At 37.8% G+C, this 45,705-nt stretch carries 36 protein-coding genes and 1 riboswitch (1 of these 37 only partly in view); of the genes, 15 read left to right on the forward strand and 21 right to left on the reverse strand.

All coding sequences use genetic code 11. The features are described 5' to 3' along the window. Nucleotides 1–1,141, forward strand: the 3' portion of a protein-coding gene (locus tag QM491_RS08735) for a flavin monoamine oxidase family protein (RefSeq protein WP_283327116.1). It extends 407 nt beyond the left edge of the window; the window shows 1,141 of its 1,548 coding nt (coding positions 408–1,548); the start codon falls outside the window, past its left edge; its stop codon occupies nucleotides 1,139–1,141. 242 nt (nucleotides 1,142–1,383) lie between these two features. Then, nucleotides 1,384–2,340, forward strand: a complete 957-nt coding sequence (locus tag QM491_RS08740; RefSeq protein ID WP_283327117.1) for a Hint domain-containing protein — start codon at nucleotides 1,384–1,386, stop codon at nucleotides 2,338–2,340. Nucleotides 2,341–3,006: 666 nt separating this feature from the next. Here the strand turns inward: QM491_RS08740 and QM491_RS08745 are convergent. Continuing rightward, nucleotides 3,007–3,984, reverse strand: coding sequence for a GSCFA domain-containing protein (locus QM491_RS08745; protein ID WP_283327118.1), 978 nt, complete (start codon nucleotides 3,982–3,984; stop codon nucleotides 3,007–3,009). Between the two features lie 169 nt (nucleotides 3,985–4,153). Next, a riboswitch (cobalamin riboswitch) is annotated at nucleotides 4,154–4,359 on the forward strand. Between the two features lie 135 nt (nucleotides 4,360–4,494). Between QM491_RS08745 and QM491_RS08750 the strand changes: the two genes are divergently transcribed. From QM491_RS08750 to QM491_RS08760, 4 genes are all read left to right on the forward strand, one after another. Then, nucleotides 4,495–6,456 (forward strand): TonB-dependent receptor plug domain-containing protein, encoded by a 1,962-nt coding sequence (locus QM491_RS08750; RefSeq protein ID WP_283327119.1) that lies wholly within the window; start codon nucleotides 4,495–4,497, stop codon nucleotides 6,454–6,456. Between the two features lie 135 nt (nucleotides 6,457–6,591). Beyond that, nucleotides 6,592–7,236, forward strand: coding sequence for a Dph6-related ATP pyrophosphatase (locus tag QM491_RS08755; protein ID WP_283327120.1), 645 nt, complete (start codon nucleotides 6,592–6,594; stop codon nucleotides 7,234–7,236). Beyond that, nucleotides 7,230–7,448, forward strand: a complete 219-nt coding sequence (locus QM491_RS25525) for a cysteine-rich CWC family protein (protein WP_374761248.1) — start codon at nucleotides 7,230–7,232, stop codon at nucleotides 7,446–7,448. The genes QM491_RS08755 and QM491_RS25525 overlap by 7 nt, the downstream gene beginning before the upstream one ends. Continuing rightward, nucleotides 7,435–7,953 (forward strand): PAS domain-containing protein, encoded by a 519-nt coding sequence (locus QM491_RS08760; protein WP_283327121.1) that lies wholly within the window; start codon nucleotides 7,435–7,437, stop codon nucleotides 7,951–7,953. Before QM491_RS25525 ends, QM491_RS08760 begins: the two co-directional genes overlap by 14 nt. Nucleotides 7,954–7,998: 45 nt before the next feature. On the opposite strand, the gene QM491_RS08765 is transcribed toward QM491_RS08760, so the two are convergent. Then, nucleotides 7,999–8,391 (reverse strand): hypothetical protein, encoded by a 393-nt coding sequence (locus QM491_RS08765; protein WP_283327122.1) that lies wholly within the window; start codon nucleotides 8,389–8,391, stop codon nucleotides 7,999–8,001. 480 nt (nucleotides 8,392–8,871) lie between these two features. Here QM491_RS08765 and QM491_RS08770 point away from each other — a divergent pair, with 480 nt between their 5' ends. Together QM491_RS08770 and QM491_RS08775 are read left to right on the forward strand one after the other, a co-directional pair. Continuing rightward, nucleotides 8,872–9,243, forward strand: a complete 372-nt coding sequence (locus QM491_RS08770) for a hypothetical protein (protein WP_283327123.1) — start codon at nucleotides 8,872–8,874, stop codon at nucleotides 9,241–9,243. Nucleotides 9,244–9,467: 224 nt separating this feature from the next. Further along, nucleotides 9,468–12,140 carry an MGH1-like glycoside hydrolase domain-containing protein gene (locus tag QM491_RS08775; RefSeq protein ID WP_283327124.1) on the forward strand — a complete coding sequence of 891 codons (2,673 nt, stop codon included), beginning with the start codon at nucleotides 9,468–9,470 and terminating at the stop codon, nucleotides 12,138–12,140. A gap of 422 nt (nucleotides 12,141–12,562) precedes the next feature. Here QM491_RS08775 and QM491_RS08780 read toward each other — a convergent pair whose 3' ends face one another. The 6 genes from QM491_RS08780 to nadC all read right to left on the reverse strand — a co-directional run bounded on the left by QM491_RS08780 (nucleotide 12,563) and on the right by nadC (nucleotide 21,936). Next, nucleotides 12,563–13,609, reverse strand: a complete 1,047-nt coding sequence (locus QM491_RS08780; RefSeq protein WP_283327125.1) for a phytase — start codon at nucleotides 13,607–13,609, stop codon at nucleotides 12,563–12,565. A 134-nt stretch (nucleotides 13,610–13,743) separates the two neighbouring features. Further along, on the reverse strand, nucleotides 13,744–14,991 hold the full coding sequence (locus QM491_RS08785; RefSeq protein WP_283327126.1) for a right-handed parallel beta-helix repeat-containing protein: 1,248 nt from the start codon (nucleotides 14,989–14,991) through the stop codon (nucleotides 13,744–13,746). A gap of 21 nt (nucleotides 14,992–15,012) precedes the next feature. Next, nucleotides 15,013–17,757: a TonB-dependent receptor gene (locus QM491_RS08790; RefSeq protein WP_283327127.1), complete on the reverse strand. Its 2,745-nt coding sequence runs from the start codon at nucleotides 17,755–17,757 to the stop codon at nucleotides 15,013–15,015. Nucleotides 17,758–18,004: 247 nt separating this feature from the next. Next, nucleotides 18,005–19,633 carry a tetratricopeptide repeat protein gene (locus QM491_RS08795; protein ID WP_283327128.1) on the reverse strand — a complete coding sequence of 543 codons (1,629 nt, stop codon included), beginning with the start codon at nucleotides 19,631–19,633 and terminating at the stop codon, nucleotides 18,005–18,007. Nucleotides 19,634–19,901: 268 nt separating this feature from the next. After that, entirely contained in the window at nucleotides 19,902–20,891 is a 990-nt protein-coding gene (gene nadA / locus QM491_RS08800; protein ID WP_283327129.1) for a quinolinate synthase NadA, read from the reverse strand. Nucleotides 20,892–21,081: 190 nt separating this feature from the next. Continuing rightward, complete coding sequence (gene nadC / locus QM491_RS08805) at nucleotides 21,082–21,936, reverse strand: carboxylating nicotinate-nucleotide diphosphorylase (RefSeq protein WP_283327130.1); 855 nt, start codon at nucleotides 21,934–21,936, stop codon at nucleotides 21,082–21,084. 194 nt (nucleotides 21,937–22,130) lie between these two features. Here nadC and QM491_RS08810 point away from each other — a divergent pair, with 194 nt between their 5' ends. From QM491_RS08810 to QM491_RS08830, 5 genes are all read left to right on the forward strand, one after another. Next, nucleotides 22,131–22,496 (forward strand): hypothetical protein, encoded by a 366-nt coding sequence (locus tag QM491_RS08810; protein ID WP_283327131.1) that lies wholly within the window; start codon nucleotides 22,131–22,133, stop codon nucleotides 22,494–22,496. 199 nt (nucleotides 22,497–22,695) lie between these two features. Next, entirely contained in the window at nucleotides 22,696–25,656 is a 2,961-nt protein-coding gene (gene secDF, locus QM491_RS08815) for a protein translocase subunit SecDF (protein WP_283327132.1), read from the forward strand. A 147-nt stretch (nucleotides 25,657–25,803) separates the two neighbouring features. Further along, complete coding sequence (locus QM491_RS08820; RefSeq protein WP_283327133.1) at nucleotides 25,804–27,282, forward strand: APC family permease; 1,479 nt, start codon at nucleotides 25,804–25,806, stop codon at nucleotides 27,280–27,282. 181 nt (nucleotides 27,283–27,463) lie between these two features. Then, on the forward strand, nucleotides 27,464–29,065 hold the full coding sequence (locus QM491_RS08825) for a peptide chain release factor 3 (RefSeq protein ID WP_283327134.1): 1,602 nt from the start codon (nucleotides 27,464–27,466) through the stop codon (nucleotides 29,063–29,065). A 296-nt stretch (nucleotides 29,066–29,361) separates the two neighbouring features. Further along, nucleotides 29,362–29,820 (forward strand): TM2 domain-containing protein, encoded by a 459-nt coding sequence (locus tag QM491_RS08830; RefSeq protein ID WP_283327135.1) that lies wholly within the window; start codon nucleotides 29,362–29,364, stop codon nucleotides 29,818–29,820. Between the two features lie 62 nt (nucleotides 29,821–29,882). Here QM491_RS08830 and QM491_RS08835 read toward each other — a convergent pair whose 3' ends face one another. From QM491_RS08835 to QM491_RS08865, 7 genes are all read right to left on the reverse strand, one after another. Beyond that, the gene (locus QM491_RS08835; RefSeq protein WP_283327136.1) at nucleotides 29,883–30,668 is read right to left on the reverse strand and encodes a hypothetical protein; all 786 of its coding nucleotides are present in this window, start codon (nucleotides 30,666–30,668) and stop codon (nucleotides 29,883–29,885) included. A gap of 40 nt (nucleotides 30,669–30,708) precedes the next feature. Next, nucleotides 30,709–31,590: a tetratricopeptide repeat protein gene (locus QM491_RS08840; RefSeq protein ID WP_283327137.1), complete on the reverse strand. Its 882-nt coding sequence runs from the start codon at nucleotides 31,588–31,590 to the stop codon at nucleotides 30,709–30,711. Nucleotides 31,591–31,614: 24 nt separating this feature from the next. Beyond that, nucleotides 31,615–32,034, reverse strand: coding sequence for a membrane protein insertion efficiency factor YidD (gene yidD, locus QM491_RS08845; RefSeq protein ID WP_283327138.1), 420 nt, complete (start codon nucleotides 32,032–32,034; stop codon nucleotides 31,615–31,617). Beyond that, on the reverse strand, nucleotides 32,015–32,734 hold the full coding sequence (locus tag QM491_RS08850; RefSeq protein WP_283327139.1) for a hypothetical protein: 720 nt from the start codon (nucleotides 32,732–32,734) through the stop codon (nucleotides 32,015–32,017). Before QM491_RS08850 ends, yidD begins: the two co-directional genes overlap by 20 nt. A 94-nt stretch (nucleotides 32,735–32,828) precedes the next feature. Then, the gene (locus QM491_RS08855; RefSeq protein WP_283327140.1) at nucleotides 32,829–33,359 is read right to left on the reverse strand and encodes a hypothetical protein; all 531 of its coding nucleotides are present in this window, start codon (nucleotides 33,357–33,359) and stop codon (nucleotides 32,829–32,831) included. Between the two features lie 277 nt (nucleotides 33,360–33,636). Continuing rightward, nucleotides 33,637–35,391: a phospho-sugar mutase gene (locus tag QM491_RS08860; RefSeq protein WP_283327141.1), complete on the reverse strand. Its 1,755-nt coding sequence runs from the start codon at nucleotides 35,389–35,391 to the stop codon at nucleotides 33,637–33,639. A gap of 261 nt (nucleotides 35,392–35,652) precedes the next feature. Beyond that, a complete protein-coding gene (locus tag QM491_RS08865) occupies nucleotides 35,653–36,597 on the reverse strand; it encodes a 3-oxoacyl-ACP synthase III family protein (RefSeq protein ID WP_283327142.1) in 945 nt (314 codons plus the stop codon). Nucleotides 36,598–37,268: 671 nt separating this feature from the next. Here QM491_RS08865 and QM491_RS08870 point away from each other — a divergent pair. Both QM491_RS08870 and QM491_RS08875 read left to right on the forward strand, forming a co-directional pair. Continuing rightward, a complete protein-coding gene (locus QM491_RS08870; RefSeq protein ID WP_283327143.1) occupies nucleotides 37,269–38,531 on the forward strand; it encodes a glycosyltransferase family 4 protein in 1,263 nt (420 codons plus the stop codon). A gap of 15 nt (nucleotides 38,532–38,546) precedes the next feature. Continuing rightward, nucleotides 38,547–39,305, forward strand: coding sequence for a glycosyltransferase family 2 protein (locus QM491_RS08875; RefSeq protein WP_283327144.1), 759 nt, complete (start codon nucleotides 38,547–38,549; stop codon nucleotides 39,303–39,305). Here the strand turns inward: QM491_RS08875 and QM491_RS08880 are convergent. The 6 genes from QM491_RS08880 to QM491_RS08905 form a co-directional block, all read right to left on the reverse strand. Beyond that, the gene (locus tag QM491_RS08880) at nucleotides 39,280–39,714 is read right to left on the reverse strand and encodes a hypothetical protein (protein WP_283327145.1); all 435 of its coding nucleotides are present in this window, start codon (nucleotides 39,712–39,714) and stop codon (nucleotides 39,280–39,282) included. The two genes, QM491_RS08875 and QM491_RS08880, sit on opposite strands and share 26 nt — an antisense overlap. 302 nt (nucleotides 39,715–40,016) lie before the next feature. Further along, complete coding sequence (locus QM491_RS08885) at nucleotides 40,017–41,069, reverse strand: sugar phosphate isomerase/epimerase family protein (RefSeq protein ID WP_283327146.1); 1,053 nt, start codon at nucleotides 41,067–41,069, stop codon at nucleotides 40,017–40,019. Between the two features lie 84 nt (nucleotides 41,070–41,153). After that, nucleotides 41,154–41,543 carry a four helix bundle protein gene (locus tag QM491_RS08890; protein WP_283327147.1) on the reverse strand — a complete coding sequence of 130 codons (390 nt, stop codon included), beginning with the start codon at nucleotides 41,541–41,543 and terminating at the stop codon, nucleotides 41,154–41,156. Nucleotides 41,544–41,614: 71 nt separating this feature from the next. After that, nucleotides 41,615–42,760, reverse strand: coding sequence for a Gfo/Idh/MocA family protein (locus QM491_RS08895; RefSeq protein ID WP_283327148.1), 1,146 nt, complete (start codon nucleotides 42,758–42,760; stop codon nucleotides 41,615–41,617). A gap of 53 nt (nucleotides 42,761–42,813) precedes the next feature. Beyond that, on the reverse strand, nucleotides 42,814–43,749 hold the full coding sequence (locus QM491_RS08900) for a polysaccharide deacetylase family protein (RefSeq protein WP_283327149.1): 936 nt from the start codon (nucleotides 43,747–43,749) through the stop codon (nucleotides 42,814–42,816). A gap of 160 nt (nucleotides 43,750–43,909) precedes the next feature. Further along, complete coding sequence (locus tag QM491_RS08905; RefSeq protein ID WP_374761249.1) at nucleotides 43,910–45,097, reverse strand: Gfo/Idh/MocA family protein; 1,188 nt, start codon at nucleotides 45,095–45,097, stop codon at nucleotides 43,910–43,912. Between the last annotated feature and the right edge of the window lie 608 nt (nucleotides 45,098–45,705).

Genomic DNA, 45,705 nt, shown 5'->3' on the forward strand with positions numbered 1-45,705 from the left:
TATGAACGAGGGTGCTTATTACTACAGCGATAATGGAACAGGTCCTTTGGCAAACAAACGAGTAAAAATTCGTGAAATACATGCTGATGTTCGTGGTTATACAGGGGAGTTATTGGCAAAGGCAGCTGACCAAAAAGCCCTAGACCAAGATTTGACCAAGGAGGATATCGACAAACTCATTGCTTATCTGAAAGAGGAATGCGATTTGGATATTACCAAAAAATACAAAGGCTCTGAACGACACGGGTATTTGCGACAAGGCGGATATGGAGATCAAATCCCACAATTGGCAGAACCTCACTCGTTGCACGATATCATTGCTGGAGGGTTGTTTCACCCTGCATTTTCGAATGTAAGCGAATATACCTTCAATCAGCAACCAGTCATGTTACAGCCCGTTGGCGGAATGGATGCTATTCCGTATGAATTTGCAAAGCGCCTTGAAGGAAAAATACAATATCAAACCGAAGTAAAAGAAATCCGTAAAACCCAACCGGGCGTTCGGATAGTGTATAAAGACAAAACTGGACAAGAAAAGGAACTCAAAGCAGATTATTGTATTTGTACGATTCCTTTGCCAGTATTACGAAATGTACAGACAGACCTTTCATCGGATATTCGTCGTGCAGCAGATTTTACTTCTTACATGAATACAGGTAAAATTGGTTTGCAATTTAAGCGTCGATTTTGGGAAGAAGATGATAAAATATTTGGTGGTATTTCTCGTACCAACATGGATATTACCCAAATTTTTTATCCTTCCTACAACTTTATGGGTAAAAAAGGTTTGTTGAAAGGCTATTACAATTTTCATGACCGAGCACTCAAAATGGGTAATTTATCTATCGCCGAAAGAGAAAAAGCAGCTTTGGAACAAGGAGGTAAAATTCACCCGCAATATGCCACCGAATTTGAAAGTTCCTTTTCGTTGGCTTGGCAAAAAATCCCGTATTCGCAAGGAGGTTGGGCGGAGTACACAGATGCTCAACGCAAAAGATTATATCCAGCCTTGATTAAGCCTGATGACGAGATTTATATGGCAGGAGAGCACACCACTCACCTTACAGCTTGGATGGCTGGTGCATTAGAATCGGCTAAAGCGGTAGTAGACCAAATCCATCGTCGTGTCAATGCATCATAATTTTTTAATTTGTTTCTTTAATTAGTTAAAATTATTTTAAAAAATTTGAGATACTATTATTTGATAATCAATAATTTATTATATTTATAATTGTAAAATAATTTTGATTTAATAGCACTGTATTTCAAATAACTATTACATATACTTTCAGTAGTGATGAGTTATTTCTGAGGTAAATAAAATTTTCCAAACACTTGTTATTATATCAAGTGCCTCATTATTGAAGGCTAAAATTATTCAGTATGAAAAAAGTATTGTTAGTATTCGGATTAGTTTGCTCAACTCTTTTCGCCAAGGCTCAAGAAGTAGCTAAAGTGGGAATCAAAAACACTGATTATGATGCGCTTAAGAAAATTGCAGTTAAAAATCCAGACAAGGATACATATATTAAAGAGGGAGCTTACGTATTGGATAACAGTAACCCGCCATACGTCTTCAAATTCTCGGATGGAAAAGAGCGTCGTATATATTTATACAAAGTTTTAGAAACTGCCGAAATGAAGGAAATGGGCTCTTTGATGGTTTTTACAACGCCTAAAGATGGTAAAAAAATCAGCTTAGTAGTACCCAATCCAATGGCTGAAAAAGAAGTTTGGGGCAAATACATCGATGATCTAAAAGATGGGGAAAAAGCCATTAATGGGTTTTCATCTTGTGTAGCCTTTGTACTAGCAAAAGAATTTACAGGAGGTGCTTCGGGTGCAGAACATGGCGCAGAAGATAAATACGAATACTGCTTTCCAGAGACGGCTGTCGTAACAATGGCCGACGGTTCTCAAAAGTCGATAGCAGAAGTAAAAGCTGGTGAGGTTGTGATGTCTTATAACACTGTAACTAATAAAGCTGAAACAACGCTTGTAGATGAAGTAATCGAACATGATAACAAATCTTTTGCTCTTGTAAAAGTATTGTTGAGCGATGCCGAAGATCAAGCTTTTGCTTCGACACAACCACTTTTTCAATTAACAGAATTGGAAGGTACAGCCAACCATCCTGTGCTTACTACTAATGGGCATGCCAAATTAGGTAAGTTGAAAGTGGGTGAACAAGTATTGATGTACAATAGCGATATGCATACCTTTAATCGCTACAAAGTATTTTCAACTAATTCAGACTATCGTACGGTCGAAAAGGTGTATAACCTTCGTACCGCTAATGATAAATACCTCGTAAATTCTATCGTGGTATTAGAAAAATAAGTGAAATGGTTTAATGCACACCGAAGGTTTCGACCTTCAACCTAAATATTAGGCCTACCGAAAGGGACTTAATTTTTTTGAGATTGTTTTTGGATAATTTTTAAATCCTTTCTCTTTTAGGGAAAGGATTTATTTTTTTTATACAGGTCAATATCTGCCTTCTGAGTGTATTTTAGCCCAAATTACTATTAAGGACGTAAATTTTATATTATAAATAATTTAGTATTAATTCAAGAATTGTTTTTGGTATAAAAAGATAACTTAAACGTTCTTGTTTATTTTGTTTAAAAAAAAATTGTTAAAATTATATTTTATTCAAAAAATGCTATTACATTTGTGAAGCTAAGCGGTTAGCAATATCCAAAAACAATCTTTATAAGCAAGTACAACTAAGAAATTAAAAAAAGAATTGAAGACTGAAAAGTAGGAGATTCTAAAGATATTTTCAGAGCGAATTTTTAAAACGATAAAATTTTAGGGTCACCATAAGTGACAAACTATGAAAGTACCAATTTGATTAATTTACTAAACTCAAAACAACTATTTAACTTTGAAGCTCTGATAAGCCCCAGCTAACCTCTGGGGCTTTTTTATTTAGTGATTTTTTATTGAGTGAGTGTTAAAATTCTCCTTCAAGTTTTGTCAATACAAATAACGAATATACAGTTAACGATTAACCTCTTTCACGATTTGTGCTAAAACCTGCTGTTTCTCTGCCGATATATCTACTTGGCTTTCTATAGCCTCTAGTTGCTTTAAAACATTTTGTAAAAACTTTTGATGAGCTTCGGACGTAATATCAAAAGGCTTGTGAGTTAACGCTCTTTTGACTTGTTGCCATTTGGGTAAAAAAGCTTGTACGTCATCTGAAAAATAGGTTTTTACAAACTGTTCAAAAATATATTGCTCTGCTACTTCGTTCGGATGAATCATATCTGCTTTATAGAAACGATAATCTCGAAGGTCATCTATCATGATTTCGTAGGAAGGGAAATACGTGACATTGTCATAATCAGCACTGAGATAATGACAGGCCGTTCGAAGAATTGATTTCGACAATTGATTTTCGGCAAGTCCTTCTTTGGTATGTCGCACAGGCGAAACAGTAATAATGATTTTTAGAGAAGGATTTAATTCTGTTATTGCTTTGTGTAACTCTGCAAACTTTTTACAAATATCCTTCACACTCAATAAATCCTTTTCAAATAAACTTGCGGGCATTTTATGGCAATTGGCCACATAACTTGGTGTAGTTTTGAGCTGATGCACAAATGCCGTTCCGAAGGTTAAAACCAAGAAATCGTATTGCTGAATCTGAATTTTTGCTAAGTTATTATTCAGCAATTCCTTTAGAGATTCCTGCTGAGAAGCAAAAAAATGCGAGTGAAAATCATAGTGCAGCCATGTTTGTTGATGCTGTACAAACAGTCGCTCGTCGGCTTGTTGGTAGTTAGGATTCAAAAGTTTGAATATCGACATGGGGTTAAACAACGTCCCGAAAGGATTAACTTCGGTAGCAATTTTGTTTTCTTCAAGCTTTTGTCCGATAACCTGTGCAAAACATGAACCAACTGTCAATACCTTGGACTGAAGTTGTATTTGAAAGGGTGATTTTTCTATTTTTATTGGCGTTCTGAATTCCATAAGGCGATTTTGACTGAATATTTTACAACAGTAAAGTTAAACAATAGGATAAATTTTAGGCTATGATAATTTTTTAATCCTATTTGAATAAGCACAAATTAGACTTACAATACGACCCTAAAATGGAAAAGAATTCATAATTCATTAATTCCCTCAATCACAATTCACTACCTTTGTAGCAGATAAAGGTGCTTTATACTTCAAATCTACGAAGTGTTAAAGCTTAATAGGGAATTAGGTGCAATACCTAGACTGTCCCCGCAACTGTAAGTTTCAATAATGTCGAATTCAATCTTCATGGCCACTGCCCGTCGGGCGGGAAGGCTCGAAGTCGATGAAACAAGTCAGGAGACCTGCCTTTTTATCTATTCTTGGTACAATTTACGGTGGATGAGTTGTTGCTGAGCGTTCGCTTTTCTGTTCATTTTCTTGCCTTTTAATGTCAATTCATTTGAGTCTATCCTATAGGCACGAGTGTTAACTTTAGGGAAGAAAACAATCATCAAATCAATGTTTAAATCTTTATTTTTCTGTTCAGGATTACTTTGTGTGGCAAGCCTAAGTATGGCTCAAAACAATGTGACAAACCTTAATGAAGTAGTAGTTACTGCCAATAAAGTACCTCAAAAGCAACTACAAACAGGAAAAGTTTTAACCGTTATTTCCAAAGAAATTTTGGAGCGCAATGTGGGCAAGTCGCTGGGAGAGCTACTCAACCAACAAGTAGGCATGCAGGTAGTAGGTTCGCAATTAACACTTGGCGCAAATCAAGAAGTAAGTATAAGAGGCTTGAGCAACGGATATGCGCTGTTGCTGATGGATGGCATTCCATTGAACGACCCTTCTACGATTGGTAATTATTTTGACTTAAACGTTATTTCAATAGACCAAATCGAAAGAATTGAGATTTTGAAAGGAGGACAATCCACCCTTTACGGTTCGGATGCCGTAGGTGGAGTAATAAATATTATTCGTAAAAAAGCAGATAGTAAGCCATTTAGTGCACAAGCTAATCTTTCTGGTGGAAGTTATGGCACTTGGAAGGGAGCTTTGAATTTGAGCGGTACATTAAATAAAAACTCTAGCTATTCTTTGGCTTACACCAAGTTGTATTCAAAGGGTATTTCGCAAGCTGCCAATAAAAAAGATGATAATTTGAACGAAAAAGATGCTTTTAATCAAGATGCGTTTCGTGCTCAGTTTCAGCAAAAATTTGGTACAAACCTTACAACTAAAGCTTTTATAACACACGAAACTTATCGTGCAGACATTGATAACGGTGCATTTAGCGATGATAAAGACTTTGTAGCCAATAGCCGAAGCACACAAATAGGAGTAGGAGCAGAATATTTTGTGGGAGGAGGCAAATTAGTGGCTAATTACCATTATAACGACCTCAAACGTAGCTATATCAACGATTCTAATTATGTTGCTCCAGATGCGTATGACAAGTATTCAGCTAGTAATTATGGAGCCAAAACCAACTATGCAGAATTATATGGCAGTTGGAGTTTGGGTAAAAATGTAACATGGTTGATTGGTGCAGAATACCGTGCCCAGAAAATGAGTCAAACCTATTTATCTATCAGTGATTGGGGACCTTATGAGGATGCTCCATTGAGTGATGATTTGGCCAATGTAAACCAAGTGAGTGGTTACACATCATTTACCTTGAATAACTTAGGTGGTTTTGGTGCTGAAGCAGGAGGACGTTACAATCATCATTCTTTGTACGGAAATAATTTTACCTACACGCTCAATCCTTATTATTTATTGGGTAAAAACTTAAAGGTACTAGCTAACTTCTACTCAAGTTTCAAGTCACCGACTTTGTATCAATTGTATTCTCCTTACGGAAATACAGCTTTGAATCCTGAAAAATCATTCACGCAAGAAGGCGGTTTCCAGTTGTTTAGCAATAACCAACAATCCTATTTCCGAGCTGTATATTTTAATACAACCATCAACGATGTGATTATTTTCCAGTCAATCATTACTGCGCCTTATGGCAAGTATGTTAATTTTAATAAGCAAGCAAGTAAAGGTTTGGAATTGGACGCTCAAGCGCAATTAGGCAAGTTCAATATGTCGGCTACCTATACGCACCAAATTGGAGAATTGACTACTAAAGTGGCAGGAAACGACACCACTTACAAAAACTTGATTCGTCGTCCAGAAAATGCTTTTACCTTGAGCTTGGGTTATCAGGCTACTTCAAAATTATATGTAAGTTCAACTTTGAGAGGCATTGGTGCTCGTAAGGACACCTACTATGATAATGAGCAATTCAAATCTATTAACGTAGATTTGGATGCGTATCAGCTATTAGATGTTTATGGTGAATATCGCATCAATTCAAAAATCAAAGCATACGCTGATTTGAGAAATATTTTGAATACCAAATTTGTAGAAATAACAGGCTACCAAACCCGTCAATTTAACGCAAGTATTGGTTTGAGTTTGCAGTTTTAAAAACAGGCACTAGGCATTAGGCAAAAAGCAATAAGTTTTAGCCTAAAAAATTAAGGATTTGTTTAATGCTTCGATATTTTACAGCCCGTAATTTTACCACTAGTGCCTCTTGCCTGGTGCCTTTACCCTCAAAAAATGAACCTCCTTTGTTCTTGGTCTGGTGGAAAAGATTCTTGTTTTGCTTTGATGCAAATGAATCAACGACCTACCGTAATTTTTACGACACTCAACGAATGGGGCGACCGCTCACGTTCGCATGGTTTGAGCCCTGTTATTTTGGAAGCTCAAGCCAAAGCAATAGGCTGTCCGAGTGTTACGATTAGTACTTCTTGGGAAAATTATACCGAAAAGTATATCGCTCGTCTCAAGTCTCTGACTGAAGAATACCAACTAACTGATGCGGTTTTTGGCGATATAGACCTACAACCACATCGTGAATGGGAAGAGAAAGTTTGTGCCGAGGCACAGCTCAATTGCCATTTGCCACTTTGGCAACAAGACCGTAAAACATTGGTTTTTGCCATGATTTCGGCTGGTATCAAAACCATGATTGTATCTTGCAATGATACCTTGGGTGAATCGTTTTTAGGACGAATTATTGATACTCAAACGGTAGCGGATTTGGAAGCAAAAGGCGTGGATGTTTGCGGTGAAAATGGAGAGTTTCATACTGTAGTATTAGATTGTCCTTTGTTTCAATATCCGATTGATGTTATTCAAGTTGAAAAATTAGTTCATAACAATTATCATTTTTTAGAGTTAACATTGGTAGAATGTTGAAGATACACACCCATTGTCCACGTTGCCAACAACCATTTCAGTGCAAAGTTGACGATATAGCACAGTGCGATTGTCAACAAGTGACATTGACTTATGAGCAAACCCAACAATTGAGACAGTTGAGTTTAAATAAATATGGAGGACAATGTTTGTGCAACACTTGTATAAAGTCTCTAATCAAAACCCATTTTGAAGACCATGATGCAACTTAGCCCTAAAACTTTCTGCGACACTTTTTCAAGTGTAAATACCTCTATGCCCATTTTGACAGGTATGGAGTTTATGCGTCGCCCTGCAAGACTCAGCGATGCGTTACTGCATGAATATGAGTGCGTGAGCCGAATGGCGCACGTGCGAAAATGGGATTTCGATTTGTATCATTTCCGAGATTTTATTCAAGACCCTCAACATGCTGTAGTCATTACCAACGTTCAACAAACCATACAGTGGGTAAATCATGGTTTTGCTAATATGACGGGCTATCAGATACAAGAAGCTTTGGGAAAAAAGCCTAGTTTTTTACAAGGAAAAGAAACCGACCCACTTACAAGATCAGCGATTAAAGCTTGTTTATTAGAGGAAAAAAAGTTTGAAGGAAAACTGATCAACTACCGCAAAGATGGCGAACCCTATTGGTGCGATGTTCGCATAGAGCCTATTTTTAACGAGCATCAAAAACTCGTTAATTTCATTGCCTTTGAGGAAGAGATTGTTTGAAGTAAAGATATGTGATAGAGACGCCAAATTTGGCGTCTCTATTTTTTATATAGTAGCCACTTTAATTACTAAATGTCCTTTTTTGACACCATAAGGCTTGTAAGATATTCTTAAAAAGCCTCTTCCATAGTAGTCAGTTCTATAGTTTAGGGCAGTTTTTCCCGCCTTCAGGTTGATTCTATCTACAATATAATTTGGATTATCATAATCACGAATCTCGATATAGGCTGGCGCATCTAGCTCCCCTTCTATTTTTAGGGGTAAACTCACAAAGTCATGGAAAGTAGCAGAGGTGTCAACGTAAAATTGAGGCTTTTGAACGTCTTTGACCGAGATAGCTAAGTAATCGGGCTTTTTGAACAGAAGCATCCAAATACCGAAGAAAAGAGCAGCATTAAGCACAATAGGCGCGATGTTACGTTTGATTTTTTGTAGCATGTAGATTGATATTTATAGATGAAGACTATTATAAATATACACATTTGAGCGAGCTTTTACAAAGCCTCCTTTTTCAGCATCTATCTTCTAGTTTACTTTCTCTAGTGATGAACTATTAAATTAAGTAATAATACTTATTTTATTTATGAGTAATTATTACCAATTTTGTAACGAGTTAATAATTCATCTCATGCTATCGAATTGTAAACTTTAACAGAGAAAAGACCGAACGCCCCCCGAAAAACGTTCGGTCTTTTATTTTTACATCTGATTCGATACCAAAACCTACGAAAATGATAAAAGTTTCTTGTAAAAACTGAAGAATCTTCTAACTTGTAGAATATTTCGAACTATACTCGTTTGAGGTTTTTGAAGCTTAACTCAAAGGATTCATGATGTAAAAAAGCATCAAATAAGCCCCAAGCACTCCTTTTAATTCTTCATATACTTTTTCGTAAACCATTATTAACTCAACCTACAATGAAAAAAATTGTGTTTGCCTTTTGCTTTTGGCTATTAGGAATTATGTTTGCCGAAGCACAGACAATCTATGTAAATGGTCAGTCATTAAATGCCATCCGAAATGTTAATTACATTACAATCAAGGCCGAAAAAGCTTGGCTTGCCACCAAATTATCTGTTTTTCTTGATTTTGGACAGGGTAATTCTCCAAGAGAGCAAGAGGTAACAGATGTTAACCGAAAGCCTTTATTTTTTAATAGTAAAGTCGAAATATTTAATTTGATGGACCGTCAAGGATGGGAATTAGTGGATACTTATGAAGAAATAAAAGAGGGTAAAACCTTTATTTTACATATATTCAAACGTAAAATTTTACCTCGAGTAAAGTAAGCATATCTACTTAAAAGCCAGTACAAATAGCTATATAAAGAGATTAAAAAGCCTCAACTTTTAAAAGGTTGAGGCATTTTTTTTATCTTTGAAAAGATTTGCAATGTTTTATACAACATGAGCAAGTTCTTGCAGAAAACTTTGAACTAATCAAATTAATTATACCATAACACCACTAGCTTTTAGCGAGATAGAAGTTAGTTATATCCCGAAATTGAGAATTTATGAGTAAAGTAGTAATAAGTGCCGAAAAATTAAGGTTAAAAACTCGTGCCGACAATAAAGGATGGAAAAAGTGGGGGCCATATCTGTCTGACCGTCAATGGGGAACGGTACGAGAAGATTATTCTCCTAATCAAGATGCTTGGAATAATGTAACACACGATATGGCTCGTTCAAAAGCCTATCGTTGGGGCGAAGAAGGCATCGGTGGTATCTCGGATAACAAATCGTATATCTGTTTTGCACTTGCTTTGTGGAACCATAATGACCACATTTTGAAGGAAAGATTCTTTGGACTGACAGGCAACGAATCGAACCATGGCGAAGATGTAAAAGAGTTATATTACTACCTTGACTCAACACCTACGCACTCATATATGAAAATGCTGTACAAATATCCTATAGCGGCATTTCCATATTCGAAACTGGTAGACGAAAGTCGTAAACGCTCACGATTAGAGCCAGAATACGAAATTCTTGACACAGGAACTTTTGATAACGACGAGTATTTTGATGTTTTTATCGAATATGCAAAATCGGATGAACAAGATATTTTAATAAAAATAACGGCGCATAACCGTAGTAGTAAACCAGCTCCAATTACCCTATTGCCAACTATTTGGTTTAGAAATACTTGGTGTTGGGGATACGAAAACTTCAAGTATAAACCAATGTTGACTGGTGTGTCAAACAAAGTAATTGAAGTGGACAACAAAAGTGTAGGACACTATAAATTGTATTGTGAAAAGGCGGATGAATTATTATTCTGTGATAACGAAACCAACTTCCAACGCTTGCATGGTGTAGCTAATAATGTGCCTTACACCAAAGATGGTATCAACGAATATATTGTCAATAAAAACAAAGCGGCTGTAAATCCTAATAACATTGGGACAAAAGCCTCAGGACGATACACCAGAGTGGTAAAAGCAGGCGAAAGTGTGACGATTCGTTTGCGTTTGTCCGACCACTCTATTTCAGAACCATTTGGTGGTTTTGAAGACATTATGGATAAGCGTATTCGTGAAGCAAATCAGTTTTACGATGAATTGCAAAGTAGCGTACAAGACCCAGAGTTACGTTCAATTCAGCGCCAAGCTTATGCAGGGATGCTTTGGACAAAACAATGGTATTATTATAATGTCAACGAGTGGATTAAAGGCGACCCTACAATGCCGAAGCCTTCGGACAATCGGAAATTTGGTCGAAATTCAGGCTGGCGACACATGTATGCGGCCAATATCCTTTCGATGCCCGATAAATGGGAATATCCTTGGTTTGCAGCATGGGATTTGGCTTTCCACACCATTCCACTTGCTAGATTAGACCCTGACTTTGCAAAACGTCAGCTAGCCGTAGTATTGCGTGAGTATTATATGCACCCCAACGGGCAAATTCCTGCGTATGAATGGTCATTTTCGGATGTAAATCCTCCTGTGCATGCTTGGGCAACGTGGCGCGTATATGAGATAGATAAAGAAATGAATGGGGTAGGGGATGTCAAATTCCTAGAACGTGTTTTCCATAAATTATTGCTCAATTTTACGTGGTGGGTAAACCTCAAAGATGAAGGTGGAAACAATATCTTTGGAGGAGGCTTCCTTGGAATGGATAACATCGGAGTATTTGACCGCTCGGCAACTTTACCAACAGGCGGACGTCTGGAGCAAGCAGACGGTACGGGTTGGATGGCAATGTATAGCTTGAATATGCTTCGTATTGCCTGTGAGATTGCTGTTGAGCGTCCAGTATATCAAGATATGGCTTCTAAATTTTTTGAACACTTCCTGCATATTGCTGGTGCAATGCAAATGTTGGGAGGCTCAGAAATTAGCCTTTGGGATGAAGAAGACCAGTTTTATTATGATATGCTTCACATGCCAAACTCACAGAGTATGTTGCTCAAAATCCGTTCGATGGTAGGGTTAATTCCTCTTTTTGCTGTAGAAATTCTTACGCCAGAAATGTTGGAAAAACTTCCAGACTTTAAACGTCGTGTGGATTGGGTTTTGGCTAACCGACCAGATTTGGCAGGTTTGATTTCCCGCTGGTATGAGCCAGGAAAAGGAGAAAACCGTTTGTTAGCAATCCTACGTGGTCACCGTATGAAGATGATTATGAAAAAGATGTTTGATGAAAACGAATTCTTGTCAGAACATGGCGTTCGTTCATTGTCAAAATATCACCTCGAAAATCCATACCAGTTCCGTGTACACAATGAGGTATTTAGGGTAGATTATACCCCAGCCGAATCTACAGGAAGTATGTTTGGGGGTAACTCCAACTGGCGTGGACCTATCTGGATGCCAATGAATTTCTTGCTAATTGACTCCTTGTTGAAATTCCAGTCGTATTATGGAAATGATTACGAAGTAGAATATCCTACTAATTCGGGTAATATGGTAAGCATCAAACAAGCAGCATTGAGTTTGGCAGAGCGTCTAATCAAAATCTTTAGAACAGACGAAAACGGCAGACGACCAATGTATGCCAATTACGAAAAAATGCAAACTGACCCTCATTTCAAAGACTTGGTATTATTCTACGAATATTTCCATGGCGATGATGGAAAAGGTTTGGGGGCGGCTCATCAAACGGGTTGGACAGGCTTAGTCGCTGAATTGATTTTGATGGTAAACGAAGCCAATAAAGCAGAAATCAAAGAGATTTTATAAGTAATCGTGCAGAATAAGATTTAATTTATGTGTTTAGGCACTAGGCAACAGGCACAAGGCAAAGAGTGTTAAAATGTTTTTTAATAACCACAGCCATGCTTTTTTCCAAAGCCCAATCTTAAATTTTATTTTGCCTACTAACTTAAGTATTAATGCAAAATAAAATTGCATTAATACGCTTTAGGCTCTAAGCCGTAAGCATTAGGCAAAAAGTTTCTATTACTTCATGAGACATACTATTTAACTTTTTGCCTACCGCATAAAGCCTAGAGCTTAAAGCGGGTAAAATTTATTTTAATTTTACCTACTAACTTAAGTTTTTTGAAATATTTAATACTAATAAAGCCCCGTACCTATTTTCAAGTACGGGGCTTTATTGGTATTAAAAGTCTTGTGGGGGTACAGTTTTAGAAATCTGAACGTTATTTCAAGTCCTTTCCAGCAATATCTTCCCAACGATAAAAATGAAACGTTTTGTCATCGCTCATGACTACAAATAATCCTTTTTTGAAGGTTTTATTCAAAGGAATAGCCGTAATGTCTGAGCCATCACTTTGCTTGGCTTCGACTTTTACTACCTTTAATTCTGGATGTTCGTGAGGATTTTGTACAGAACCTTCTCTCGGGAAAATATGGAATTGATTGGCTCCTTGGTCAGAGACAAGAATATAGCCTTTACGAGCTGAAGTTTGATAAATCGAAATTCCTTCGTGATCTTCAGAGAAACCTTTGGTGGCAAAAAGCGCTAACTCTTGATCGCCTTTTGAAGGCTCGGCATAGTATTTTCGCACACCAATACCTTCGTCCGAATAATAGACATAGCCTAGCGCATCGTCTACAGCGATGGATTCAATTTCTTTTTTGCCGCTATAACTACCAAACTTTCGAATAAAAGTAGCTTTTACTTGTCCTTTACCATTATCCGATAATTCATATTGCCAGATATATCCACCCGTTGTAGGACCGTTTTTGCGACCTACCATAGCATAGATTTTCCCTTTAGAATTTTTGTACAAAGCTATCCCCATCAAATCACGAAACTCTGTTCCTGTTTCACCTTCAAACATCGGAATACCGCTATTGTCAATAGGCTTCATGTCGGGCAATGAATAAATACGTAATTGGTGAGTCATTCGCTCTGTAGTAACAGCAATGTCTACTTTTTTACCTCCAATTTTCAAACCATATTCAATATCGACGTTGTTGGGGCGTTTGAGTCCTCGCACTACCTTTTTTGACTGTATTTTTCCCTGTAAATCAAAAACAAATAGTGCCCCATCTTGATTTTTATCGGTACCAATAATTAAGCTTTTGCTAGGGTTTTGAGGGTTAATCCAAATGGCAGGATCGTCGGTATCATGTTTAACAGAATCAGTAATAACAACGGGTTTGATAATCGTTTGAGCACAAGTATTTTCAACAGTCGAAACAATCAAGCTCAAGGATAATAATTTAAAGAGAAGTTTCATGAAATAAGTTGGTTTTGGGAATTATAGGGGTGAGGGGTGAGGCACTAGGCATCAGTATTTAGAATAATAAAGCTTAGTTCACATAGCTAATTTTACTGATGCCTCTTGCCTATACCCTATCCCCTCATAAGCAACTACTTCCCTCCAAAAGCACCAATGTAATTAGCTGGTTCTGGGGAAGTGTATGTTTTGCCGTTGGCAGTAATACCTGTTTTGAAATTACGAGTAAATGTGGTAATACCCTTGTTAAGAGCTGCCGAGCCAGATAGTAACGAGAAATCCCATGAGCTATTGTAGTCTGCGTTCATGACATCTGTTGATAATGGGTAGTTCGCAAACTTTGGATCATTATCACCCGCTTTTGTACCACGGATTTCGTTTGTCCCTGAAGCAATCTCAGCTGTCGGCTGGAACTGGTCTACGGTAGTTTGATTATAGCCATAGTACAGGTTGTTTTGAATAACCGAACGAGTATCTTCTGGCTTTTTTACGTCACGTTTGATACCGAAGCGGCAGTTAGCCAAAAGGTTGTTGTACAAATCTGCACGCACACTAGCTTCAATCCAGATAGAACCACCTTTAATCGTTGGACGTCTCCATCCTGTATTCATCAAGGTGTTGTTGTATGCTACCACATAAGCTTGTGGTGTACGGTCACCTGCATTTGATAGCTTAAGTGCGTTGGTATTAGTGCTATAAACCAAATTATAGGCTACATCAGCAATACAACCCGATTTGATGTTGATGGCTTCGCCACCTGTTACACCTGTTGTGTAAAACTTATTATTTGAGAAAATAATATTACCACCTTCCAAATAAGTACAATCTTCGTTGAAATGGCGGAAAATACTATTTACAACCACCAATTTACCAGATACATTTGAATACCAAAGCGCTGGCACATTTTCGCCACTTAATGCCTTATAAAGACCTAATTTCACTGAAGTAGAAGCCTCAGTTGTAGTCGAACCACCGTATTCCAAAATCACATTGTCCAATACTAATTCAGCACAAGTTTTGCTAGCCAAGATACCACCCCAAAGCTTACCATAGTTGTATTTTGCAGTACGTGCCGTTTCAGGAACGGTAAATTTAATAGGACTACTAGCACTTCCAGAAGCGTATAAATTACCATTAACAATAATTTCAGGTTTTGCCGTTGTGTCCATTACTACAGTTACGCCTTCTTCGATGCTCAAGGTTTTTCCCGCAGGAACAATGATATCCCCAGTTACTTGAACGATGCTACCTTTTTTCCAAGTACCAGATACTTCGCCTGCTACTGATTGCTCTTCTGGCTTAGGATCTGAGTTGTCTTTTGTACAGCTTGTGCATAGCGATGCCAGCAACAAGACACTTGCTAAAATGCTTGAAGTTTTCATGATGTTTTGTAAAAATTAGAATTAAAGTTTGAAGCGCAAGCCCAATAAATAGCTGCGTTGATAATAGTCTTGTCGAATTAAAGTTTTGTTATTAAGAGCTGATTGTTCAGGAATTGAAGAATTTACAGGGTTGCTATTTTTGATAAAAACGCGCATTGGCGTGTTCAAAAGGTTATTAGCTTTCGCAAAAATAGTCCAATGTTTCCCTATATTCTTTTCGATGGAAGCATCCATTTGGATAAAAGCTTCTTGCCAAAGGTCATTGTTCAAAAATTGAGATACAGTATTGATACGCTCGCCAGTATACGAGGCTGCCAATTGTGCATCAATGCCTTTTTTCCCGTCTTTATAAAAAACGGATAGATTTCCTACGTGTGCAGACTGCCCGTACATCGGACGAGTTTGGTCAACGCTACGAGGCTCTAAATTTCCTTGTGCATTACGAATACGAATCATTTTTTTGGTCGTAATACTAGAGTTGGTATAGGTGTAGTTAGCTTTGAAACCAAAGTTTTGGAAGTTTTTAATCATATCTAATTCCAAACCATAGTTTTGTGCTGTTCCAAAATTGCCTGGGGTATAAAACACATCTTGTCCACGAGTTTCGTCCACTTGCAAAGTGTATTCAATAGGGTTCTGAATATTTTTGTAAAAAATACCAGCCATTAATTGGTCTGAGGCATTAGGGAAATATTCGTAACGGAAATCAATGTTGTCAGCAACAGCACGTTTTAGGTCAGGGTTCCCACGTTCTTGGTATTCTTCGTTGACAATTTTTCCTGGCACAATTTCAAAAAAACCTGGACGGTTGATAGAGCGGAAATAAGAGAAACGAAGGGTTTGATTACTTTCCAAGGCATATTTTGTATGAATACTTGGCAAAATATCCCAATAATCTTGTGTGCCCGATGGACGAAGTTCACCCAAAGGATATAGCATATCATATCCCTGCGAAGTATGCTCAGCACGTACACCCGTGATAATTTGCCACTCTTTTGAGGTCCATTTCCCCATAACATACGCTGCTCCTATTTGCTCGGAAGCTTTGTAATTGAGTGCCGAAGCTACTGTACCACGAGGGTTTTCTAACGACCAAGACAAATCGCTATATTGCTTATAATCTGTTTGATAAAGGGCAAAAGGATTAATAGGTTTAAAGATATAGTTGTTATAAAAATTATCTCGTTGCTTGGTTCTAAACAAACCACCTGCACTCCAATCAATGCCTTTGAAAAGGTAATTTACATTGGCATAAAGCGCTATATCTTGGTCGTTATTATGCTCCCAACGACGGGCGCTTTCCGTTGGATAGGTAAGTGTTTCAACAAATTTTTCTCTTTTTCCTAAAAAATTCACACTAGTATTTTCTGGTACAGCATTGGTTGCCAAGGAATACACAGCCGACCAGTTCACTGAAAGGTTTGTTGCTAACTGGTGTTTGGCTTGTAGAGTTGAATTAAAAATACTCTGGCGAGTATATCTCAAACGAGTTGAAAATCCCAAACCTGCATTTCCAGCCACAGGGTCATATCCTCCCGACGAAAAATCAGTAGTTTTTGTTTGACGAACTTGCCAGTTTTGCAAATTCATAAACGCATTGTACCACTGCAATTTAGTACGTGAATTGAGAGCAAAATCTAGTTTGGCATGTAAGCCCAAACGTTGTTGTTGCTCCGAATAATTACGTTGCGCCAAACTGGTAATACGAGACGTCGTTTCTGTATCGTAGACTGTCGAGTTGTAGAAATCGCTATTGCTACCACGGAAAGTATTTTGAAAACTTCCTGCCAAAATTACCCCCAAACGATTGTGCATATAGCGGTTGCCTACCGACAAACCAGCAATGACATTCGGCATAGGCGAAGCCGACTTTGTATCTAAAAATCCTTTCGCAAAATCCTGTATCGTAGCCGAATACGTTTTTCCATAAGCCTCATAAGGTGACTGGGTATGAATCAAGCTTTTGTTCATCGAATCAAATGAGCGATTCATAAACAACTCGCTATATCCAGTGGCTAAATTAGCTTTTAGTTCTAGTTGCGTTGGAGCTTCTTTCATCACCATATTGATTACACCTCCAACAGCATCGCCTTCTTTGTCGGGCGTAAGTGATTTGCTTACTTCTAAGCGACCTAACAGTTCGGAAGGGAATATATCTAAAGGTACATAACGATATTTATTGTCTGGACTTGGGATTTTGATACCATTGACCAAAGTATAATTATAGCGTTTGTCCATACCACGCATAATAGCATATTGTCCATCGCCATTGCTATTGCGTTCTATCGAAATTCCCGAAACACGTTGTACTAAATTTGCCACGGTTAAATCAGGCGAAATTTCGATGGCTTTTCCCGAAACGATATTCATCAACTGTAGCGCATTGCGTTCGGCTGAGCGAGCAGTAAGCTCAGAAGATTTATCGCTATGGGCGGATACCACAACTTCTTCAAGTGTTTGATTGGCATGTGGTTTGAGTTGAATTTTTCTAGTGGTGTGTTCTGGAATCTCGATATTTTCTTCAAAAGATTGGTAGCCCACATAACTTACTTTGAGAGTATGTTTTCCCTTCTTTAGTCCCTTGATTCGAAAATTCCCATCCAATCCAACAACATCATACGCACCCTGAGGTATTGCTCTTACAACGGCACCCACAAGTGGTTCGCCTGTTTGCTGGTCTGCGACAGAGCCATGAAATTGGAAGTTTTGTGTAAATCCAAGGTGTGCAATTAAGCAACACCACACTATGATAAAATATTTGCACATAATTGTCATAAAAGGTCTGTGTCTAAGTCGAGCCTAGATGAAATACCTCGTTGTTTTTGCTGTGACAAAGGTGCAATAAGTCTATTTTGATTTGCAAATTCGTGCCGTTACAAAAAGGAAACAGCGTTACAAAGAGCGTTAACAAAAAAGCAACAGCGTGAATTAAAACTTTACAATTTCCTAAAAATCAATGCTTTTTACTTTTAAAAACGTTACATTATCAAATTGTTAACGTTACGTTTCTGAATTATAAAGACTGAATAAAGGACGACAGATTCTCTCCTTGCGCTAAATTGAGTTTCTTTCGAAGGCGGTATCTCAATACCCGTAGACTGTCTTGTGATACCCCTAACAAGGAGGCAATTTCAGCGGAGTTTAGATTCATTTTGAGTAAAGCAATCAGACGAATATCGTTGGAAGTAAGCTGTTCGGTGTGAGATTTTAGTTTTTCTAAAAACCTTTGGTGTACTTGTTCGAACACATGACGGAAGTGTTCCCAGTCATGATCATGCGTGAAGCTTTGGTTGATTTCTTGCATGATTTGTTTCAGATTTTTCGAAACATTTTTTCGGTCATCTTTCAAGGTTTCTTCCAAACGCAGATATAACTTTTGTAAAAGCTGATTTTTTTGAATGACGTGCAAAGTGTGGGCACTCAATTCTTGGGTTTTTATCTCGAGTTGATTTTTAAGATGTTCTTCCTCTAACTGCTGATTACGAAGAGCGACTTGCATCAAAGCCTGCTCAGTTTCTGACACCTTTTGATTTTGTTGATTCAAGTGTAGTTCATTGGCAATTTTCATACGTTGGCGACTCATAATCACAAAGCCCAAACTCCCTAACAGAACCAATACCACTGCGACGGCAATACCCACAATTTGATTGGTTTTTGTGGCATGGTCAAGACGTTCGATTTCTGCATTTTTTTTGGCAATATCATACATCACTTGCAGTACAGCCATTTGTTGCATACTTTTTTCGGAATAAATATCCATTGTCATTTTTCGACTTAGTTCAAGATAGTAATAGGCACTATCGTTACGTCCTAAATCGTGCAAGGCTCTCGATATATCTCTGTAGGCACTGGCTTCTTGATATTTTTCTTTAAGTGACTGCGAAAGAGATAAGGCTTTTTTTGAATATTGAAGTCCCTCTTGGGTTTTTCCTGTTTTTCTTAAAACATCTCCCAAATTATTGAGCACTTCTATTTGCGACAGCTCATCTTTGGCTACTTGGTTGACAGATAGGGCTTTGTTGAAATAGAAATAGGCTGAGTCATACCGAGATAAATCTTCAAAAATACTTCCTAAGTTTTCATAAATCTTGGCAATACCACTCTGATTACCAGCTTTTTGATATTCTGAAATAGCTTTGCGCTGAAAGTCAAGCGCCAAAGGATATTTACCTTGTTTTTCATACAAATGCCCCAAACGACCATAGGTTTTGGCAATACCGCTTGGTTCTTTTTGTTTCTGAAAAATCTTTAAAGCTTCCTGATACTGTTGCAGAGCCGCATTGGGATTGCGCAAGTAATAATACAAAAGTCCCAAGTCGCAAAGGTTGTCAGCTAAGAGAAGAGGTTTTTGCTGGCTTTTCAACACCTTATTAGCTTGTAAATGAAGCTCTAAAGCTTGAGGATAATGCCCAAAATGAAAACATAGTTGTCCCATTTGTTGCAAATAAAGCCCAGCCTCAAGCATTTGTTGCTTTTCGACAGCCGAGTTATATTGGGCTTTTAACTTCAGCAGTTTGGTATCTGGATGCTGGATTTCACTATAAAAAGTATCTTTATCGAGGGTTTGAGCAGAACCATGAAGTACAATACCCAAAGCCCAAAGGACTAGCAGAAATTTGGCGTGCGATTTTATAGACAACATATCAATGAGAAATTTGAAAATCAACACAAAGTTGACCCAAGATTCCCAAAGCGTAATCGTCAGGTAATATTGTTAATGATTATTTAATGAAGAGGGGTTAGTTTTTTTTAGGTTCAAAGGCACAAAGTGAGTTTAGGGGTAACTTGTTGAGAGAGTTCATGGAATTGTATTGTTTTTATGTAAATCTGTATATGCCAATACAGGTCTATACAAGAATAGAGGCACATCTGCGCCCCTATTCTTGTATAGACTAAGTCCTAAAGTATTTCTATTTACTAATCTCCAACATAGCTTTTAAGGCTTTGAGTGCTGGTTCACGAACGTCTTCTGCTACCTGAATTTCTGGCAACTCATAGAACATAGCGTTGTAGAGTTTTTCTAAGGTATTCATTTTCATGTATGGACATTCTGAGCATGCGCAAGTGTTTTTCTCGTTGGCAGGCGCTGGAATAATCTTCTTGTTAGGAACCGACTCCTTCATTTTATGTAAAATACCAGCTTCTGTAGCTACGATAAACTCTTGGCAATCAGAATCTTTTACAAAATTCAAAAGAGCGGTAGTTGAGCCTACAAAATCAGCTTGAGAAAGAATAACCTCTTTACATTCTGGGTGAGCAATCAATAAAGCATTAGGGTTTTCCTCCTTCACTTTTTTCAATTTCTCTAAAGAAATATCGATGTGAACGATACAAGCTCCATCCCAAAGAATAAGGTCACGTCCTGTTTTCTTCGCTACATATCTTCCCAAATTGGCATCTGGTGCAAAGATGATTTGCTTATCCGCAGGAATCGATTCAACCACCTTGAGAGCATTTGACGAAGTACAAATAATATCTGTCATAGCTTTTATATCAGCCGTACAGTTGATATAACTTACTACAACAGCTTCAGGATACTGCGCCTTGAAAGCGGCAAATTCCTCTTTTGGAGCAGAATCTGCCAACGAACAACCTGCATTAAAGTCGGGGATAACGACCTTTTTGTGTGGGTTCAAAATCTTGGCTGTCTCACCCATAAAATGTACACCACAAAATACAATCATGTCGGCATCTGTTTTTTCGGCTGCTTGCGCCAAGGCAAGACTATCTCCCAAAAAGTCAGCCAAATCTTGAATTTCAGCATCTACATAGTAGTGAGCCAAGATTACAGCATTTTTTTCTTTTTTGAGTTTTAAAATTTCTTCTTTTAAGTCAGTTCCCTTAAAAGGTACCGAACGGCTCACATAGCCTACTTTATTTACTTCGTCTAGTAAGTTCATTTTTTATTAATCGGTGAATTGTTTTCTAATTTAAAATAAATCAAGTTTTAATAGGTACTAATATGAAATTGCAAGCTATGCCACGCGGAGGTGTAACATACTTTTAAGCTATTTTATAGAATTCCGAAATCAGAAATCCCCAATCCGCCATAGCTGAAAACACTTACAGCTTATAATTCAGCGTTAATGCTTAGTATGCTTTCAAACTTAAATCTAAGCTTTTGATTTGGTGAGTCAATGCTCCACTCGAAATATAATCTACGCCACATTCGGCATATTGGCGAATGGTAGTTTCGTTGATACCGCCCGAAGCTTCGGTCAAGTATTTACCATCGATTAAGCGAACTGCCTCACGAAGGTTTTCAAAACTGAAGTTATCCAACATAATTCTATTTACTTGACCAATCGCTAAAACTTGCTGTAATTCTTCAAGGTTACGAACTTCAATTTCGATTTGGAGGTTTTTCCCCGTTTTTACTAAATATTCATTAGCCTGACGAATTGCATTAGCAATACCTCCAGCATAATCTACGTGATTATCTTTGATTAAAATCATATCAAAAAGAGCATAGCGATGGTTTACAGCACCTCCAATTTTGCAAGCCCATTTTTCACAAAGTCTAAAATTTGGCGTTGTTTTACGGGTATCCAATAATTTGGCATTGGTACCTTCAATCAAATTGACCATCGAGCGTGTGTAGGTCGCAATACCCGACATACGTTGCATACAGTTAAGTACCAAGCGCTCAGCCTTTAGAATCGACTGCGAGCGACCTTCTACTGTTAATACGATTTGTCCACGGTCGATAGCTATACCGTCTTCGAGGATAGTTGTAACCTGAAGCTCAGGATCAACTTCTGCAAAAATCATTTTGGCAAGTTCGACCCCAGCCAAAATTCCTTTATCTTTTACCAATAATCTGGCACGTCCAATGGCATCATGCGGTACAGTCGAGAGCGAAGTATGGTCGCCATCACCGACGTCTTCAGTCAAAGCATTTTGAATGAAGTTTTTGATATAAGTTGGTTCTAAATAATTAAACATGCTAGATACAGATTGTTTTATGTCCCAAAAGTAAGAAAATTATTCAATTGTACTTTTGAAATTTTTTGTAGGCAATACCTCATTATTGTTATAAAAATCCCAAGAAAATTGGGTAAGTCTCTTTTTATACAGACGTAAAATTTGGTGTAAAGTTTGCGATACTTCTATAAAACTTGCTACTTTTGTGTTCAACAATGAAAAAAACATCTCACATATCGCGTTTGTTCAGCACTTTTTTCGTGTGCTTGATGCTGATGTTTACCGTTTTTGGTAAAACATTTTCGGCATCGCAGGTACACTTTTCTGGTGTGAAAAAAGCGAAAACTGAGCAGTCCAAAAAACAAAAAGGAGCTACTCCTGAATGTTCTGTAAGTGAATTATCGGTAATGCACGCTAGTCCAAGTATTAGTTTTGATGCTGTTAGTGATTTTGTTTTTTCAATTCCTAACGTTGTGATTCCTGTGGCAGTTCATGCTTTGGGTCAGCAATTGAAGGTTACTTCTCCTAATATTCTTTACGAAATTCTGTTCGAGCATTTTATTGCTACCAATGCTCCCTGATTCCTTTTTTTCTTGGTTTAAATGATTGAAAGTCTAACGATATAGGCTTTATGGGCAATTTGTTGGTCATTTGTATCATGATTTCCCAAGCTTCAGACTCAACATTTGCTCCACCCTTACCAAACCCTTTTCTAATCTTGTAATAGGCAACTGTTACACACAAGTAATTCACATTCATTTTTCAAATAACTAAAAACAAATGCGTTACAAAGGTGCCATTGTGTGGCTGACTGGTATTATTTCAGCCCTATGTTTGTTCTTCCTTTCGTTTACATGGAAGGCTAATGCGGTTCGTGAAAATGCAATTGCGTATGCAACATCGAAAGATGGCAAACTCGACCCAGCTAAAAAAACTCGTTATATCGATTCATTGTGGAAGCAACCTGTTTATTTGGGCTTCACATTGCAAGATGTAACTACTTATGCTCTTCACAAAGGTCTTGACTTGGAAGGTGGTTTCAGTGCAGTATTGGAAGTTTCTCCTGTAGAAATTCTACGTGCTTTATCTGGAAAAAGTAATGATCCTAATTTTGAGAAAGCATTAGCAAGTGCTTCAAAATTGCAAGCAACTTCGACTAAGCCTTTCAATGAAATCTTCTTCGAGGAATTTGCTAAAGTTGCTCCAAATCAACGTTTAGCTACGATTTTTGCAAACTCAGTAAACCGCGACAAATTGAATTCAGGTTCTACTGATGCTCAAGTAAAGAAAGTGGTAAACTCAGAAATTGATGGTGCTGTAGACCGTGTTTACAAAATTATCCAAGCTCGTATTGACAAATTTGGTGTAGCTAACCCTAACATCCAACGTTTGCCAGGTACAAACCGTATTCAAGTTGAATTGCCAGGTGTAGACAACCCTGAGCGTGCTCGTAAATTGTTGGCAGGTGCTGCCAAATTGGAGTTTGTTGAAGTTGCTGAAATCAACGAATGGGGACAAGGCTTGAACACATTAGGTGAATATTTAGCGGCTGAAGAAAAAGCGAAAAAAGCAACTGTTGCTACTACAACAACGGCATCTACTGATACTTCAAAAAGTAGTTTGGCAGGTCAATTGGCTGCGCCAAAAACTGCTAAAAAAGATACAGCAAAAGCAGATACAACAGCAGGTGCTGCTTTGACAAAATTATTCTTGCCTTTGGACAACCAAGGAAGAAGCTGGGGCGTAATGCGTAAAGATACTTCTCGTGTTAATGAATTGTTCCGTCGTCCAGAAGTAAAAATGATGTTCCCATCAAACTTGACTTTTGTATGGTATGCTAAAGGTATTCCTTCAACTACAGGTGACGAAATCATCCAGTTGGAAGCTATCAAGAAAAGCGAAAACCAACCAGCACCATTAGAAGGTGATGTAATTGTAGATGCTACTAATGACTACGACCAAAATCAACGTCCAGAAGTAACAATGGTAATGAACGGTACAGGGGCTCGTATCTGGAAAAACTTGACAGCGGCTAGCATTGGTAAGCGTGTGGCTATCGTACTAGACAACTACGTATATTCTGCGCCAGTAATCAACGGTGAAATTCCTAACGGTCGTTCATCTATCTCTGGTTCATTTACGATTGAAGAAGCAAAAGACTTAGCAAACGTATTGAAAGCGGGTAAATTGCCAGCTCCAACTCGTATCGTTGAAGATGCCTTCATTGGTCCATCATTGGGTCAGGAAGCTATCAACCAAGGTTATTTGTCAATGGCTGTTGGTTTGATTTTAGTGATTGTATTTATGATTGGTTATTATGGCAACCCAGGATGGATGGCTAACGCTGCCTTGTTGTTCAACGTATTCTTTATTGCGGGAGTATTAGTACAAATGCAATCTGCGTTGACTTTACCAGGTATTGCAGGGGTTGTATTGACATTGGGTATGGCTGTCGATGCCAACGTATTGATTAACGAACGTATTCGTGAAGAATTACACCGTGGTGTTGGATTGTTGGATGCCGTAAAATTAGGTTATGAAAAAGCCCTTTCTGCTATTTTAGATGGTAACGTAACTACATTCTTGATTGGGGCTATCTTGATTATCTTTGGGTCGGGTTCTGTAAAAGGCTTTGGTGTAACGCTTTGTATTGGTTTGATTACTTCAGTATTTACAGCCGTATTTGTATCACATGTATTAGTTGACTGGATGGTACAACGTAAAATTGCTGCTGGTAAAGAGAAAGAAGTAACATTCGAAACATTTATCTCGAAAGACCTATTCAAAGGAATGAATTTCGACTTTATTGGCAAACGTAAATACTCTTACTGGTTCTCATGGAGCCTAATTGCCGTAGGTATTGTAGTATTAATTGCACAAGGAGGTTTCAATTTGGGTGTTGACTTCAAAGGTGGTCGTTCTTATGTAGTAGAATTTACTAAGCCAGTTGATGCAACAAACATCAAAGAAGCGTTGAAAGATGATTTCGAAGAAAAAGGTGTTGAAGTAAAAACATTCAACGGACCAACTAAGATGAAAGTTACAACTTCTTATTTGGTTGAAGATGAATCAGCTGCTGCTAATCAAAAAGTACGTACTGCTTTAGAAAAAGGTTTACAACAATTTGCTGATGCAAAACCTACAATTGTTTCAGAGTCTAAAGTAGGTGCAACTATTGCTGATGATATCTTGACACAATCATTTGTATCAATTGCTTATGCTTTGATTGCCATATTTATCTATATATTGATTCGTTTCCGTAAATGGCAATACTCATTGGGTAGTATTATTGCCTTGATTCACGATACCTTAGTTGTATTGGGTATGGTAGGTATCGTTCGTATTTTCGGATTGGATTTGGAAATTGACCAAATTTTCATCGCTGCGGTATTGACTGTTATTGGTTACTCAATTAACGATACAGTGGTAGTATTTGACCGTATTCGTGAAGAAATCGGTGTGGATGCAGATATGTCAAACAAAGAATTGATTATCCAAACGATTAACACATCGATTAACCATACCATGAGCCGTACTGTAATGACAGCTACGACAGTATTCTTGGTAGTATCAGTATTGTTGTTCTTTGGTGGTGAAATCTTACGTGGTTTCTCATTTGCGATGTTTATCGGGGTAGTATTTGGTGCATACTCATCTATCTTCGTTGCCGCTCCAATCGTTATTGACCTTGGAACAGGAAAGAAGAAAGCTGTAGCGCCAGCTGCAAACCCTTCTAAGTAATTACTCTCAAAGACCTCATAGCCCCCAAAAGCTATGAGGTCTTTTTTTGTTTCACGACAAAATATTAACTATCTTGAAACACAGTTTATACAATTCTGTTCTGTAATTACCTTCAATCACAATAAAATAAACTAAAACCTTTTCTTTATGAGTAACAGTATTTGGCGCAAAAAGCCTATGTCAGCTTACGAGGCAGATATTAAAAACAGTGAGCTGAAGCGCGTCCTTGGTAAATGGAGTTTGACTGCTATCGGTATTGGTGCGATTATCGGTGGAGGTATCTTCGTATTAACTGGTACAGGCGCTCACTATCATGCTGGCCCGGCTTTGGCATTATCATTCGTATTAGCAGGTATCGGCTGTATTTTTGCAGCTCTTTGCTATGCTGAATTTGCCGCTCTACTTCCTGTAGAAGGCTCAGCTTATGCCTACGCTTATGGTACAATCGGTGAATTCTTTGCTTGGATTATTGGTTGGGGACTTGTGTTAGAATATGCCATGGGGGCAATGACTGTAGCCGTGAGTTGGTCCGGTTACTTCAATAAACTACTCCACTTATTCGGTATTGAAATTCCTTATTATTTAAAAAATGACCCATTTTCGGCAGCAACTTATGCCAAATCTATGGGACTTGAGCACGTAGGTTGGGGTATCAACTTGCCTGCATTTGTTGTTACTTGGTTGGTAACATATATCTTGGTAAAAGGTATCAAAGAAGCCGCAAGTGCCAATAACATTATTGTTGTCTTGAAAGTAGCTGCGATTTTATTCGTAATCATCGTAGGTGCATTTTTTGTAAACACAGCTAACTGGACTCCATTTATCCCTGCTCCTGAATTGGTAGAACACGCTGATGGTTCTATGAAAGAAGCTTATGGTTGGGGTGGTATTGCCAGTGGTGCTGCGGCTATTTTCTTTGCTTATATTGGTTTTGATGCTGTATCTACGCAAGCTGGTGAAGCAATCAACCCTAAGAAAGATATGCCTTTTGCTATTATCGCTTCATTGGTAATTTGTACGGTTCTTTATATCTTGGTTTCATTAGTATTAACGGGTATGATTAACTACAAAGATATCGTAGGTGATGCTTTGAAAGCACCAGTAGCTTACGCATTTGATAAAGTAGGTCAACCTTGGGCTGTATTTATCATCACTGCTGCTGCTACGGCAGGTTTGATTTCAGTAATGTTGGTAATGATGTTAGGTCAAACACGTGTATTCTTAGGTATGGCAAAAGATGGTTTGTTACCCAACTTCTTCCGTCAGGTTCACCCAACTTTCCGCACTCCTTGGAAAAGCACAATCTTGGTAGGTTTCTTAGTATCTGTTGTATCAGCATTTACACCAATCGGTGTATTGAGTGATATGTGTTCATTCGGTACTTTGTTTGCTTTTGCCATGGTATGTTTGGCAGTATTATTATTGCGTTACAGAGAACCTAACTTAGAGCGTGACTTCAAAGCTCCAGCCTTGAAAATCGTTGCGCCACTGGGTATCTTAACAAACCTTTTCTTGATTCTCAACTTGGATGGTTTGGCTCAAAAATTGGCATTCGGATGGTTGCTAATTGGTTTGGTTGTATATTTCTTGTACGGTAAGCCAAACAGTAATTTGAACGAAAAATAGATTTACGACATTACGTGTAAATTACACTGCAAAAGGCTCTAGCATTGATTTGTTAGAGCCTTTTGATTTTATTGAGAAGTTTAATTCACTCAAATTCAAAGCACTCAATCCCAAAAAACCTGTGGGTTTTGTTTTTTTATCCGTAATTTTGCATTTCGATTTTGACAGTCGATTATTAAATATGGCAACGTTACAAGAAGAAATACAAAAACGCCGTACATTCGGTATCATTTCCCACCCCGATGCGGGTAAAACTACGCTTACCGAAAAACTACTTTTGTTCGGGGGAGCAATCCAAACAGCGGGGGCTGTAAAATCAAATAAAATCAAAAAGGGTGCAACCTCCGATTTTATGGAAATCGAGCGTCAAAGAGGTATCTCGGTGGCTACCTCGGTAATGACTTTTGAATATAATGATGTAAAAATCAATATCCTCGATACACCAGGTCACAAAGACTTTGCCGAAGATACTTACCGTACGCTTACGGCTGTAGACTCAGTTATCTTGGTAATCGACTGTGTAAAAGGGGTTGAGGAACAAACCGAAAAATTGATGGAGGTATGTCGTATGCGTAATACGCCAGTAATCATTTTCATCAATAAAATGGACCGCGAAGGTCAGTATGCGTTTGACCTACTGGACGAGTTAGAGCAAAAACTTGGTATCAAAGTTCGTCCATTGACTTGGCCTATCAATATTGGAGCTAACTTTAAAGGGGTATATAACCTTTATGAAAAGTCTCTAAACTTGTTTAGTGCCAACAAAACCAAAATTGAAAAAGAGGTTGTTTCTGTAGATATTTGGTCTGAGGAACTAGACAAACGTGTTGGCGAACGTGATGCGAATCAGCTTCGTGAAGATGTTGAACTTATCGAAGGTGTTTATGACGATTTTGACCGTTCTACTTACTTGTCGGGCGATGTTGCTCCTGTATTCTTTGGTTCGGCAGTAAATAACTTTGGGGTACAAGAATTGCTGGATACATTTACTCAAATTGCACCATCAACTCAAAAGCGCCAAACAGATACACGCATTGTAGAGCCAGATGAGAAAAAATTCTCAGGTTTTATCTTCAAAATCCATGCTAACTTAGATCCAAAGCACCGTGATAGAATCGCATTCTTGCGTATTTGTTCGGGTGTATTTGAGCGTAATAAGTTTTATAAGCATGTGCGTTTAGACAAAAACGTGCGTTTCAATAACCCTTATAACTTTATGGCGCAAGATAAGGAAGTTATCGACGAAGGCTTCCCTGGCGACGTAGTAGGTTTGTATGATACAGGTAATTTTAAGATAGGAGATACACTCACGGAAGGTGAAAATATGTTTTACCAAGGTATTCCAAGCTTTTCTCCTGAAATCTTTAAAGAACTTATCAACCTCGATCCAATGAAAGCCAAACAATTGGAAAAAGGGATTGAGCAGTTGACAGACGAAGGGGTAGCGCAGTTGTTTACTCAAACACAATTAGGTAATCGTAAAATTGTAGGTACAGTAGGGGAACTCCAATATGAGGTAATTCAATATCGTTTGGAGCATGAATATGGCGCAAAATGTCGCTTTGATCACCGTGATATTGCCAAGGCTTGTTGGATTACAGCAGAAGACACTAAAAAATTATTAGAATTTGTTCGTTTAAAAGGACAACAAATCGCTACTGATAAAGATGGGAACTACGTATTCTTGGCTGAATCTGATTGGATTTTGCGTATGAATATCCAAAATAACCCTGATATTCAATTCCACTTTACTTCGGAATTTAAGTTGGCGGCAGAGGCATAAGAACAACATTAAATTTTCTATTTTAAGGCTCGAACTAATTTACGCAAAAGCAAAAATTAGTTTGAGCCTTTTTGTGTAAATGCAAAATAAACTATGACTGTGGATTCTTGCTAATTTGTTAATAAAATCGTATTTTAAGCTTTTAAACCCCTGAAAATCATTGATGTTAATCTTTCTTTAAAAACAATTATTTTACCGTTTATACAGAGATGATAATTCTTTGATTTTTGTTGAAAATTTATCTATATATTGCAGTGCTTTATTAATTATCGTTCAATTGCAAAGCTTTCTTAATTATGAAAAAATCTATCATTTTATCAGCAATGCTTTTTGCATCTGTATGCACTAAGTCTTTTGCTTCATCATCGTCTGAGTATTTTGTAGATGACGCTGCTATCGAAACAACTTTAAATGAAGGTGTAGAGGTAAATTACCTTACTCCTGTTTCGAATGCTGAGGTTTCTACTCAAAACAACATGTTGGCAGCTTCTACCTCTATGCCAGCTAGTTCTGTTGCAGCAAGCAAAGACCCTGTTGTAGCATTTATTTTATCAACATTTTTGGGCGGTTTGGGTATCCACCGTTTCTACATGGGTACAGCTACCTTGACTGGAGTAGGTTATATCCTTACTTTGGGTGGTTGCGGTATCGTAGCGTTTGTTGACTGGGTAGTATTGTTAATCGCTTTGGTACAAGACGAAGGTATCGGCAAATACACAGACAACCCTAAATTCTTTATGTGGGGAGGAAAATAAGAATTTGACGATTCAAAAATAATAAAAGCTGAAGGGTTCTCCTTCAGCTTTTTCTTTTAAGGCTATTTCCGATTTGCCAAAAGCCCTTTTTTGACTTGTTGATAATACTGATTTTTTAGGTCAATATTCTTCTGTTCAGCCAAATAGGCGCTCCTGCGAACTCCCCCAAAATAAAAGGCTTGAAATAGCCCTAGCCCTGTAAATATTCCTGTAAAATAATAGCCATTTATTATACTGTAAGCACCATAACCAAGCGTTCCAAGTTGTAGTACCAGCGAAACAATTCCTTGTGTAGTATTTCCAGCATAAATCATTCCTGCCCCTGGTACAAAAGTTGCCAAAGCTTCGGCTTTTTTGACACTTCTAAATTTTGGTTTCTGTGCAAAAGTAAATAGCTCTTCTGCATTAATCTGTGTATGAAAAGCTTGATTATAGCTTGGAATTAACGCTTTTGCTTCATCATAAAGAGCTAGTTGGGTAAGTGAGAGTATTTCCCAAAGCAACGTTGGCGTATGTTGTGTACTATCTTTTACGAAATATTTAAACTGCTGGATATTATTAAAGCAGTCGTCATAAAGCCCTGCCAAAAAGCTACACACTACCGTTTCGTACCGAAGTGGTATTTGTTTTTTATCTTCGAGGTTACTAAAATCAAAGCGCTGACTGGTTTGTAAGGCCATTGTAAACTTCTGTGCTGCTTTTTGACAGTAAAGTTTTTTTAGTAAAAAGGTATTTTTTAAATCTTGAATTTGCTGATTGCTAAGACTTGTATCAGGCCATTCGCTAAGCTCGAAAAATGCTTGTTCATAGCCCAACATAGCTTCGTCATATTGTTGTTGACGAAACAAACTGTCAGCTTTTGATACAATGGTATTACTATTTTGCGCTTTAATTAAAAAGGGTGCGCAAAGGAATATGCATATCAAATAAAATTTGCTCGTCGATTTTTTCATTAAATTCTTGTCTTTTGATTTTGACACTTAAAGCACTTCCCCAGATGTTTCCTATATAAAAAAGGCTAAATAAACTTCCATAAATAATAAATCGAGGACTCCCAACACCATCTTTACGCAAGCCTTCATAAGCTTGTAACCCAAGAATGGTATTTTGTAAAAAGGCAGAAATTCCTTGTCCCAATTGTCCACCTGCATAAATCTTACCCGCTCCAGGAATAATAGCAGATAATAACCCTGCCTTAAAACCTGATTTTTTTTGTTGCTTCAAAATATCGTCTCGGTAAAGCAAATAATTAGCTTGTTGCTTTTGTAAAGCATAAAGCGAAGGATCGAGGTGTCTCTGTAGAGAATCAAATCGTTGCTGATTTCGTTGTAAAAGCGCCAAACCTGCTAGCTCAAAGGTTTGTAACGAGCGATTAAGACTATCTTTTGAATCAATAGCCTTAAAGTATTTTTCGGCCTTTGTAAAATCTCTCAAATAGCTATCTGATAATCCTGCCCAAAACTGAGATTGTGAAAAATATGGACTTTCTGAAGAAACTTTTGAAAAGTAGACACTTGCCGAGTCGAGTTGTTTGAGCGAATAAAAAGCAAATCCCTTTTGGTAAGCCAATTGCAATTTGGATTGTATTGAGATAGGATATTTTTGTTCAAGTTGATTGGTAAAGGTAATAGCGTCGTGATACTGTTCTTTGCCAATCAAATGTTGTAAAAAGAGGCTATCTTTCGTGATTTGAGAAATACCCGATTGGACACCAAGGAGCAACACGCAACTAAGAATAACCCAAAATCGAATATGAAGCTTATCAGACATAGTGGAGAGGAATACGAGGTTCGCTTACTTATACATTTGAGGCGAGTCAATGACTTTACCTTGCTCATTTACTCTGAATGGATTGATAGTAGTACCACTAATGCGGTTACAGCGTGCCAATCTGTCGGCACTAAGCGCTACTCCTTTGAGCGGTCCATACATACGAATCGCCTCGCGACTAAAGCGTGAGCAAGATAGTTCGTAAAGACAGTTTGCTGAAAACTGTGGTGAAATTACTTTTTGGTAAAAGGTTAATGTACCATTCATAACAAAAGAAATAGGGTGAAATCCCTTCTTTCCAACAGATGAGGTTACTTGCGATTGTTCGGCTTGCTCTTTTTTATCTAAAAATTGTAAATCTGCTTCTAGACTTTGTGCCATAAGCGAGTTGCCAGCGAGTAATCCTAGCACTAAGACAAGTATTTTACTTAAGAGCTTTGGCATTGAGCGGAATCGAAAAGTTAAGCAATTCATGATTAACAGTCTCGTTGATTTTGATGTCTGAATAAGAGGTTTTGGTAATAACAGAATCTTTGGCAGTAAAAAAATCAATTTGTGTAACTGCCAAAGGAAATTCGATGTCTCCAAGTTTTTGAAAATTGTAATAATATACCTTTTTCATCACCTTTCCATCGCCGTCGATATATTTGGTATAAATCGGATTTCCGCCATTATGTACCAATTCTACCGAACGAATACTTTTGCTCAATTTAGCAGGCGCTATCCATGTGCTAATCATGAGGTTTTTCTCAAATTTAGTCGCTTTGTTGGTAAAGCCCATATTTCTCAAACCTAAATCAGATTTTTGGTTATTTAAGAAATAATAAAACTGTGTAGTTTCAGTACTAAAGATATAGTTTACCTGTTGAATAACAGTATTTTTAGATGGGTCATAAATACTTACCTCACCTTTTGCATTGTTGATAATATACTGATTGTTTGGTTGTGTAAAATGGCTTACCATTCTACCTCCCGCTACCTGATAGGCTATTTCTGATTTGATGGTGGCTGTTTTTCCGTTTTTGTTAGAACGAGCAACCATGAGCATACTAATTTTTTTGACGGTATTCGTAGAAAATGAAGAGGCCAATGACACAACAGATATCAAGCCCAGTACTAGATAAAGACGATTTTTTTGATTCATAGTTGAGATATAATTAAAGCCAAATTTACTTTCTTCTGGAAATATATGAAAGTAAATCTGGCTTTAAACCTTATCTTGTTTTTATTACTAAATATTACAATCCTAACGAAATACCCGCAGTCACCCAAGAACCACCCCAACCTACTTCAGCAAAGCCTGATAGATTATTACCTAATGGAAAACGAGCACCTGCACGAGGGTTGATAAAGATACCTGTACGCGTACCATACGTAACATTGCCTGTACCTGCATTGTAAGTATAATTGTTACGATCGAAGAGTAAACCTGCTCCAACAGCAACGTAAGGGTCCACAGAATTATCTCTCACATTAAGCACATCCCCTAGGTGGTATGCACCTCTAGCACCTACTCTAAATTGACCATAGCTATAATCTCCCGAATAACCTGACAGAACACCTGCATTATAGTACGTATATCCTACCATTGGACCAATCCCAATATTATCTTCAATCGCAAACTCTGCGTTTGCATAAGCTCCTAAATACAATAAACCTACGCCAGCGTTTAAAATTTTGTCACCACGTTTAAATGTTTGAGCTTGTGAAGAAAAACTAAGTAATGCTACAACAGCAAAAAGAAGGGCTGAAAATTTAAAATTTTTCATGATTTTGAAATGTTTAGAATAAAACCTAAATGAATGTTTTATGGGTTTTAATGAAAATAAAACAACATTTGAAGCCCGCAAGACTTAGTGCGAATATCGGCGATAGATAAGTTTAAAGAGTAAAAACGGTATTCGAACAAAAATCATGTCACTAACTTCTGATGCTAATTACTGAATAATTCTTGAAAAAGTGAATGATTTAATGAGTGAATGGTCAAAAAAAAGCGGTGTTATCCGCAAAGATAACACCGCTTTAGCTATTCAATGATTTATATCATTATTTCAATCCCAAATCTTCTTGAATAGCTGAAACCTTAGCTTTTAAAGCTGCAAGCGTGTCATCAAAGTCGGCAGGATTAGCTAATGGCGCATTTACCGAAACATAGAATTTGATTTTTGGTTCTGTTCCTGACGGACGTGCCGAAACTTTTGAACCATCTGCTAAAATCAACTGAATTACGTTAGATGACTCCATACCTAAGCCTTCAGGAATCGCAGTGATTTCACCTGTTTTGAGGTCTTTCGAAGTTAAGTTTTTGTAATCTAATACCGTTACTGGCTCAGAACCAGCTACAGAAGTTGGCAAGTTGGCACGAAGATTTGCCATCATTTGTTGAATTTCTTCAGCACCAGCTTTTCCTTTTTTAGTCAAAGAAATCAAGCCTTCGTAGTAGAAATTGTTTTCTTGGTACATTTCTGTCAAGAAGTCAAACAATGACTTACCATTATCTTTTGCATAAGCTGTCAATTCTGCAATCATTGCACAAGAAGCTACAGCATCTTTGTCACGAACGGCATCACCAATCAAATAGCCATAAGATTCTTCGCCACCACCAATAAATTGCTCTTTGCCTTCCAATTCACGAATTACCGCAGCGATGTATTTAAAGCCAGTTAAGGTATCATAACATTTTACACCTTTGCCAGCACACATTTTTGCAATGATTTCAGTTGTTACGATGGTTTTAGCCACAAATTCTTTACCTGTTAGTTTGCCTGCTTTTTCCCAAGCACCCAACAAATAATAGATAATTAAGCTCGCCATTTGGTTTCCATTCAACAATACCCATTCGCCATGAGGATTTTTTACAGCAGCACCTACACGATCGGCATCTGGGTCAGTAGCAATTACCAAATCAGCATCAATATCTTTAGCCAAGTTTACAGCCAAAGTCATTGCTTCTGTTTCTTCTGGGTTTGGATATACTACTGTTGGGAAGTCACCATTTGGCTCAGCTTGTGCTTCTACTACGTTTACATTTTCAAAGCCTAATAAAGCCAAAGCTTGGGGCACCAAAGTAATACCTGTACCGTGAATAGAAGAATATACAATTTTCAAATCCTTCTGACGAGCAATTACGTCTGGATTGATGCTATTATGCTGGATTGTCTTTAAGTATTCTTTATCTACTTCTTCACCGATAAAGGTAATAAGCGATTCGTTGCCGTTGAAATTGATATCATCTACCGAAGTGATGTTATTTACTTCTGTCACGATATTTTTATCGTGAGGGGCAACCACCTGTGAACCATCGTTCCAATAAGCTTTGTAACCATTGTATTCGCGAGGGTTGTGAGATGCCGTAATTACCAAACCAGCATCGCAACCCAAATGACGTATCGTAAATGATAGTTCAGGAGTAGGACGAAGTGCCGAGAAAAGATATACTTTCATCCCATTTGCCGAGAAAATATCAGCACAAATACGAGCAAAGAAAGGAGAGTTGTTACGAGAATCGTGTGCAATTGCAACTTTGATTTCTTTGCCTGGAAGACTTTGTTTGAGATAGTTTGAAAAACCCTGTGTAGCAGCTCCTACGGTGTATTTATTCATACGGTTCGAACCCACACCCATTTCTCCACGCATACCGCCAGTACCAAACTCCAACGATTTATAGAACGAATCTGAAAGTTCTGTTTCTTTGCCTTCGTCTAGCAATTGCTGGATTTTAGCCTTAGTTTCTTCATCATAGTTACCAGTTAGCCAAGTATCAATGTTTTTCTTGGTAAGAGCGTCTAAACCTGTCGACATAGTTTTATCTATTTGAGAATATTAGAAAAATGAATAATCTGGTTTAAAATTGAGGCCAATAAGATTTTCGAGGTAAAATTTCCAGTTGACATCAAAGCAAATATAAAAATTATTCTGAATAGGAGAAGCCCCATTTAATAATTTCGGTCAAAAACCGTAATATGTCTTTCTTTTGTCCAATAAAAAAACCACTAAGCAACTTAGTGGTTTTGGTTTTTGCATGAATTCTTTAAAAAATTGAAATATTTTTCGATTTTCTGATTAAATCTCAACAAGCATAGCTCCATAAGAGTAACCACCGCCAAATACCGTTACGATGATTTTATTGCCTTTTTCGAATCTACCTTTATTTTCGTCCATTGCAATCGCACAACCAGCACAACCTGTATTGCCTAAGTAATGGATATTTGAAAGCATTTTTTCGTCAGGAACACCCAATGTTCCAGCTACGTTTTTGGTGATACGATAGTTGGCTTGGTGAGGAATCACAAACGAAATATCCTCAACCGTCAATCCGTTTTTCTCCATTACTTGTTTACTTACTTTGGGCATATAAGTACAAGCATTGATAAATACATCCTTACCATAAGGCATAATCAAACCACGGTGAAGCGGCTTAAGTGTTACTCCTTCCGAAGCTTTACCTACATTGGCTGCACCACCTGTAATCAAATCTTTGATTTCCCAGTTTTGCTCTCCCGCTTTTTCTTTGGAGATAGATAATACCGCTGCGCCATCGCCCCAAAGGTGTCCAGCTTTGGTATCGTCTTCGTTGTTGTAAGCAGTGTTATGCTCCGAAACAACTACGAGAGCCTTGCTGGCTTTGTTCATAGCAAAATATCCCTGAACTATTTCGATTGCATTGAGTAATGAAGAACAAGCAGAAGAAATCGTTACTACTGGTATTTCAGAAATATTTAATGCGTGTTGTAATGCGTGGCCTAGTGTAAATATATTATCGTGTGGAGTGTAGGTAGCACCTACAATTAGGTCAACTTCAGAAATGTCGTAAGGTAAACTTTCAGTAATCTTTTTGGCTGCCTCCAATGCCATTGTATGCGTATTCTCCTCAGATGATGCTTTGCGACGCTCACGAATTCCAGTACGCTCAACAATCCATTCGTCGGTCAATCCATTGAGTTCTTGAAAATAGGCATTCGTAACAACTTGTTCGGGCAGGTAACTTGCAATTGCGTTAATGAACATTACGTGTTAGTTTAAGATATTAATTTATGAATACAGTCCAGCTTCGTTGCAAGGTTAATGCTAACTTTTGGCTTTGCTAGATAGGGGAAGGTTTACATATTGGTACAAACATCAAAGATTCTCAATCGCTGGATGCCTTATTTAATCATCTATTTTGCACTGATACTCACACATTTCCATTACCTAGTAAATATTATGTGACTAGCTGATTATCAAGGCTTATCACTAATACAATACCTTTGAACTACAGATGGTTGGGAATTTTAGTTCAATTCGTTGTTGCAAAAAGCAAAAACTATGAATTGAATTTTTATACAAAGGAAATTAATGTTTTAGCATAGTACAAGAAATTATTGGATAAATATAATTTATACTTCTTTAAATCCAATAATTTTTTGTATTATTTTGATGTTTTTTGGATAATACTTATAAATGTCAGAAAAAAAAGGTAATATCATTCCGTTTGTTACGGATTGTCATTGTACGCAATCAAAAATAGTCTCCAAAACCATGATATTTAGGTGCTTTTTAGAGAAATATCAGGATAGCTAAGGCTTTTACACAAACTCGAAGGATATTTGCAAATAGTTTCATTTTTAAAGGAAAAAAGTAACGAGACAACTCATTGAGTCTTGTCATTATTCTTTTAAAACAAAAAGAAGTAAACGTTCGTGAGGGTAACAATTTTTAGCACATTTGATACTTTTGGAGGAGCCTCTATTGCAGCTTCTCGCTTACATCAGGCGCTCGGGCGCCATGGTGTGCAGTCGTGCATGCTGGTTCAAGACCGAAAAGGAAAAGCGCCAGAGGTGTATTCTGTTGCTCATAATTGGTTACAACAAAAAATCGCCTTGGCTCGATTTGCAGCCGATCGTTATCAGTTTGCTTTTTATGAAAATTCAAAAAAGGTTCGCTTTGTTTTTTCGCAAGCTCAAATAGGAATAGATGTCACCTCCGAACCAGTTGTTAGGGATGCAGAAGTTTTTCATTTACATTGGGTAAATTTTGGTTTTCTATCTGTAAAATCTTTAACTCAATTGTCCAAACTAAATCGCCCATTCGTATGGACCTTGCATGATATGTGGGCATTCACAGGTGGATGTCATTATAGCGGTACTTGCGAAAGTTATCAACAAGTCTGTGGAAATTGTGAACACTTTTTGAAAAAGCCATCAGCTGATGACCTATCCCATCAAGTTTGGCTTCAAAAAAAGGCATTATTTGAACAAATGGATTTAACCCTTGTGGCTTGTAGTGAATGGCTGGCTGAAAAAGCCCGTCAAAGTAGTTTATTGCAAGGCAAAAAAGTCATTTCGATTCCTAATCCTGTAGATACAAAGCTTTTTTATCCGCGAAACAAGACAGAAGCTCGCCAACAGCTTAATTTGGCACAGAATAAGCAATATATCTTGTTTGCTGCCATGAAAATTAGTGATACACGCAAAGGCTTTCAATACTTTGAAAAGGCGATTCAGCATTTAATAACACAAAATCCCTCATTAAAAGATAGTGTAGAATTATTGGTGATGGGACAAGCCCAAGAAGCAGATTTTGTAAATATTCCCTGCAAAGTAAATGTTTTAGGTCGTCTCTTTGATCTTTCGAAAATAGCGACTACCTATTCCGCTGCGGATGTTTTTGTGATTCCGTCTTTGGAAGAAAATCTTCCGAACACCATCATGGAAGCTATGGCTTGTGGAACACCAGTGGTAGGGTTTGAAACAGGGGGTATTCCTGAAATGATAGAACACCTTCAAACGGGATATGTGGCAAAAGCTCCTTCTGCTGAAGATTTAGCCAATGGAATAGTGCATATTTTACAACATCCCAACTATGAGGATTTATGTAAACAGGCTCGCTCCAAAGTAGAATCCGAGTACGCAGAGGCTGTCGTAGCTAAGCGTTACGAAACACTTTATCAATCTCTTCTTTAAATACGTTTTTTGATTGTGAGAAAAATATCAATAATAACCATTACTTACAATGCTGAGGCATTTTTGGAACGAACTATCAAAAGTATTTTGGCGCAAACCCGCCAAGATTTTGAATATATTATCATTGATGGGAAGTCAAAAGATAGTACGCTTACCATAGCGGAAAAGTATCGTGCCCGAGTTGACTTGCTAGTTTCAGAGCCCGATAAAGGCTTATACGATGCCATGAATAAAGGACAACGTTTGGCAACCGGTGATTTTGTATGGTTTGTCAATGCTGGTGATGAGATAAATGACCCAACTGTCATTGAAAGAATATATCAACAGATTACGCCAGAAACTGATGTGCTATATGGTGATACCTATTTTGTGAATAATGAGGGCGAAATTCAAGGATTGCGCTCGGTGATAACTCCGCATAGGTTGCCTAAAAACCTCCAATGGCGAGATATGAATTTGGGAATGCTAGTGTGTCATCAATCATTTATTGCTAGCAAAAGAGTAGCGCCTGTGTACTGGCAAGAAAACTTGAGTGCTGATGTAGATTGGGAAATTACTTGTCTTAAAAAAGCCCAACAAGTGGTTTATTTGGATTTTGTTGTAGCAAAATATCTAACGGGTGGTATTTCGAATAAACAGCTCAAACGCTCACTAATTGACCGTTATAAAGTATTACAAAGGCATTTTGGTGTGTTTGGAGCCATTTGGGCGCATATTTTAATTCTTTTTAGAGGTATCAAACTGATTATTACCAAGGGTGGGAAGTATTGGTAGGATATACCAACATAGCTCTGGCTTCTAAAGACATTACTTCTTCTTTTTGATAAAATAACAAAGCCCTATTACGATCGGCTCGCGGACTTTCGAGAAATGCGTTGCAGGTATCTAATAGGACTTTTTTACGTCCATACTCATTGAGAAAGGCATCAATTGTTTTAAGCCAAAACCAAGTAAGTGTTTCGTGATATCCTCGTTCAAAACCCACAGGTCCACCAACAGAGCTGTTGAACAGAATAATTCGCTGGCGCACCAATAACATAGCTTGCGTAAGCGTATATTGTCGCAAATACCAAACGCCCATCGCCAAATGTGCCTCATGTGTCCAAGCCTCCGCAGGCAAACAGCAAGTGTTGAATTTTTCGATTAATGTTTCGATTTCTTGGTCGGATTGAAAAAGTTGCATACACTTATAGTTTAATTGTTGAATTGTTAATAAAAATTATATTTTATTAATTATTTTACAATAAAAATATAAAAAACTTGACAATTCTTCATTAAAAGTAAACTAATTTTCCTTAATCAAATATTTGATTTTTGTTTTCTACTCTTTCGATTTCTTCAAAATTTGCATAGAAAGGCTTTCGATAATCTATAATCCAAGAAGCATGGATATGAAAGGACGTATATTCTCTAAAACGATTATGTAGGTGTAGTAAATAAAAATAGCAGGCGAATTCATTCGCCTGCTAAATATGAGGAATCAAATTAAATTCCCAAAATTTTCTTATTCAATTCGATATCAGCACCGCCGCCTGCAAAGTCATCAAATACTTTTGACGTTGCTTGGATAATGTGTGAATCAATGAATGGGGCTCCTTCTGTTGCACCTTGAACTGGATCTTTGATAGCACATTCCCATTCCAATACAGCCCAACCATCGTAGCCATATTGTGTTAATTTAGAGAATACCGAACCAAAGTCTACCTGTCCATCGCCCAACGAACGGAAACGACCAGCACGATTTACCCATGATTGATAACCACCATATACACCTTGCTTACCTGTTGGGTTAAACTCAGCATCTTTTACGTGGAACATTTTGATACGCTCATGGTAGAAATCGATGTATTGTAAGTAGTCAAGACATTGCAACACAAAGTGAGATGGGTCATAAAGCAAGTTAGCACGTTTGTGACCTCCTACTTTTTCTAAAAACATTTCGAATGTAACGCCATCATGCAAATCTTCACCAGGGTGAATTTCGTAGCAAAGGTCAACACCAGCTTCGTCGAAAGCATTCAAGATTGGCAACCAACGGTTAGCCAATTCGGTAAAGCCTTGTTCTACCAAACCAGCAGGACGTTGTGGCCAAGGATATACTGTATGCCACATCAAAGCACCTGAGAATGTAGCGTGAGCGTTCAAACCTAGGTTTTGAGAAGCTTTTGCTGCCCATTTCAACTGCTGCACAGCCCATTCGGTACGAGCTTTTGGGTTACCTTTTACTGAATCTGGTGCAAAACCATCAAACATTACGTCGTAAGCAGGATTTACTGCCACCAACTGACCTTGTAAATGCGTTGACAATTCAGTGATTTGGACACCTTTATCAGCCAATTTACCTTTCAATTCGTCGCAATATGTTTTTGACTCCGCGGCTAATTGCAAGTCAATCGCACGAGCATCCCAAGTAGGGATTTGAACACCTTTGTAGCCCAAATCAGCTACCCACGAAGTAATAGAATCAAGTGAGTTGAACGGCTCAGCATTATCTAAAAATTGTGCTAAAAATATAGCAGGCCCTTTGATTGTTTTCATGTTGTTATTGAGTGATTGAGCGAGTTGTGAATGAGTGATTTTATCCACTAATCACAAATCATGGAATCTTTGTATCGTATTTTATCAATTACTTTTATTTTCGCTTGCCGTTTTTCTAGCTTTAGCGAGAATTTTCAAGATTTCATACCCTTCAATTATGAGACTTTTAACTTTAGATTCTTCATAAAATTTGGCATCCAAAGAATACTCTAGCCAAAAAATACTTTCATCAAGCTCTTCTATAACAATACTAAGTTTTGCATAAAATTCATTCCTACTTCTTGCCCTTCGTACAGCTCTGTAATTGGCTACTGATGAAGTAGAAGAACGAGCTAATTGCTTGGCAATGTTTTTAGCAGAAATAGTTTTTAAGAAAAGATTATCACATAAAGGCATACAGCGAAGACTAAATGCTTTGATGCGAACAAAAATCATTTCAGCAAACTCTTCTTTGGGAAGATAATGTTTGTCCATAAATTGAGGGTGTAAAACAAGATTGGTGATTTAGCTAATCACTAAATCACCAATCACTCATTCACTAAATACTATACCTTCGTCCAGCTTTGGCTTCTGTGGCTGTCTAGGATTCTTTCACAAATGAGTAGTTCTCTGTAACCATCCGCAAAGGTTGGGAAAGTTGGATTTTCTGGTTGTTTGCCAGCAGCTACAGCCGCATATACTTCTTTAAACAATTGTTTTGAAGTATCTGGGAAACCTTCGTTGTGACCACCAGGGAATGTCATAATATCTCTTGCTTCTGCATACGCCAACGATGGGTCACGCATCAACACTTGGTTGGCTGCATCACGGTTACCCAACCACAATTCGTTTGGTGCTTCTGAGTTCCAAGCAAATGTTTTGTTTGAACCAGAGATTTCCAATTTCAATTGGTTTTTGCGACCAGCAGATACCTGAGATACCGTTACAGAACCACGATTACCGTTGTCAAAACGCAACAATACGTTTGCGGTATCTTCTGTAGTGATAGTCACATCAGCATAGTCTTCTGGTTGAAGCATTTTGCCTGAATAGGTTTCTACAGGTTTTAAAGGCTTCTTACGAGTTTTATGAACTGTATTGAAATCAGCCATAACCTCAACAGTTTTCAAACCAGTGATATACTCAATGATATCCATCAAGTGTGAGCCAATATCAGCAATAGCACGAGAATCACCAGATTTGTCTGGTTCTAAGCGCCAGTTATAGTCTGTGTTGTAGAACAACCAGTCTTGTAGATATGAACCAATGATTGAGTAAATTTCTCCTAAATCACCTTTCTCTCGCATCGTTTTCATTTGGCGTACCAATGGATAGTAACGTAAGTTGAAGTGAACAGCATTTACCAAACCTGTTTCTTTAGCAAGTGCTACTAATTCTTCAGCCTCGTGAAGGTCTTTTGCCAATGGTTTTTCGCAAACAACGTGCTTACCTGCCAACAAAGCGGCCTTTGATTGAGAATAGTGCAAGAAGTTTGGCGTACAGATATGTACACAAGCGATGTCTTCCATAGCCAACAATTGGTCAAACGTACATGGGCGTTCGATACCTAATTGTGCAGCTTTAGCCGTAGCTAATTCAATATTCACTTCACAAAGTGCTACTACTTCTACATTTGGTAGTCTTCTGAGGGCCTCGATGTGAGCTGGTCCAATAAAGCCTGTACCAACGACACCTACTTTGATTTTTGACATGAGTTAATCGATTTGTTTTTTGGGGATATAATTAATTATTGTTTTGTAAAGGGTTACTCTTTGGATAGTAAATTGGAAATATCCCATAAAAGCCATTTTTTGCTTTTGATATCTCCTTCATTTTTTCTGAGCATTCTTTGAAAAAGCGCTAAGCCCAAAGGCTCATTACCATTGGCATGCACCAATACCACACTTCCATTTCTGATAGACTCGCCTTTGGCTAGCCAAGCATCGCTTCCGAGAGGTAAAAGCCCTAAAGCCAAAACTTCATCGAAAATGCTTTTGTCGGACACTAAACCTGGAAACCTGAAGTAAATAGAAGGAACAAGTCCATTTGATAACATAGCTTGCTCATTCAATAAAACTTCTGAAAGTATATTGGTACCGTGTTCCAGCAAGAAATTATTAGTAAGAGGCAATTTGGGGTCGTAACGGTGCGTATAACTGTGGTTGACCCACGTAATACGCAAATTACCTGCTTTTTCTTGTTGCTTGAGCCAATTGAGGTCATCTTGGTGTTTTTGCATCCAAATGCCTGTAATCGTAATGGTCAGAGGAACAGGTCGTTCGCTTATTTCAAAACTTTTAATCACATTTTGAAAAAAGCTTCTGGTCAATGGTTTGCTAGATGGGCATAAATCTATCGTCAAACTAAAACCTTTGAGCGTACTATCTGCCTTTGTAATTCCTGCATCTTGAAGCTCATAATCACAATGTTTTTCTATTTGCCAATCATGAATATAAGGTGTTTTTTCAAAAGCATTTATTACATTGCTCCATTCCATTGGCTGAACCTCAATATTGTTCAGAACCTGAGTTTTGAGATTTTCTGGATTAATCAATAAATATTGGGTAGTACCAGACTCTTTCCATTTTCTAATGACTAATTCATTATGATATTGGGCAAAAAATACTTCATATTGAGATATTTGCGCCAATGGATATGTAAAGAATAGTCCTAAAAACAGGCATGTTAAGAAGTATTTCATAACAATCTCAAGCGAGTTTTTTCCAAACTTTTTGCACAAAAGTAATGAAGGATTAAAGAAAAAGATGACTTTCTATGGGTTGCCCCCTTTAATAGCCTTCAAATTTACAGAATATCTCCAAGCCATCAAGCATAAATCTGTGACTTGGAGATACTACTTACTAGATTTCAAATTTTGTCCATCTTTCAGGTGAATTTGCTGATTTCACAACTGTTTGAATAAAAGCCATACCACGTAAACCATCTTCAATGCTTGGGAAGTCATAGATGTCTGGATCATAACCGTCTACTCCAGTACCTTTTCCTAAACCGCCACCAGTACCAGATTTGCTTTCTGCACCCCAACGCGCACGTAGTGCATAAGTAAAGTTACGATAAATACTGGCAAAGGTTTCGATATATCCTTCTGGGTGACCCGCTGGCTGGCGAGTATGTGCCTGAGCGTGAGGAGACAAGTTGCCCACCCCTGTACGGATAATTTTAGAACCATTTTCCTGATTAGTCATAATCAAGGTATTTGGGTCCATCTGGCGCCACTTTAAGCCACCAAACTCTCCATATACACGAATATTAAGGTCATTTTCTTCGCCATTACAAATCTGGCTATTATGCAAAATTCCTTTAGCTCCATTATCAAAATGCAAAAGAATATTAGCATCGTCGTCTAACATACGTCCCTCAACGAAGATAGTGAGATCAGCCGAAAGTTCGGTGATTTGTAAGCCAGTGATATATTCAGCTAAGTTTTCGGCATGTGTACCAATGTCGCCAACACCACCTGCCGCACCGCTACGAGCTGGGTCGGTACGCCACGAAGCCTGTTTTTGACCAGATGCCTCCACCAATTGAGATAACCAACCTTGTGGATATTCAACAATTACTTTACGGATTTGTCCAATAGCACCCGATTTTATCAATTGGCGTGCTTCTTTTACCATTGGATAAGCTGTGTAGTTATGAGTCAGTGCGAATAATAAGCCAGAGTTTTTAACGATTTCTATCAATTCTTTTGCCTCTTCCATTGTCAATGTAAGCGGCTTGTCCATTACTACATGGAAACCGTTTTCGATAGCAAATTTTGCCGCAGGAAAATGTACATGATTTGGCGTAACGATTGAAACGAAATCCATGCGATCGCCTTCAGGAAGTTCCTTTTCTTTCAGAATCATTTCCTCATACGAGTCATATACTCTGTTGGCTGGTAAATAAAGCGCTTCACCAGTAGCTTTAGATTTTTCAGGATTTGAACTAAACGCTCCGCAAACAAGTTCAATTTCGCCATCTAAGGCGGCTCCTCTGCGGTGAACTGCTCCGATGAAGGCATCCAAACTTCCTCCAATCATGCCCATTCTGATTTTTCTAGCCATTGTTTTTTCGTTAATTAGGTATCGAGCTTCTGAACGGCTCGGCTGACTAATCAAGGTCAGCTTGTTCTAAAGGCTCAATAGTTTAGGTTGAAATGATAATTGATATATATAATTAGAATAATGGATCATTAATTAAAGATGAATTATGAGTTGTGAATGATGAATGTTTTAATCCACAACTACTTTAATTTCACCTGCAATGGGCATTAAACTATACGTATTAGGCTAAAAAATCATGAATACATTTTTTGCCCAATGCCTACGGCTTACAGCCTAAAGCTGACATTGATACCAATGTAAATTTTGTAAAAATACGACTATTGTCATATTGTCACTTTATGTATCTTTTTGATACATTATTGCGCAAAATTAATATAATTTTATCAGTTGAAGGCTATATGCTTTATGCCACAGGCTAAACGAAGTCATCTTGACTTTTGCTAGACTTGCTTAAGAAATAAAAAAGGTTGCTGATATTTGTTTTGCGAACCATACCAAAGCAACCTTTTTATGTACTACGTACTCAGCAAAGATATAATAGAATCAGAAATAATTTGCCATTTACCTCTAAGAAAACGAGGTTTTAAGCC

The sequence above is a fragment of the Flectobacillus longus genome (genome assembly GCF_030056705.1).
Taxonomy (GTDB): Bacteria; Bacteroidota; Bacteroidia; order Cytophagales; family Spirosomataceae; genus Flectobacillus; species Flectobacillus longus.

Bases quoted from the DNA above. Each gene is read 5' to 3' on its own strand.
- QM491_RS08740 (WP_283327117.1), top strand. From the start codon at position 1,384: ATGAAAAAAGTATTGTTAGTATTCGGATTAGTTTGCTCAACTCTTTTC.
- QM491_RS08745 (WP_283327118.1), bottom strand. From the start codon at position 3,984: ATGGAATTCAGAACGCCAATAAAAATAGAAAAATCACCCTTTCAAATA.
- QM491_RS08750 (WP_283327119.1), top strand. From the start codon at position 4,495: ATGTTTAAATCTTTATTTTTCTGTTCAGGATTACTTTGTGTGGCAAGC.
- QM491_RS08755 (WP_283327120.1), top strand. From the start codon at position 6,592: ATGAACCTCCTTTGTTCTTGGTCTGGTGGAAAAGATTCTTGTTTTGCT.
- QM491_RS25525 (WP_374761248.1), top strand. From the start codon at position 7,230: ATGTTGAAGATACACACCCATTGTCCACGTTGCCAACAACCATTTCAG.
- QM491_RS08760 (WP_283327121.1), top strand. From the start codon at position 7,435: ATGATGCAACTTAGCCCTAAAACTTTCTGCGACACTTTTTCAAGTGTA.
- QM491_RS08765 (WP_283327122.1), bottom strand. From the start codon at position 8,391: ATGCTACAAAAAATCAAACGTAACATCGCGCCTATTGTGCTTAATGCT.
- QM491_RS08770 (WP_283327123.1), top strand. From the start codon at position 8,872: ATGAAAAAAATTGTGTTTGCCTTTTGCTTTTGGCTATTAGGAATTATG.
- QM491_RS08775 (WP_283327124.1), top strand. From the start codon at position 9,468: ATGAGTAAAGTAGTAATAAGTGCCGAAAAATTAAGGTTAAAAACTCGT.
- QM491_RS08780 (WP_283327125.1), bottom strand. From the start codon at position 13,609: ATGAAACTTCTCTTTAAATTATTATCCTTGAGCTTGATTGTTTCGACT.
- QM491_RS08785 (WP_283327126.1), bottom strand. From the start codon at position 14,991: ATGAAAACTTCAAGCATTTTAGCAAGTGTCTTGTTGCTGGCATCGCTA.
- QM491_RS08790 (WP_283327127.1), bottom strand. From the start codon at position 17,757: ATGTGCAAATATTTTATCATAGTGTGGTGTTGCTTAATTGCACACCTT.
- QM491_RS08795 (WP_283327128.1), bottom strand. From the start codon at position 19,633: ATGTTGTCTATAAAATCGCACGCCAAATTTCTGCTAGTCCTTTGGGCT.
- nadA (WP_283327129.1), bottom strand. From the start codon at position 20,891: ATGAACTTACTAGACGAAGTAAATAAAGTAGGCTATGTGAGCCGTTCG.
- nadC (WP_283327130.1), bottom strand. From the start codon at position 21,936: ATGTTTAATTATTTAGAACCAACTTATATCAAAAACTTCATTCAAAAT.
- QM491_RS08810 (WP_283327131.1), top strand. From the start codon at position 22,131: ATGAAAAAAACATCTCACATATCGCGTTTGTTCAGCACTTTTTTCGTG.
- secDF (WP_283327132.1), top strand. From the start codon at position 22,696: ATGCGTTACAAAGGTGCCATTGTGTGGCTGACTGGTATTATTTCAGCC.
- QM491_RS08820 (WP_283327133.1), top strand. From the start codon at position 25,804: ATGAGTAACAGTATTTGGCGCAAAAAGCCTATGTCAGCTTACGAGGCA.
- QM491_RS08825 (WP_283327134.1), top strand. From the start codon at position 27,464: ATGGCAACGTTACAAGAAGAAATACAAAAACGCCGTACATTCGGTATC.
- QM491_RS08830 (WP_283327135.1), top strand. From the start codon at position 29,362: ATGAAAAAATCTATCATTTTATCAGCAATGCTTTTTGCATCTGTATGC.
- QM491_RS08840 (WP_283327137.1), bottom strand. From the start codon at position 31,590: ATGTCTGATAAGCTTCATATTCGATTTTGGGTTATTCTTAGTTGCGTG.
- yidD (WP_283327138.1), bottom strand. From the start codon at position 32,034: ATGCCAAAGCTCTTAAGTAAAATACTTGTCTTAGTGCTAGGATTACTC.
- QM491_RS08850 (WP_283327139.1), bottom strand. From the start codon at position 32,734: ATGAATCAAAAAAATCGTCTTTATCTAGTACTGGGCTTGATATCTGTT.
- QM491_RS08855 (WP_283327140.1), bottom strand. From the start codon at position 33,359: ATGAAAAATTTTAAATTTTCAGCCCTTCTTTTTGCTGTTGTAGCATTA.
- QM491_RS08860 (WP_283327141.1), bottom strand. From the start codon at position 35,391: ATGTCGACAGGTTTAGACGCTCTTACCAAGAAAAACATTGATACTTGG.
- QM491_RS08865 (WP_283327142.1), bottom strand. From the start codon at position 36,597: ATGTTCATTAACGCAATTGCAAGTTACCTGCCCGAACAAGTTGTTACG.
- QM491_RS08880 (WP_283327145.1), bottom strand. From the start codon at position 39,714: ATGCAACTTTTTCAATCCGACCAAGAAATCGAAACATTAATCGAAAAA.
- QM491_RS08885 (WP_283327146.1), bottom strand. From the start codon at position 41,069: ATGAAAACAATCAAAGGGCCTGCTATATTTTTAGCACAATTTTTAGAT.
- QM491_RS08890 (WP_283327147.1), bottom strand. From the start codon at position 41,543: ATGGACAAACATTATCTTCCCAAAGAAGAGTTTGCTGAAATGATTTTT.
- QM491_RS08895 (WP_283327148.1), bottom strand. From the start codon at position 42,760: ATGTCAAAAATCAAAGTAGGTGTCGTTGGTACAGGCTTTATTGGACCA.
- QM491_RS08900 (WP_283327149.1), bottom strand. From the start codon at position 43,749: ATGAAATACTTCTTAACATGCCTGTTTTTAGGACTATTCTTTACATAT.
- QM491_RS08905 (WP_374761249.1), bottom strand. From the start codon at position 45,097: ATGGGCATGATTGGAGGAAGTTTGGATGCCTTCATCGGAGCAGTTCAC.